We start from the raw sequence: 56157 nt of genomic DNA on the forward strand, positions 1-56157 counted from the left end.
CGGCTTCGCGCAGGCCGGCCATGGCTTCGGGAGAGCCGAGACCGCGATAGTGGAAGGTCGTGTCGGGCTCGTTGAACCAGATCAGGGCGACATCCGGCCGGAGTTCCGGCAGCACGATCTCGGTCATCACGCGCCCGCCATAGGCAAGCTCCTGCAGCCGGGGCAATTCGCGCTCCGGCAGCGGGCCGAGGCGGGCGATCGCCTGCTCGACCGCCTCCGGCGTCTGGGTCGCCCCGGCGCCGTGCATCGAGAAGGTCCAGTGCCCGTTGGCACGGGCGCGCGGATTGATGAAATGCGCCGAGCCGGCCGAGCCGGTATGCACCACCGCCAGCCGCTTGCCGGCGCGGGCCAGCACGTCGCCGAAGGTGTCGGCGGCGAGCAGGCGCCCGTCATGATGCGCCTCGGCGCGGCGGATCAGGCCTGCGTCGCTGGTATCGAACATCCGCTCGGGGATCGCCTCGCGATGATAGAAGGCGTTGCCGACGATGCCGTGGACGATCGGTGGCGCGCCGGCCGCGATCGAGCTCGTCGCCACCCGCGTCACCGAGGGAAAAACGCTCCGCGCCTGCCGGAACCAGGTTCCGCGCGCGGCGAGCCGCAGGATGTTCGGCGTGAGCTCGGGCGTGACGAGATCCGGCCGCAAGCCGTCGAAGACGGCGATGACGACACGGTCGGCGGTCGGCTGGTTGGGGCGGCTCATCTCGTCTCCGGGGTCGGCAAGGCAAACGGTCAGGCTGCGGCCATGGCGGGCGCCGCCGCCGCCAGATGGCAGGCGGCGAGCCGGCCATCGGCCACGGGCCGCAGCACGGGCACCTCCTCCCGGCAGCGGGCCACGGTGCGCGGGCAGCGCGGATGGAAGGCGCAGCCCGAAGGCCTGTCGACGGGATTCGGCGGGTCGCCCTTCAGGATGATGCGCCCTTGCGTGCCGCGCAACGGCGTCGGCACGGCCGAAACCAGCGCCTCGGTATAGGGATGGGCCGGCGCATGGAACAGCGCATCCGGCGGCCCCTGCTCGACGATGCGGCCGAGATACATCACCGCGACCTCGTCGGCGATCTGCCGGACCACCTTGAGATCGTGGCTGATGAAGAGATAGGCCATGCCGAAGCGCGCCTGCAGATCCTGCATCAGGTTGATGACCTGCGCCGCGACCGAGACATCGAGCGCCGAGATCGGCTCGTCGCAGACGAGCAGCGCCGGCTCGAGCACCAGCGCGCGGGCGAGCAGGACACGCTGGCGCTGCCCGCCGGAAAGCTCATGCGGATAGCGCTCGAACAGATCGGCCCGCAGGCCCACCGCGTCGAACAGTGCGAGCGCCTTCTGCCGCTGCGCTTCCGCGCTGTCTTCGAGCTTGTGGATGACCAGCGGTTCGACGACCTGCTGCCCGACCGGCAGGCGCCGGTCGAGTGCGGAGAGCGGGTCCTGATGGACGAGCTGCATGCGGCGGCGCAAGGCGCGCCAGGCTCGGTCGCGCAGTGCGGTCACCGGTTGGCCCTCGAAGTCGATCTGCCCCCGCGTCGCTGGCAGCAGGCCGAGCGCGAGCTTGGCGGTGGTCGACTTGCCGCAACCGGATTCGCCGACGATGCCGAGCGTCCGGCCGCGTTCGAGCGAGAAGCTCACCCCGTCGACGGCATGCAGGATCCGGCGCACGCCGCCGGCTGTCGAGACCGGGTATTCGCGGGCGAGGTCGCGAACATCGAGAAGAACGCTCATGCCGGCGCCCCGACCTGCGCTGGCATTGTCATGACCGGAAGGGCCGCGCTTTCAAGCGAGCTCGGCTCGCCGAGCCGCAGGCAGGCCGCGCGCTGGTCCTGCGCCGCGAAGGTGAGTTCCGGCAGCTCGTGGCCGCAGCGCTCGACGGCGATCGGGCAGCGCGGCGCGAAGGCGCAGCCGGGCGGAATGGCGGCGGGTGCCGGCACGGTGCCGGGGATCGGCGTCAGCCGCTGGCGCGGACCGGTGAGCGTCGGCAGCGCCGTGAGCAGGCCCTGGGTGTAGGGGTGGCGCGGGCGGGTGAGCAGATCCTGCGTCGCGGCCGTCTCGACGATCCGTCCGGCATACATCACCGCGATCCGCTCGCAGAGGTCGCCGACCACGCCGATATCGTGCGAGATCAGGATCAGCGCCATGCCGGTCTCGCGGCGCAGCTCGCGGATCAGGTCGAGGACCTGCGCCTGGATGGTGGCGTCGAGCGCGGTCGTCGGCTCGTCCGCAATCAGCACGTCGGGCTCGCCCGCCAGCGCCAGCGCGATCATCACGCGCTGGTTCATGCCGCCCGAGAATTCATGCGGATATTGCTTGAGGCGGCGCGGTCCATCGGCGATGCCGACACGGTCCAGCAGGCGCAGCGCCTCGCGGCGCGCCGGTTCCCCGGTTAGGCCACGATGCAGGCGCAGCACTTCCGCGATCTGCGTGCCGATGCGCTGCACCGGGTTCAGCGCACTGGCCGGATCCTGGAAGATCAGGGCGATGCGGCCGCCGCGGACCCGTGCGAGCTCGCGCTCGGAAAGCCCTCCGACATCCTGCCCGTCGAGCTGGACCTCACCGCCCGTGGTGACGTTGCGCCCGAGCAGGCGCAGCGCCGCGAGCCAGGTGATGCTCTTGCCGCAGCCGGATTCGCCGACGATGCCGAGCGCCTCGCCGCGACCGACCGACAGGTCGATGCCGCGCACGATCGGCACGGTGCCCGACAGGGTGACGGTGAAATCCTGCAGGCGCAGAAGCGCCGGGCGGCCCGCTGTGGCGGCGTGGCTGGGAGCGGACCATTGCGGCCGATCCGGTGATTGACCTGATGTTCGCGACATGCCGAGCGGAGTACCGCCCAGCCCATGACCGTCTTGTGACAGCCGGCGGCGCTGGCGCTCACCAGCGCAGGAAGCGCGGGAAGATCAGGGCGCCGAGAGCGGTCATCGAGGCGATCGCGATCGTGTACCAGATTGCCAGGAAAGGCGCCGCATCGTCGGGGCAGTGCAGCGCGTAGGCGACCGTCGCCAATCCGGCCGAGGCGAGGCCGGCGCAGGCGCCGGTCAGCGGCCCGTCCACCGAAGCCCCCCGGCGCGCCAGCAGCAAGAGCACGATGAGCGGACACAGCGCATAGAGCGGCACGGCGATGAGGCAGGCGCGCCAGTAGCGGCCGAAGATCAGCGTGCTCCATTGCTCCGCCGGCACTTGCGCCAGCGTCAGCAGAGCCCAGCCGGCCGCCAGAAGGATCGGCAACGCCACGAGCGGCAGGCGCCGCGCCGGTTTCAGGCCGGGCCGCAGGCTGCGCTGGAACAGCGGCAGCGCGATGCCGGCGACGCTGGCGCCGAGGAGCATCTTGGCCAGGACCGGCGTGGTCAGCCAGGCACGGCCGAAATCGTGCCGCGCGCCGAGCGTGAGCAGGACGAGTCCGGCCGTCGCCGCGAGCGCGCAGAGGGCGCCGAGCCAGGTGGCGCGGCGCAGCCAGCCGGTATCCACCGGCCGGTGGCTCGCGCTCATCAGGGAAATCAGCTCGTTGGTCTGCATGTCCGTTTTTCGGTTGTCCTGCTTCAACGGGAATTCGCGGGGCGCTTGCGAAACGTTACGGGTATGGAATGTCGCAGCGGGTCATGTCGGTCTTTCCCCGCGCCGCGAGAGGAATTTCGCCATGGCTTGCAGGCCGCGATGGATCGCGACCTTGGCCGCGTTTTCGGTCATGCCGGCGGCATCCGCCGCCTCCGCGACGCTCGCGCCCTGCAGCCTGACCCGGTCGATCAGGCCGCGTGTCCGTTCGGGCAGGCTCGCCATGGCGCGGTCGAGGTCGAGCCGTGCCTCGGTGGATGGCGCCTCCGGCCGGTCGGCGAGCTGGAAGGCTTCGTCGTCGAGCGGCAGGTTGCCGGCATGGCGGCCGGAGCGGCGCAGATGGTCGACCAGCTTGTAACGCGCGATCGCATGGGCCCAGGCCGTGACCGGGCTCGCCGGATCATAGGTGTGGCGGGAGAGATGCAGCGCCAGCAGCACCTCCTGCAAAACGTCCTCGGCCTCACTCGGCTCATGCCGGCCGGCACGCGCCAGCATCTGCCTGAGATAGCCGCGCAGGCGCCCCCCGATCGCGTCGAGAAAGCGCCGATAGGCGGCGGCGTCGCCGGCGAGCGCCGCGAGGAAGACGGGCCTGAGCTGCGTTTCGAACTCTTCGAGCGACAAGGCCGGTGCGCTTTTCCGGTGATGTGGAGCCGATCCCGCTTATCCCGTCGCATGGCGGCGCCCGGCTCACAAGCGCGTGACCGCATGATGAGCCTTGCCGACAGGGCCGATACGCTCGCGCTCCTGCGCAGGGAGGCGGTGCCTGCCTGTCCGGAGGATCGCTGATGGCTCCCGCTGCTCGTTTCGCCTTTCTGATCGGCTTGGGCGCCATCCTCGCGGGCGCGGCGCCCTTGCAGGCGCAGCAGCCGCGCCCATCGGCCGAACCGTGTCCGGCCGATGGAGGCTGCAAGGTCGCGAGCGGCTCCTATCGCATCCTGTTGCCGCCAGAGGCCGTTTCGGGACGGCAGGGCGGCGCCATCGTCTTTTTCCACGGCTATCAGGGCACGGCCGCGGAGGTGATCGCAGATCCCGCCCTGGTTGCGGTGGCACGGCGGCTCGGCGTTGCGCTGATTGCGCCGGAAGGGCTCGGCCGCAGTTGGTCCTTCCCCGGCTCTCCGGCGCGCAACCGCGACGAGTTCACTTTTGTCGCCGAGATGCTCGACGATATCGCGCGCCGCTTCCCGGTCGATCCCCACCGGCTGATGGCGAGCGGGTTCTCGCAGGGCGGCTCGATGGTCTGGTATCTCGCCTGCCGGATGCCGACGCGCTTCGCCGCCTTCGCGCCGATCGCCGGTGCCTTCTGGGAACCTCTGCCGGAGAGCTGTGCCGGCCCGCGACCGAAGCTGATCCATGTCCACGGCACGAGCGACAGCACCGTGCCGCTCGCGGGCCGGGCGCTGCGCCAGGGTTACAGGCAAGGCGATGTCTTCAAGAGCTTCGCCATCCTCGCGCCCGGCGGCTGCACGGCCGGCTGGGCCGATGCGGCGCGCGACGCCGTGGCTGGAGGAACGGCGCTGACCTGCCGGCTGGCGAGCGGCTGCGGCGGCGAGGCGCGGCTCGAACTCTGCCTGCATGGCGGCGGCCATGTCGCCGATGCGGCCTGGGTCGAGCGCGCCTGGCGCCTGACGATGTCGGCCGAGCCTGCGCCTCTGGCCGCCGGCGCCAGGCTCACATCTCCGTGAGGATGTAACCGGCGCTGCTCCGGCTGCGATCTCACTGGCAACGCCGCCCTCGCGGGCCGCCGGAGAGATGCCTATGCGCCACGACCCGATATCCGCTTCCCACGCCGCCGGCATCGCTCCGGACGGGCTCGTCACCGGTGCCGACATCGCCGCCGCCGGGCTGGCAGTGGCAGGCGCGACCCATGCCTTCGGCATCCCCGGTGGCGAGGTGCTGGCGCTGGTCGATGCGCTGGAACGTGCCGGCATCCGCTTCCTGCTCGCCAAGCACGAGAATGCGGCGGGCTTCATGGCCGAGGGGTTGTGGCATGTGACCGGAGCGATGCCGGTTCTGGTAGCGACGCTGGGTCCCGGCGTCGCCAATGCGGTCAATGTCGTCGCCAATGCCCAGCAGGATCGCGTGCCGCTGCTCTTCATCACCGGCTGCGTCGACCAGGCCCTCGCCGAAAGCTACACCCATCAGGTCTTCGACCATCAGGCCGTGCTGCGGCCGCTGGTCAAGGCGAGTTTCCGTGCCGCGCCTGGAACCGAGGATCTGGTCATCGCCAAGGCGGTCGCGCTCGCCCGGCGCGGACGGCCCGGCCCGGTGCATGTCGACCTGCCGATCTCGGTGGCGGAGGCAAGGGGGCCGCGCCGCGCGCCCCGGGCGATGAAGCTGCCCGAGCCGGCCGTGCCGGCCGATCTCGGTCAGGCGGGCAAGCTTCTCGCGGCGGCGCGCAGGCCGCTCGTCATCGCCGGGCTCGACCTCGTCAATGACGGCAACGCCGCCGCGCTGGAACGCTTCATCACCCGCACCGGCGCGCCGCTGCTGACGACCTACAAGGCCAAGGGGCTGCTGCCGGAAGCCGACCCGCGCGTCATCGGCGGCGTCGGCCTCTCGCCCAAGGCCGACGCGATCGTCCGGCCATTGATCGAGGCGGCCGATCTGATCGTTCTCGCCGGCTACGACCCGATCGAGATGCGCCAGGGCTGGCGCAATCCCTGGCCGGAGGACAAGCCGGTCATCGACATCGTCGCCGAGGCGATGCCACACGGCATGCACAGTTCGACCCTGCTGCTCGAAGGCGATGTCGGCGCCATCCTGACGCGGCTGACGGAAGCGCTCCCGCCCGTGCAAGCCGTCTGGCCCGGCGGCGAGCCCGCGGCGGTGCGGGCCCGCTTCCATGAGGCCTTTGCGGCGCCTCCGATCTGGGGACCGCATGCCGTTTTCGAGGTTCTGCGCGACGTCGCGCCGGCCGGCACGGTCGCCACCGCTGATTCCGGCGCGCATCGCATCCTGCTCAGCCAGATGTGGACTTGCGATGGGCCGCGACGGCTGCTGCAATCGACCGGGCTCTGCACCATGGGTTGCGCCCTGCCGCTGGCCACCGGCGCCGCGCTCGGCGCGGGCCGGCCGGTGCTTTGCTTCGTCGGCGATGCCGGGCTGGAGATGGTGCTCGGCGAACTGGCGACGCTGCGCGATCTCGGGCTGCCCGTGGTCATCGTCACCCTCGTCGACGAAAGCCTCGGCCTGATCGCGCTGAAGCAGCGTCAGATGGGCCTGGCGCGGGCCGGCGTCGATTTCGGCGGCACCGATTTCGCGGCTGTGGCGCGGGCCATGGGCGGCCACGGCGTCGCGGTCGCGGATCGGGACAGCCTGCGCCGTGAGGCTGCCGCCGCCTTCGCCCGAGACGGCTTCACCATCCTCGCCTGCCGCATCGACGCCGGGCAATACGAGGGGGCCTTCTGATGGTCGCGCCTCACGACAAACCGGCAAAGCGCCCGCGCGACGAGCGGCTCGATGTCTTCCGCGGTCTGACGATGCTGATCATCTTCATCGCGCATCTGCCGGAGAATAGCTGGAACGCCTGGATTCCGGCTCGCTTCGGCTTCTCCTCCGGCGCCGAGCTCTTCGTCTTCTGCTCCGGCATCGCCAGCGCGCTCGCTTTCGGCAGCGTCTTCGTGCGGCGCGGCCTGTGGCTGGGGACAATGCGCATCGCCTACCGCATCTGGCAGGTCTACTGGGCTCAGATCGGCGTGGTTCTGGCGCTGATCGCGCTGGCGGCCGGGATCGACCGGCTCTTTGGCCTGGGCGTGCTCGCCACGCAGTTTCCACCTTTGCAAGGCGATCCGGAGCGCGCGCTGCTCGGCTTGGCCACCCTGACCTGGCAGCCGGACTATCTCGACATCCTGCCGATGTATCTCGTCATCCTCGGGCTGGTACCGGTGATGATGCTGCTCCGGCGCCTGCATGCGGCGCTGCCCTTCCTGCTCGTCGTGCTGCTCTATGCGCTGGTCTGGACGGAAGGGCTGAACCTGCCCGGCAATCCCTGGACCGGGGCCGGCTGGTTCCTGAACCCCTTCGCCTGGCAATTCATCTTCTTCATCGGCTTCTTCAGCGCGATGAAATGGCTGCCGGTGCCTCGCCTCGGCGATGCCCGATTGATGCTGGCGGCGGCGCTCTTCCTCGTGCTGTCGGTGCCGCTCTCCTTCTGGGGCGTGCTCGACCACTGGCCGGCGGCGCAGGCCCTGCACGATCTCATCCTGCCCGCGACCGAGAAGAACGACCTGCACATCCTGCGCGTGCTGCACTTCCTGGCGCTGGCCTATCTCGTGCTGAGCCTGATCGAACCTTGGCGCCAGCGGCTGGACCGCGGCATCGGCCATCTCCTCATCCTGATCGGTCGGCAGTCGCTGGCCTGCTTCCTGGCGAGCGTCGTGCTGGCACGGCTCCTGGGCGTCGTGGCCGATGTCGCCGGCCGCAGCGAACTGGTCGTGGCGCTGCTCAACCTCACCGGCTTCGCGCTGATCCTCGCCACGGCGATCGTGGTCGGTTGGTTCAAGAGCACGCCCTGGCTCGGGCCGGCGCCGAAACCGGCCGTCCAGCCGCCGGCGCCGGCACAGCCCGGCCTCGCCCTGCAAACACGGGTCCGTGAAGCGAGTTGAACGGCGTTTGATCGCGCCTCTGCGAACTCCCTGATGAGCGCTCGAAAAGAGCGCTGCAATGGAGCAGCCCATGTCCCAGCCCCTCTATCACGACCTCTCCGGCGACAGTCTCACCATCGCGAACGATTCCGCGCGCCTCGCCTGGAACGACACGCTGGAAGCCCTGCTGGCCCATGCCGCGGCGACGCCCGAGCATCTCGCCCGCACGCTTGCCGCCGATCCGGATTTCGCGCTCGCCCATGCCGCGAAGGGCTTGATGCTGCTCTCGCTCGCCCGGGCCGAGCTGCTCGCCCCGGCCCGAGACTGTCTGGTGACCGCGCGATCCTCCGCGCTGCTACGGCCGATCACGCGGCGCGAGCAGATGGTGATCGAGGCGCTGGCGCTCTGGCTCGACGATGCCCCGCGCCGGGCGGCGGAACGGCTGGAGGCGATCCTGCTCGCCCATCCCCATGACGTGCTCGCGCTCAAGCTCTCGCACGGTTTGCGCTTCGTGCTGGGCGACCAGCGCGAGATGCTCGCCACCTTGCATCGCTTCGCGCCGGGCTTTGGCGAGAGCCATCCCTTGGCCGGCTATGTCCATGGCTGCTACGCCTTCGCGCTGGAGGAGCGCGGCCTCTATGCCGAGGCCGAGCGCACCGGCCGCCATGCCGTGAGCCTGAGCCCGCGCGACGCCTGGGGTCGGCATGCCGTCGCCCATGTGCTGGAGATGACCGGCCGCGCCGACGAGGGCGTCGCCTGGCTCGGCGACGGCCGCGAGATCGCCCATGCCAATAATCTGCGCTTCCACATCTTCTGGCACCTCGCGTTGTTCCGGCTGGAGCGCGGCGAGACCGCCGAGGTGCTGCGGCTCTATGACGATGAGATCCGGGCCGAGCCGACCGACGACTATCGCGACATCGCCAACGGTGCCTCGCTGCTGGCGCGGCTCGACTATGCCGGCGTCGATGTCGGCGATCGCTGGGAGGAGCTTGCCGCCAAGGCGGAAGGCCGCGTGCAGGACGGCCGCCTCGTCTTCGCCGACCTGCATTATCTGCTCTCGCTGCTCGGCGCCGGCCATCGCGATGCCGCCGAGAGCATCGCGCAAAGCCTCGTCCGCGATGCGCATGCCCATCCGAGCCGCGAGCGGGCCGAAGCTGCGCGCAGCGGCGCGCTTGCGGCCCATGGGCTGATCGCCTTCAGCGAAGGCGATCATGCGGAGGCGGCCCGCCTGCTCGGCGCGGCCCGCAGCGGCCTCCTCGCGATCGGTGGCAGCCATGCCCAGCGCGACCTGTTCGAGCAGGTCCATATCGAAAGCCTGATCCGCGCCGGCAGCCACGATCTCGCGGCCCGCATCCTCGAACAGCGCCTCGCCCGGCGCGGCGGCGCCAACCGCTTCGCCATGCGCCGTCTGGCGCAATTGCGCCGCCAGCCCTCGGGCCGTCTCGCCGCGCTTGCCGTCGCTGCGACGCCTCTCGCCATCGCTCACTGACATCGCAGAAAGGAACGACCCATGACCACCGCCACCATGACCCGCAGCCTCGCTCTGCCCTCCAGCCGCACCGTGATCAACCTTGCGCTCGGCGGCTTTGCCGGGCTGGGCTTCTGGGAGCTGTTCTCGGCGGTGCCGACCGCCTGGGTCGCCGGCTTCCCGCTGGAGCCGCCGGAGCTGGTGAAGGCGCTGTTCTACACCCAACTCGGCCTCCAGCTCTCGACGCCGGTGGCAAAGCTCATTCATTTCACCACCGGCTTCCTGTTCTACCCGCTCGGCTACTGGCTCCTGACGCGCTGGGTGAAGAGCTTCGGCATGCCGGCCGATGGCTGGATCTGGGGCGTGATCACCTATTTCATCGCACTCGGCTTCCTCGCCCCGCTCGGCGGCCAGCACTTCCTGCTCAACGACGTGCCGCTCCTCTCCCTCATGAGCCTGATCGGCCACGCCATCTATGGCTGGCTCTCGGCCTATGTCTTCGAGGCGCTGGAGGCGCGTCCATCATGAGCGCGCTGCGGCAAGGGCAGGAAGGGCGAGGGCAGGAAAGGCGACGCTTCCTACCGGACAGGCGCAGCCTCATCCTGCTCGCGGTCGCTGCGCTCGCCGCCTCCGGGGCGCAGGCCGGGAAGGCGCGCCCAGTCAATACGCTGGGTTCCTCGGACGGCGTCGCAATCCGCGGCTACGATCCGGTCGCCTATTTCCGCGATGGTGGGCCGCGGCTGGGCAAGCCGGAATTCTCGGTCTGGCATGGCGGCGCGCTCTGGCGCTTCGCCAGCGCCGAGCACAAGGCACTGTTCGAGGCCGATCCCGAACGCTATCTGCCTGCCTATGGCGGCTTCTGCGCCTATGGCACGTCGCGCGGCTATCTCGTCAAGATCGAGCCGGAAGCCTGGTCGATCGTCGAGGGCAGGCTCTACCTCAACTACGACCTCGATGTGCGCAAGACCTGGCTCGGCGCCACGCCAAAATACATCGCCAGGGCCGACCGGAACTGGCCGGGCTTGAACGCGGCGCCTATCCGATAGCCTTGCCCTTGGCGAACCGCTGATCCGAGCGCGGGGCCGGGCCCTGGCCTTCAGGTGCTGCCGCGCGTGATGAGATGCAGCGGCAGGCTCTGGATCGCGTGCTGTGGCTCCTGGCCTGCGAGGCGCGCACGCAGCAATTCGCCGGCGCGCCGGCCCAAATCATGGGCATCCATGCTGATTGTGGTCAGGCCGGGCGCGATCTCGCCGGCGGCATCGTTGTCGCCGAAGCCGAGAATGGCGAGGTCGGACGGCACGGCGAGGCCACGCGCACGAGCCTCGATCACCGCCCCGGTCGCGAGCAGGTCGTTGGCGCAGAAGGCGGCATCGACTGGCCCGCCTTCCGTCAGCAGCGTCGTCAGGGCGGTGCGCCCATCGGCGATGCTCTGGACCTCGTCCACCGTCACGATCCGCGCCAGCGTCAGGCCGCTGCGCCCGGCCTCCTCGCGAAAGCCTTGCAGCCGCAGCGCGCCGCGCCCGCCGCTGCGGCCGATGAAGGCGAGCCGGCGATAGCCCTTTTCGATGAGGTGCCGGGCGGCCATCGCGCCGGCATCGACATTGGAGAAGCCGACCAGCATGTCGATCGGGTCGCGCGGAAAGGCCCAGGTCTCGACCACGGGGATGCCGAGCTCGCGCAGTGCCTGCCGGTTCTCCTCCAGCTCGATGACGCCGGTGAACATCACCGCCGCCGGCCGCAGGCTGCGCAGCGAGCGGACCATCGCGACCTCCTTCGCATAGGAATAGGAGGTCTGGCCGATCATCAACTCGTAGCCCTCGGGCTCCAGCTCGGCCGCCAGGCCCTGGATCGCCAGCCCGAATTGCTGGCTCAGGATGTTGGAGACGAAGGCCGCCACCAGCGTCGAGCGGCCGGAGCGGAGCGCTCGCGCATGCGGGTTGGATTCATAGCCGCTGCGCTCGACCGCCTCGAGCACCTTGCGGCGCGTCGCCTCGCTCAGCTTCTCGGGTTGGCGCAGGGCGCGCGACACCGTGATCGGCGAGACGCCGGCAAGCTGCGCGACCATCTCGATGCGAGGGGCCTTCGCCGCGAGGCGCGGTGCCTCGGCGTGCCCGCTGACCCGCACGACATTGTCATAGGTCGCAGGCATGCGCCCTCCCGCTAAGGCGTTGCGTCAACTCAGGCCGAAGGCGGCGCGGTCCAACCGGCGGCCGACCTGGATCAGGCAGTCGCCGGATTCGCTGTCGCTGTGCAGCCGGCGCGAGATCACCACGCCGGACACCGCGAAGCGCAGTTCCTCCTCCGCCGCGTCGAGGCGGCCGAAATCATGGTACCAGCCCGCGAGCGCGCCCGCCTCGACCTCTGCACCGCAATCCACCGCCGGCTCGAACCAGCCGCGCCTCGTGGCATAGATCGCCTGCTCATGGCTCTGCAGAGCGAGCAGCGTCATCTTCTGTTCGGCAGGCCGGTGTGGGCCGAGCACGGGCTCGGTGATGCTGCCGAGCGCGATGAGCAGACGGTCGATGGCGCGCTGGGTCAGGGCCATGCTCTCGGGCGTGACGGTGCCGCCGCCGCCGAACTCGCCGGAGATGCCGATCGCGCCGGCCCGTGCCGCGGCCGCCATAGAGGTCGGCGCCGTCGCGCCGTTCTCGGCGACGAAGCCATAGGGCATGCCGAGCCCGTCCATCAGCGCGAGCGCCCGCGCGAAGGTCTCTGGGCTCCCCTGCCGTTCGATCAGCGCGCAGGGCAGATGCGCCATCGAGGTGCCGCCGGAATGCAGGTCGAAGACCACGTCATGGCGCGGGAACAGCTCGGCTTCGAGGAAATGCGCGATGCGCTGCGTCGGCGTGCCGCCGGCTTCGCCCGGAAAGGCGCGGTTGAGATTGCCCTCGTCAAGGGGAGAGCGGCGCCGCGCCGCGAAGACCGCCGGCGCGTTGGTGAAGGGCAGGATGGTGATCTCGCCGCGCATGCGCTCGGGATCGAGGCGGCGGATCAGGCGCGTCAGCGCGATCTCGCCTTCGTATTCGTCACCATGATTGCCGGCCATCAGCAGGACGCGCGGCCCGTCGCCGTTCCGAATCCGGCAGACCGGCACCTTCACCTGGAAATAGGGCGAGCGGTCGACCGAGAAGGGAATGCTGAGATGGCCGACCGACTTGCCGTTCGCGGCGAAGTCGAGCGCATGGAAGAGACCGGTATGCATGGGGACCTCTGGAAGCGCCGGCACCAAGCTGGGCCGGCGGCCGATGGCAGTGGGACCGAGCCGCGCCGTCAGAGCGTCGGCAGGGTCTGCTCTTCCTTGAACCACTTGAGCTGGAGGGCGCCGAGCTTGCCGTTCAGCTTGTTCGAGAAGATCGAGGTGTTCAGCCAGTTCAGCAGGTTCTGCTCGCCCTGGCGCACGCCGATATGGGCCGGCGACTGGCGAATGACGAACTTCATCTCGACTTCCTTGCCGGGGTTCTGGTCCATCACCTTGACCGCGATGGCGCTGTTCTCGGCGAAGGTGTCGGACTGGCCGGCGAGATAGGCGGCGATGGCCGCCGGCGTGTCCTCGAAGCGCACGACCTTCACGCCCGGCGCGTTGTCGGTCAGCCAGAGGTCGAGCGTCGTGCCCTTGGCGACGGCGACGGTCTTGCCGGTGAGGTTATCGGGCTTCTTGCCGGTCGCGGCGGGGATCGACTTCGGCCCGTAGACGCCGAGATTCACCACCGCATAGGGCTGCGAGAACATGATCTGCTGGGCGCGCTCGGGCGTGGCGCCGAGGCCGGCGACGAGCACGTCGATCTTGTCGGCGAGCAGGCTCGGGATGCGGGCGGCGCCGGTGACCGGCACCAGCTCGAGCTTCACGCCGAGATCGTCGGAGAGCAGCTTGGCGATGTCGGCGTCGAGGCCGGCGATCTCACCCTTCTCGTCCTTGAAGCCCCAGGGCGCGGCGTCGGTCAGGATGCCGACGCGCAGCTTCCCGGCCTTGAGGACGTCCTGGAGCTTGTCGGCCTTGGCCGCGACGGGGGCCGCGAGCGCCGCGGCGGCAACGAGCCCCGCCATCATGGTCTTGAACAGCGACATGGGTTCTTCTCCTCTGAGGTCTCGTGCAGCCTTGGATGTCGGCTACTTCACCGAGTTGATGAAACTGCGCAGCTCGGGCGTCTTCGGATTGGCGAAGAGCTCGGCCGGCGGCCCCTCTTCCCAGACCTTGCCCTGGTGCATGAAGACGATCTTGTTGGCGACGTTGCGGGCGAAGCCCATCTCATGGGTGACGAGGATCATCGTCATGCCCTGCCGGGCCATGTCCTCCATCACCTTGAGCACCTCGCCGACGAGCTCGGGGTCGAGCGCCGAGGTGACCTCGTCGAACAGCATCAGATGCGGCGCCATGGCGAGGCAGCGGGCGATCGCGACGCGCTGCTGCTGGCCGCCCGAGAGCCGCTCCGGCCAGGCGTCGATCTTGTCAGCGAGGCCGACGCGGCCGAGCACGTCGAGCGCGAGCGGGCGCGCTTCCGCCTTGCCGATCTTCCTGGTCAAGAGTGGCGCCAGCGTGATGTTCTTCTCGACGCTCAGATGCGGGAACAGGTTGAAGGCCTGGAAGACGATGCCGACGCGCTGGCGGAACTGGCGCAGATTCGCCATGCCGGCGCTGACCGCCTGGCCCTCGACCGTGATCGAGCCGGAATCGATCTTCTCCAGCGCGTTGATGCAGCGCAGCAGCGTCGACTTGCCCGAGCCGGAGCGGCCGATGATCGTGACGATCTCGCCTTCCTTCACCTCGAGCGAGACGCCTTTCAGCACCTCGACCTGGCCGAAGCTCTTGCGGACATCACGGATTTCAACGAGCGCCATTGAGACGGGCCTCCAGGGTGCGCGACCAGAGAGTCAGGGGCAGGCACAGCGCGAAATAGATCGCGGCGACGATGCCGTAGGCGAGAAGGGGCTGGAACGTCGCCGCGCTCACGACCTGGCCGGCGCGGGCGAGCTCGACGAAGCCGACGATCGAGGCGAGCGAGGTGCCCTTGATGAGCTGGACGAGGAAGCCCACGGTCGGCGGCAGCGACAGGCGCAGCGCCTGCGGCCCGATGATGTGGCGAAACTGCTGCCAGGAGGTGAGGCCGAGGCAGGCGCCGGCTTCCCATTGCGCCGGCTTCACCGCCTCGATGCCGCCGCGCCAGATGTCGCCGAGGAAGCCCGCCGTGTAGAGCGTGTAGGCGATGCCGACGGCGACGAGCGCGGGAACCTCGATGCCGAGGAAGACCGGCATGCCGAAATAGAAGAAGAACAGGAGCCCGAGCAGCGGCACGCCCTGGATGAGCTGGATCAGCCCTGCGGCGAGCCAGCGCAGCGGCGCGAGGCGGCTGGTGCGCGTGGTCGCCAGCAGCAGGGCCAGCGGACCGCCGAAAGCGAGCGCGACGATGACCAGCAGCACCGTCCATTGCAGCGCATGGACGAAGGAGAGAAGGTCGATATAGCCGAAGGAACGCATGGTGCCCGCTCTCCCTCAGCGCCTGACCGGCCAGCGGAAGGCGGCCAATCCGATGACGGCGAAGAGCGCCTTGAAGGCGATCACCATCGCGAAATAGATCGCGCAGACCACCGCATAGACCTCGAAGCTGCGATAGGTCCGGCTCTCGATGAAGCTCGCCGCATGGAAGAGTTCGCCGGCCGCGACCTGCGAGGCGAGCGAGGTGCCGAGCAGGAGCAGCACGAATTGGCTGGTGAAGGCCGGATAGACGTTGCGCAGCGCCGGCGGCAGCACGATGTGGCGGAAGACCTCCCAGCGCGTCAGCCCGAGGCATTGCCCGGCCTCGACCTGGCTCTTCGGGATCGAATCCAGCCCGGCGCGGACGATCTCGATGGCATAGGCGCCGAAATAGAGGCTGAGCGCGACCGCCGCCGCCTCGAAGGCCGGCAGCTTGAGCCCGGCGGCCGGCAGCACGAAGAAGATCAGGAAGATCTGGATCAGCGACGGCGTGTTGCGGAAGATCTCGATATAGGAGCGGATCGCCAGCCTGACCGGTTTCGAGCCGCTGCGCAGCAGGGCCGCCCCCGCGACGCCGATGGCGAGCCCGACCACGGCCGCGATCAGCGTCAGCGCGAGCGTGATCAGCGCGCCCTCGATGAACTGGTCCTGATAGCGCCAGAGCTGCTGGAAGTTCATGCCCGCCTCAGCCGAAATGGGTGCGCAGGACGCGCAAGACGGTGCCGTCCTCGCCGAGGCCGAAGACCAGCCGCCAGCGATCCAGGCAGGTGCAGGGATGGGAGATGCCGAGGCAGAGCACGTCCCCGACCTTGAGCCCGCTCTCCGGCGGCAGGCGCAGGAAGCCGTGCTGGTCGTTGAGTTTCTCGACCGTGATGCCTTGGGCCGCGCCGGCGATCTCCGCCCCGTCCCGGTGGACGGACAGAAGCACCGGCAGCCCCTGATCGAAGGAGACGTCGCGCATGCCGAAGCCGGCGATGGCGAGGCCGGTTTCCGGCCGCGACAGCACCTCGGCCCAGAGCCGCAGCGCCGGGCGGAACGCCTCGGCGGCCTTGAGTGTCTCGCCGCCGATGACGAGGCCGCCGCGCGCATCGAGCGCAGCGAAGGCCCGCGCATAGACGCCGTGATCGGCGAAGAAGATCGCACCGCTGCGCAGCAGCAGGGTCGTCTTGCCGTCCGCCGCGACGATCGGGGACAGCGCCGCGACGACGAGGTCGAAATAGGCCGAGCCGCCGGCGCTGAGGATGAGCGAGGCTTCCGGCTCGGCGGCCCTGACGGCGGCGAAGGCGGCAGCGGTTCGCGTCATCAGCCGGGCGATGGCCGCCTCGGTCGCGACCGGGTCCGGACCGGCGACCGCACCTTCATAGGTGGCGACGCCGGCCAGTCGCAGCTGGGGCCCGGCCGCGCGGATGGCCGCGATCACGTTTGTCACGGCGACATCGTCACGCGCCCCGGCGCGGCCATCACCGATCTCGACGAGGATGGGCAAGCCCGTCCGCCCAGCGGTCTTGGCGGCGGTGGCGAGGCTCGCCACGGCTTCGGGGCTGTCGGCGAAGGCGCAAAGCTCGACCTGCGGATGGGCGGCGAGGAGCGCACCGAGGCGCCGGCCGGCGACCGCGCCGCCGATCTGGTTGGCGAGCAGCAATCGCGTCTCGCCCGCCTGCATCAGGACTGCAGCCTGCTGGAGATTGGCGACGGAAGCGCCCCAGGCGCCGGCGTCGCGCAATTCTCGGACGATCTCCGGCGACATCGGCGTCTTGGCATGCGGCGCGACCTGCGCGCCATGGTCAGCCAGGTAACGGAAGAACAGGTCACGATTGGCGCGCAGCGCCGCCTCGTCCAGCGTCAGCGCAGGCAGCGAAAGATCTGCGCGGCGCGGGTCGAGCCGATTCTGCGGGAACTGCGCGGCTGGCACCGGCTCGACGAAGGGCACGCCGCGAAGGGTCGCGTCCAAGGCGGGCTCAGTGTTCGCACCACTTGTCTGCATCGCGGCTTACCCCTGCGTTTTGGGGGCCATAGCACCGGCGAAGCTTTATGACAACGTTGTCATCAAAGATTTCCACGCGTCCGAAGGCACCCGCCGGTTGGTCCGGGGTGCCTTCGGGGGTGGAGATCCGTGGTCGGGTTTCTATTCGGCCGGGGCGGCCTGCTTCGCAGGCGCGCTCTGCGCCAGCCAGTAGAAGGCGACGGAAGCCGCCCAGACGATCAGGCCGAACAGGGCCGCGGCACCCAGCACCAGCCCGAAGCCGCCTTGCGCATGGAGAACCGCCAGCATCGGCACCACGAAGCCGCTCACGGTGAAGCCGAGGAAATAGCGCACGCTGAACGCCTTGGCGCGGTGCTGGGCCGGCACGTAGCGGGCGACCATCGCGTCGTTGACGACCACCTGCCCATAGATCGCGGTCATCGTCAGGGTGAGGCCGAGCAGCAGCGGGATGCCCTGTGTCATCGCGGCGATGACAAGGCCGATCGGCTGCAGAAGGGCGAGGCCGACGAACAGGGCCGGCAGCGTATAGCGGTCGACGAGCCGGCCCATCAGCCACTGCGCCCCCGCGCCGAAGATGAAGACCAGCGTCGCCAGCGAGCCGATCAGCGCCAGCGGCATGTCCAGCCCGAGCCGCTCGTCGAGGATCTTCGGCAAGGCGATGGTGGTGAGGTTGAAGGTCATGCCGCCGGCGATGATGGCGATGGCGAAGACGACGAGAAGGGTTTTGGGGCGGCTCAGCGGGATGAGGTCCGCCTTGCCCGTGCGGTTTGCATGCGGTTCGCCGTCGCCGGGAACGAGCATCAGGAAGGCCGCTCCAAGGGCGAGGCAGACGAGGCCCGGCAGCACGAAGGCGGCACGCCAGCCGAGGCTCGCGGCCAGCAGCGCGGTGACGCCCGCCGCGGAGGCCGCGCCGAGATTGCCCCAGACGGCATTGACCCCGAGGTCGCGGCCGAGCTGGCGGGCATGATTGACCAGCATCGTCGAGCCGACCGGATGGTAGATCGCGGATGCCACGCCGAGAACGAGCAGCCAGGCCGCGAAGGCCATCGGCTGGCTGGCGCTGGCGACGCCCAGGCAGGACAGGCCATAGCTCAGGAAGAAGACGGCGAGCATGTTGCGCCGGCCGAAACGGTCCGAGAGCCAGCCCATCGGCAGGGAGCACAGGCCGAAGGCGACGAAGGCGCCGGTCGCGAGCCCGATCAGCTCGGCATAGCTCAGGCCGGTCTGGGCTGCGATGGCGATCACGGCGGTCGGGTAGATGAGCAGCACGAAGTGATCGAGCGCATGCGCTGCATTGACGAAGAGAAGCGTGCGCTTGGACAGCGTCTCGGGGCTCATGGGAACACTCGGCTCCATCGGACAGAGAGTGACGGACACGCCGGCCCGGTTGTCCAACCTGGTCGCGTCCGGCTTCGGGGAGGGATTTTGTAACTTGACCCGATGTGTCCTGTCGGGTCGTTTACGGGGCAATCGGGCCAAATGGAATCGCGATGCACGGCGACAGCGCTGCCTATCAGACCGTTCCGCGCGCGGTCGCGGTCCTGCCGAAATCCTACGCCGCGGGCGCGGCCACGGGGTGGCACAGCCATCCGCGCGCGCAATTGCTTTACGCGACCTCCGGCTTGACGCTGGTGACGGCGGAGGACGGCACCTGGATCCTGCCGCCGCAGCATGCGCTCTGGATCCCGCCCAGGCTTTTCCACGATGTCAGGATGCATGGCCGGGTGTCGATGTGCTCGGCCTATGTCACCCCGGAGGCGGTCGGAATCCTTCCGAAGGGCTGCCGCGTGCTGGAGGTGACGCCGTTGCTGGCTTCGGCGCTGGTCGCGCTGGCGGCCGAGCCGATGCTTTACGACGAGGGCGGGCGCGGCGGGCATCTCGCCGCCCTGATCCTCGACGAGATCGGGCGGGCGCCGGAAACGCCGCTGACCTTGCCCCTGCCGCGCGATCCGCGTTTGCGGCGCGTCTGCGAGGCGCTGCTGAAGGACCCTGCTTCGGCCCTGGACATCGACGCCTGGGCGGAGCGAGCCGGGGCGAGCCGGCGCACGCTGACCCGCGGTTTCCGCGCCGAGACCGGCATGAGCTTCGGCGACTGGCGGGCGCGGCTGCGCGTCGTCAGGGCGCTCGCGCTGGCGACGGATGGTTGCCCCCCGCACCAGATCGCCCGCGCGGTCGGTTATGCCGATCTGCGCGCCCTTCGGACCGCCGCCCGGCGCATCCTGGGAGGCGTCGAGCTCTCTTGGTGACGGCAGGCGTGCCTGGCCTTGCCGCTTCGCTCAGGAAAACGAACGCTCCGGCCGGAAGCTTCCAGCTCCATCACGCAGTCGTTTTCCGGACCTGGTACCGGACCGACGGTGGAGAGGCCGTCCTTCGGGATCGGCTCAGGAGGCCCGGATCTCCGCCGTGTCGCGCTCGATCCGCATTGTGCTGACCAGTCCTGCGACCAGGGCCAGAACGGCGCTCACGGCAAGGCCGATCCGGGGCGCGGCCGCCGATGAGGTGAGCGTGAACAGCATCGCCATGATCACCGAACCCAGCGTCTGCCCGAGAAGGCGGGCCGTGGCTTGCATGCCCCCGGCCGAGCCGCTGCGCTCGCGCGGCGCCGAGAGCAGCATGTTGCGGTTGTTCGGCGTTTGAAAGATCCCGAAGCCGAAGCCGCCCAGCATCAGGAACGGCACCAGCGGCCAGGGATCCTTCTGGATCGGCCAGAGAGCGACGAGCGCAAGCCCAAGGGCAAGGAAACCGCCGCCGGCCGCGCAGAGCAGGCCGGTGGAGAGCCGATCGGACATGCGTCCCGAGAGAGGGCCGGCAATGGCCACGACGAGAGGCCAGGGCGTCATGTAGAGCCCCGTCGTGAAGGCGTCCAGACCGAGGCTGTGCTGGAAGTAGAAGGGCAGCGCGATATAGCTCGCCATCTGACCGGCGAAGCAGCACACGGACGCAATCACCGAAATGCGGAAGGGGCGGTTCCCCAGGAGATCGAGCGGGATGAGCGGCGCAGGGCGTGGCGTCTCGCGCCTCACGAGAGCCGCGAAACTCGCGACCGATGTCACGAGCAACGCAGTCGCCAGCCCGGGCTCGCTCGTGATCCGGTCAACGCCGAGAACAAGGGAGGCGAACGCCGTCGCGTTGAGTGCCACGCTCGCCATGTCGAGCGTTCGGCCCGAGCCCGCAGGCTGCGGCAGCGCCAGGGCGGCGAGGAGCACGATCGCGCCGATCGGCAGGTTGATGGCAAACAGCCATTGCCAGCTGGATATGACGAGGATGGTAGAGCCGACCGTCGGTCCCGCCGCCGCCGACAGCGCGATCACCGTCGCATTCCAGCCGATCACCGCGCCGACCAGGCGGTGGGGATAGGTGAAGCGCATCAGCGCGATCCCCAGCGCCATCACGGCCGCGCCGCCGAGCCCCTGGATGAAGCGAGCCGCGATCAGCCACGGCAGCGAGGGCGACAGTGCGCAGAGCAGCGAGGCGCCGGTGAAGATGAAGACCCCGGCCGTGAAGGTTCGGCGGAGACCCCAGCTTTCTCCCAGCGCGGCGCAAGGCAGCAGGGCCATGACCAGGGCTATCTGGTAGCTGCCGACGACCCAGACAGACGCCGCAGGCTCGACCCGGAACGAGGACGCGATCGTCGGCAGCGCGATGTTGGCGATGGCGCCGTCGAGGACGACCAGCACCATCGCCGCCATGATGGCCAATGTCGCATAGGAGCGGCGGGGCGCCGGCAATCCTGCGTCCCCGGCCGTCGCGCCATCGAAACTCCGGGCCGCTGGGGCTGAATGGGTCATCATGTTTCCTGTTCTCGGTCGATCGAGGACAGGATACAGATGGCCAGGCATGGCGGAACGCGCAGGGAATGCAATTTATCCCTGCATCAGGCGCCATGTCTCAGTTCGGGGGCGGATCGCTTCGCCGGGGTTTGCGTGAATGTCCCATCCAGACTTCAATCTGCTCGCTGCCCTGGACGTGCTTCTCGCCGAGGGAAGCGTCGCGGGCGCAGCCAGGGTTCTCGGCTTGAGCGACTCCGCCATGAGCCGGACCCTGCTGCGTCTTCGCACCGTAACGGGCGACCCTTTGCTCGTTCGGGCCGGCCGGAGGCTGGTGCCGACGCCGCATGCCCTGGCGCTCGGCGCACGCGTCAGGTCGCTGACCGACGAGGTGAAGGCCGTCCTGCGGCCGGCCGATCGCGCCTTGGATATCGCCGGTCTCGAGCGCGTTTTCACCCTCCGCGCCAATGAAGGTTTCGTCGCGACCTTCGCAGCTCCGATCGTCGCGGCGGTCACCGAAGCGGCGCCGGGCGTGACACTCCGCTTCGCGCCCAAGCCGGACAAGAATGTGCGCTTCCTGCGCGAGGGGATCGTCGACCTCGAGATCGGCGTGCTTGGCGATAGTGCGCCGGAGATCAAGGTCCAGACCTTGTTCCGGGACCGCTTTGTCGGAATCGTCCGGAAAGGACATCCATTGGCACAAGGCGAGGTCACCGCCGCGCGTTACGCGGCGTTTGGTCATGTCGTCACCTCTCGCCGCGGCCGAACGCATGGTCCGGTCAACGCAGCTCTGGAAGCGCTGGGCTTGCAGCGGCGCGTCGTCGTTGTCGTGCCCGACTTTCCGGCGACGATGGCGATCGCCGCGACTTCGGATCTTGTCGGGCTGGTGAGCAGATCATTCGTTCGCGCGGGAGCCGACAAGAGCCTGCTCCATGAATTCGACCTGCCCGTGCAGACAAGCGCGATCACGATCTCCCAGATGTGGCACCCGCGTTTTCATGCGGATCCCGCCCATGGCTGGCTAAGAGAAATGGTTCTGTCCGTTTGCCGGTCTCATCTGGCGGCCAGCGAGGCCTGAGCTTCGCTCTTGCCTAGATGCGCTGACCGGTCGAGCGCGAGAACAAGACGACCTCCGACAGGTCGAGCCCGACAGATACGGCTGCTCCGGGTTGAAGGTCGCTGTATCCCTGAACCGTCGCCATGATCTCTCCGGGCACGGCTCCCTCCTCGTCATGCGCCGTGGCGCCGTCCGACAGCTTCACGGCGACCACGGACTCGGCTCCGACATGCTCGACGAGACTGACGGTACCGGCAAGGCCGCCGCTGGCCGAAGCATCCGACAGGCTCAGCGCGTTCGGCCGGATGCCGAGAAGGACGTTGTCACCCGCGACGTCGGCCAAGGCTGGGGGAAGCGGCAGGCGCGCCTTGCCGATGCAGATCGCCCCGTTGTCGATGCGGCCTTCGATCAGGTTCATCGGCGGCGTGCCGATGAAGCGCGCGACATAGGTGTTGGCCGGCGAGGTATAGATCTCGCGCGGCGTGCCGAACTGCTGGATCACCCCGTCGCGCATCAGGGCGATGCGCGTGCCCATCGTCATCGCCTCGACCTGGTCGTGCGTGACGTAGACGAAGGTACCTCCGACGCGCTGGTGCAGCCGCGTGATCTCCGCCCGCATCGCCGAGCGCAGCTTGGCATCGAGATTGGAGAGCGGCTCGTCCATCAGGAAGACTTCCGGCTGGCGCACCATCGCCCGCCCCAGCGCGACGCGCTGGCGCTGACCGCCCGACAATGTACGCGGATAGCGGTCGAGCATCTCGGTGAGCGATAACGTCTTCGCCGTCTTCTCGACGAGATCGCGCACGGCGGGCGAGCGCTCGATCTTCCGCTTGGCGAGCCCTCCGAGGAAGGGGATGTGGAACCACCATTTGAACTGACGCATGATCAGCGGGAAGGCGATGTTCCGGCGCACCGTCATATGCGGATAGAGCGCATAGGACTGAAAGACGAAAGCCATGTCGCGCGCGCTCGGCGGCAGCCGGTCGACGCGCCTTCCGCCGAGATGGATCTCGCCCGAGGTCACCGTCTCGAGCCCTGCCAGCATGCGCAAGAGCGTGGACTTGCCGCAGCCCGAGGGCCCCAGCAGAACGAGGAATTCGCCGTCCTCGACCTTCAGGTCGACATCGGCGATCGCGACCTTGTTGCCGAAATGCTTGGCGACGTGATTGAGCGTGATCGAGGCCATTCGTGTTCTTTCTCAGCCCGGTGCTTTGTCAGCCCTTGACGCTGCCGGCGGTCATGCCGGCCACGACATAGCGCTGGACCATCAGGTAGAAGGCGACGGCGGGCAGCGTGTACATCACGCCGATCGCCATGACGGTGTGGATCGGGGTCGAGAGTTCGCCAACGAAGCTGGCGAGGCCGACGGAGGCGGTGCGCAGCTCCTGGCTGAGGATCAGCGTCTGGGCGAAGACGTATTCGTTCCAGCCATGGAAGAAGGCGATCACCGAGGCGGCGGCGAGCGTCGGTGCCACCACCGGCAGCACGATGCCGAGAACGATGTCGAGCCGCGAGCAGCCGTCGATGCGGGCCGCCTCCTCGATCTCCAGCGGCACGCCGTCGATGGCGCCCTTCAGGATCCAGGTGATGACCGGCACCGTGAAGGCGGCGTTCGCCAGAATGAGGCCGCCCAGCGTGTCGAGCAGCAGCAGCTTGGCGAAGATCGCATAGAGCGGCACCACCAGCATCGCCTCCGGCAGCATCTGTGTGGCGAACAGCACGAATCCGAGCACGCCCTTGCCATGGAATCGGAAGCGCGAGAGCGCATAGGCCGGCAGGATGGCGAGCAGGATCGACAGCACCATGGTGCCGACGGCCACGATCGCGCTGTTCCTCAGCCAGAGCAGCACGCCGGTCTTGGCGAAGGTCTCGGCATAGTTGAAGGCCTGCGCCGGGTCGGGAAGCATCTGCGGCCGGTCGGCGAACAGGTTCGCCGAGGAGGTCAGCGAGGTGACGACCATCCAGTAGATCGGAAACAGCGCCGCGCTGAGCAGCACCATGATCAGCGCCATGCGCAGCGCGTGGGAGGCAGGGGTTTTCATCAGCGGCGCCCCTGCGCGCGCTCGGTGCGCTGCGTGTACCAGAAGTAGACGAAGGTCACGACGAGGGCGATGCTGAGCCCGATCATGCCGACGGCCGCCGCTTCGCCGAGCTCGCGGGCGACGAAGCCACGCGTGTAGAGCTCGATGACCAGCGTCTTGGTCGCGCCGATCGGCCCGCCCTGCGTCATCACCCAGATCAGGTCGAAGCGGCGCAGCGACCAGATCGTGACGAACAGCGCGAGCAGCGCCACCGTCGGCTGGATGGTCGGCCAGACCGCGACCTTGAAGATGCTGAAGCGGTCGGCGCCGTCCATCTGGGCGGCCTCGCGGACTTCCTCCGATACGCCCTGCAGAGCGGCGAGCAGCACGACGGAGGAGAAGGGGAAGATCTGCCAGACCGTTGTGAACAGGACCGCCGGCAGCGCGAGCTTGGGATTGTCGAGCCAGCTCTCATAGCCGACCTCGAGATCCATCAGCTTCAGCACGTGGTTGAAGATGCCGTATTGCGCGTTGAGCATCCAGGCGAAGATGGTCGCGACCGCCACCGGCGGGGCCGCCCACGGCACCGTGACGAGCGCCCGCGCCAGACCGCGGCCGCGGAACGGCCGGTCGAGCAGCAGCGCGGCGCCGAGCCCGAGCGAGATCGCGAAGACCACGCAGGCGATCGTATAGATCAGCGTGGTCCAGAGCACGGAGGCGAAATCGCTCGAGGTCGCCAGGTCGTGGTAGTTGCGCAGGCCCACGAAACGGGCGTCCTGCGGCGCCAGCAGCGTGCTCTGCTGAAAGCTCAGCACGAACTCGCTGACCAGCGGATACCCCTGGAACACCGCCAGATAGAGCGCGACGGGCGCGATGAAGAGATAGGGCGTCCAGCGGTTCTCCCGGTCGCGCCCACCGCTCTGCGGAGGGCGGCCGGCCGCTGCCGTCGCCGGGCTGGCGGTGCTCATGCTCTTACTGCCGCTCGATGCGCTTCAGCGCCAGGGACTGCACCTCGTCCATGGTCTTCTGCACGTCGGCATTGCCGACGAGGATCTTCAGCACCTGCTCGACGACGATCTGCTGGATCTCCAGCGTCTTGGTTTCGAAGCCGAGCACGAGCTGCGGCAGGGCATAGGGCGTCTGCGCGTCGTAGACGCCGAGCCAGGGCGCGCGTTCCAGATCGGCCTTCGGCCGCTCGACCGGGGTGGCGACGCTGGCGGCGCCGAGGATGCCTTGCAGCTCGCTTTGCGCGGCCGGCTGCAGCATCCAGTTGATGAAGACGCCGCAGGCTTCCTTGTTCTTGGTGTTGGCGTTGACCGAGAGAGAGGTCAGGATCAGGCCCTGCTGGCGGTTCGGGAAGGGGGAGGGCGCCGCCTTGAAGCCGAGATTGGGGTTCTGCGCGGCGAAGATGCCGGCGACACCGCCATTGTCGATGTTCATGGCGATCTTGCCTTCCCAGAACATCCGCCGATAGGTCGCCGCATCCGCGCCCTTCGGGATCACGCCGGAATCATAGACCTGCTTGTAGGCGGTGATCGCCTCGACCACCTTCGGGCTGTTCAAGGTGAGCTGCTTGCCGTCGGCCCAGTTGCCGCCGAAGCCGTAGACATAGTTCGTCATGTCCTGCCAGAAGCCGGAGCGTTCCGGCATCGTCGCGCGGAAGGCGTAGCCGAAATTGCCTTTGCCGGTGGCGGCCTTCGCCGCGGCGAGGAATTCCGGGAAGGTCTTCGGCGGCTCGCCGCCCTGCAGCAGCGCCGGGTTGTAGATCAGCTGGTAGTTGGCGAGCTCGAAGACGACGCCGTAGCGCTTGCCCTCGACATTGAGGAACTTGTCCGGCGCCTGGAAGGTGTACTTGCCGGCATCGACGAGGTCGTCGATCGGCAGGATGCGCTTGGCCGGCAGCGCCGCGAAGAAGTCGGTCTGGTCGAAGCGCACGAGGTCCGGGCCGCCACCGCCGCCCATCTGGGTGAAGACGGTGTTGGCGAGCTGCGAGAACGGGATTGCGACAGGCTGGACCTCGACCTTGTCCTGCGAGGCGTTGAACTTGTCGATCCAGGCCTTGAGCTTGTCGCCGCGGCCGGCCTCGGCGAAGGTCGCGGCGGCGAAGGTGATCGTGGTCTTGCCCTGGCCGAAGGCGCGGGTGGCGCCGAGCGCCGCGGTGGCGCCGGCGGCTGCCAGAACGGCGCGGCGGGTCAGTGTCGTCATGGCTTCCTCCGATTGTCCCGTTGCCCGGGCTGGTTTTGATCGCCGTGAGGATCGCCGCCGCCAAAGCACGCGCAACCGGCGACGACGGACGCACGGCGGGGAGCGATGACAGCGAGCAGAGCTCACATGAACAGTCGAGGAGATGGGGTTCAGCCGCCAAGCGGCGGCTTCTTGAATCTCCCTGGAACTCCGCGCTTCTTCGCCTCGAAGGCGTGGCGCGGTGAAAGGCAAGCCTAAACATTTTGTAACATTTTACAAGAGCTCAAAGACCGGCGCTGCTGGTCCTCCTGTCTCGAAGCCTGAAATGAAAATCTGGAGAAGGCGCGAGAAATCGGCTCAAGGACCAGGACGCCACGATCCGGATCCCTTTGGCGTCGGCAACCTCAGCCGGGAGCCTCGCCTTCATAGCCTCATGTCGTAGCCGGATTGACCCCGTGGCCGCGCCGGTGATCCGCTGCCCGATCGGAAATCGATGCGGCGGCACAGCCGCTCCACATGTCAGCCTCCAGAAAGCTCGGCAGCCTCCGCAGCCGGCGCGCTCCGAAAGCGGCGCCGATCGCCGAGGCCGCAGCGAGGCTCGGCCACCGACAAGCTGAGAGCAGCAGGGACGGATGCGTACCGGGTCAATCGTCGAGTAGAGTGCGAATATCTGACAATAATGTCAGATAAATCAAGATCTTGACGGGATGCTGGCGGACAGGGTGTCCGTCGAACTCAAATGACTCGACCTGACAGTGTCTGAAAATTTCCTATTATTTCAATCTACATAGAGCCATTCTGCTGTCGCTTTGTGACGAGCTATGCCACACTATGCCCGAATTTCGTTGGGGTAAATGTTGGGGTACGCATGGCTCGCAAGATCCAGAAACTCTCAGCTCTCGCGGTGAAGACGCTCACAAAGCCGGGACGACACAGCGACGGCAACGGACTCTATCTCGTGGTCGACGCGAGCGGCGCCAGGCGATGGCTCTTCCTTTTCCGATGGGAAGGGAAGCTGAAGGAAATGGGCCTGGGCGGGACATCTGCTGTCACGTTGGCCCAGGCGAGGGCGAAGGCAGACGAGGCCCGGCGTGAACTGGATGCAGGCCGTAATCCGATCCTTTCGAGGCAGTCGGCTCGCTCGACCAGTGCGGCTGTGCCGACGTTCGGAGATTTTGCGGACACACTCATCAGCGAGATCTCCGAAGGCTTCCGGAACGTGAAGCACCAGGCGCAATGGAAGTCGACGATCAAGACGTACGCCGCGGCAATGCGGTCGAAGCGCGTCGACGAGATCAACACCAATGATGTGCTTGGCGTCCTGCGGCCCATCTGGTTGACGAAGAGCGAGACGGCGTCGCGTGTGCGAGGCCGGATCGAGAAGATATTGGATGCTGCTCGATCCAAGGGTCTGAGGTCTGGGGAGAATCCCGCTCGCTGGCGGGGGCATCTGGCAAACCTCCTTCCCAAGCAGAACAAACTCTCGCGGGGTCATCATGCCGCAATGCCCTTCGACGATGTCCCGGCATTCATAGTGACACTACGCGTACAGGAAGGCGTGGCAGCCCGGGCGCTTGAGTTCTGTCTCTTGAACGCCAGCCGAACAAACGAAGTGCTGGGAGCGCTCTGGTCCGAGATCGATTGGGCGGACAAGATCTGGACTGTGCCGGCCGAGCGAATGAAGAACGCCAAGCCTCACCGGGTACCTCTGTCGAGCCAGGCACTCAAAATTCTGACGAGTATGAAGGCGGACAGGGTCAGCGATTTCGTATTTCCTGGCGCGAAGAAGGATCGACCGCTGTCGAACATGGCGATGGAAATGGTTCTGCGGCGCATGGAAGTTGGAGACGCCACAGTTCACGGGTTCCGCAGCTCTTTCCGCGACTGGGCCGGGGAGCGCACGAACTTCGCCCGAGAGGTCGTGGAAGTCGCACTCTCTCACACGATCGGGGATGAGACCGAGAGGGCGTATCGGCGAGCTGACGCGTTGGAAAAGCGCCGGAAGCTCATGGAGGAATGGGCGCGCTTCGTTGGCTCACCGAAGGCAGAAAAGAAGACGGGATCGAGGAAGCGCACTAAATCCGATTGAAGAGAGCCTGGATGCGATCGGCGTTTGTGGACAGGAGAGGGGCAATGAACCGCAATCGATCGAGGCGCGCCAGGCGAGCTGAGGTGTCCGGAGGGGCGATCTTTGAGGAGTTGAAGAGCTGGTTCCTGAGTGATCCCGATCGCAGCAGTCCGAAATTCATGGATGACTCCGACCTGGTCGAGCATTTCGTCGAGAAGGGTTGGCTGACACCAGAGGACGCAGAAACGGAGGCGTCTAGCCGGAAATGGGAGCCGTTTGAGACCAGGCCGAGGGCTCAAGAATTTGAGCCTGGGATCGAACTTTTCTGGACCTTGCCGATGGCGACCGCATGGATCGCCTCACGTGATCTGGCTGTCGTTCGAGATTTGATGCCGGAGGTCGCCAAGCACACGCGAGCATGGGTCCGGTTTGGCGAAGGGTATCGTCTTGAACAAGCAGAGACGCCGACATTGAACGACGTAGCAATGCTCTTGGAGTTGGTGGGCGACGATCGGTTCCCGGCGACCCTCGGTGAACTCCGGAAAGCCCTGAGGCAAGGCGAGCTCACCTGTTGGGCGATAGAGGAATCCAGGAGAGTCGATCTTGATTCGATGGACTGGATCGATCTCGATTTCGACTCCGGTAGCGGAACGCATCTCTTCAGCGGAAGGCTCGATCGTCGTTTGCAGGATCCTCGCGTCGAGAGCAAGAGGCTGCTGGAAATCTGGCCGCCAGCCGATGTAGAGCCGAGACCTGCTTCATCCGACAGTCTGCTATGGATCGGCTCCCCGAAGGCGACAGGCAAGGTGCTGTCCGCCCTGACCGCGCTACAGGAGGTCTTCCCCAATGGCTTACCACCCGGACTGGCCGCTACAGTTCGCAATCGACGTGTGGTCGAGTGGATGCAGGCTCACCATCAAACCACCGCATCTGACCGCACAATTGCTGAAGCCGTGAAGCTCTATCGAGCGCGAAAGTAGAAGCGGTGCTGCAATCTGGTGCAATGCGTCACTTTGCAGGGACTTGCTGCTGCATTTCTGGCTGAACGTCAGCGCACGGGCATGCACCGGAATTCCCCGGCCGGCCTCGAGGCGACTGGAGTACGTTCAAATGCAGACAGCAGTTCTGACCGTGGCGGATGTGGCCCATCAAGCTCGAATGAGCCCGCGCCAAGTCTACCGGCTACTGAAGGCCGGGAAACTCAGGGCCCGCAAGAGTGGGCGAAAGACCCTCATCCCCAGGGATGAGTTTGCAGCTTGGCTCAACTCTTTGCCCGTTGCAGATCTGGAGGCCCATTGAGCATGCACGGTGGCAATGAGGCCGGGGAGCTGCTCACGACATTCCTGGAGGTCGCCTGATGGGTAAGAAGAAGGGAGCCATCCAGGACCAGTTTGTCAGCCACGAGAGGGGTATGCGCGAGTCGATCGCCTGGCGATCACTGCCCTGCAATGCCCGCCTGGTTCTGGATCGACTGGAGCTGGAGCTCATGGCGCATGGCGGCAGGGACAATGGCAAGTTGCCTTGCACCTACACCGATTTCGAGAAGGCCGGCATCCGGCGCAAGTCGATTGCCCTAGCGATCCGTCAATGCGAGGCGCTGGGTTTCGTCGAAACCACGCACAAGGGAACCCAATCAATATCGAGCTTCCGGAATCCGTCACGATACCGCCTGACGTACATCTACGGTCGAGAGCCTAACCCTCCACGAACCGATGACTGGAAGCGGATCGGGACGCAGGAGGCGGCAACCGCTGCATTGAAAAAGGCAGCTTCCGAAAGATCGGAGCGACATGTGCAGATAGCTCGCCGCCATCACCGTGCGCGAAAGGCTGACCAAGACTTGCTTGGATTGGCGGCGTGAGAAAGGGAGCGCCTTCAGCCGAGATATAGATAGTAGGGGCACTGCCGCCGCCAGCGCTAGTAGGGGCTCGATCGCCCCCGCCGCTGGTGGCGGTTTTGCCGCTACGCAGGGAACTTCCTTGCCCCTGGCTTTCTGCTTGCTTATCCGATCAAGAAGCAAGCTTGGCCAAGACATCGAGATCGCAAGGCACCGTTCGTGGCGCAACGATTGCTCCAGACTCGCAGGATAGCGCGATCGCCGCTTCAATCCAGGCCGGATCTCAGGAACCTCTGTTGCCCTTGATTTGTAGAACGAAATAGGAACAATATGGCATGCGTGCCGAGGCCGAAGAGCTGGGCACAACCCACCAAACCACGCTTTCCGCGTTGCGCCAGGGCCTCCGGTCGAGGCACATAGAAGGAAAAGCGTACGCGTACCGGGGCCGGTCAATGGCGAACTACGATAAGCTGAGCCGTGAAGAGCTCATCCGGCTGCTGATGGATCGCGACGGCGAGGATCTCGGCGGCATTCGCATGTCCTATCCTGGACAGCGCCCGCCTTGGCAGATCGTCCGAGAGGTGAAGCCGCGCTCCCAGAAGATTGAGCGGAAACTATCATACGGCTCGGAGAGCGAGCAGTCCGAGAACCTCATCGTCGAAGGTGAGAACCTTCAGGCTCTCGTCAGCCTCTACAAATATCGTGGGCAGGTCGATCTGATCCTGACCGACCCGCCGTACAACACCGGCCTCGACTTCCGGTACAACGACCGCTGGGACGACGACCCCAACGATCCGGACCTGGGGAAGCTGGTTCCGGCCGACGACGGGTCGCGCCATTCCAAGTGGCTCCGCTTCATGAAGCCGCGCGTGTGGATGATGAAGGAGATGCTCAAGCCCAGCGGCGTATTAGCGATCTGCATCGATCACCGCGAGCTCTATCGCCTTGGTATGCTTCTCGACGAGATCTTCGGCGAGTCGAACCGCATCGGCATCATCAATTGGCAGAAGAGTTACGCGCCGCGAAACGACCAAAAGCATTTGTCGACCGCGACCGAATACGTCCTTGTCTATGCAAAAAACATGGACCGCTCGAAGACTGCGCTGCTCGCGCGGACCGAGGCGATGAACAAGCGATACTTCTCAAGAGACGGCGACCCCTTTCCTTGGAAGCCTGGCGACCTCACCGCGCCCGGTGCCGAGACTCACCGGTCGATGGTCTACGCCATCCAGTCTCCCTTCACGGGGGACCTCCATTACCCATCGGATGGCCGCTGTTGGGGCTCGGAAAAGAAACGAATGAAGGAGTGGCTGAAAGCCTGGGGATCGGAATACGAAGAGCGCGATCTAAAGGACGGTCACCCGAAGGCCTTGATTATCAAAGGAGCGCCTCTTCCCGGGCAGCCGAAGTTCCAGCCAGACAATCCGGGCCTGAAGAAGGCGCGAGAGGCAGCCGAGGCAATTCTAGCCGCGGGCAATTGGCCGGCGGCGCACTGGCGTGACGAGGGCCTGGGTACGTTTGGGATGAAGAAGTACCTGCACCATGTGAAGCAGGGCATCGTCCCGACGACCTATTGGGCCGCCGACGACTACGACGAGCCACTGGAGGTCGGCAGCACGTCGTGGGAACACGCTCAGTCCGGGCACAGCCAAGCTGGCATCAACGAGCTATCCGCGGTTGTGGGTCGGAACCACGGCTTTGATACGGTGAAACCGCTGCGGCTGATCAAAAAGATCATCCAGATCTGGTGCCCGCCGAACGGCATCGTGCTTGACTGTTTTGCCGGGTCGGGAACGACGGCTCACGCCGTCCTCGACCTCAACCACGAATCCGGGGCGACCCGCCGCTTTATCCTCGTCGAACAAGGGCGTCCGGAACGAGGGGACGCCTACGCGCGCAGCTTGACGGCGCTGCGTGTCCGGCGCGCGATCACGGGCGAGCGGGTCACGAAAACTGGCGTCCTCGGCATCACTGCGACACCGTTGCCGGGGGGCTTTCGGTTCTCGAAGCTGAATTCGGCCGTGGATGCAGGCGCGGTGCTCGCGCTGGAACGGGAGGAGATGATCGATCTGCTACTGACCAGCCACTGGGATAACAAGGAACGGGCGGCGTCGCACCTGCAGCGGCTGCCCGCCGGCACCCATGAACACCTGTTCGCCCGGAGCCGGACCGGGGAAGGGTACTTCCTCGTATGGAACGGACCGGACAAGCCGTCCAAGCTCAACCGCGACGCCTTCCGTGCCATCGTGAAGGAGGCCGAAGACGAGGGGTTGGTCCAGCCCTTCCACGTCTACGCCCGCATATCGACGTACAGCGGCCCCAACATCGAGTTCTATCAGATCCCCAACCGCATCCTCGAAAAGCTCGGGTTCAACGAGGCCTACTCGCCCTACGGGACGGGAGCGGAGACAAAGACGAGCAGCGACGCGGAGGCCGCTGAGTGAACATCGACCTTCTGCCTTATCAAGCCCGCGCCTCGGACCAGATCGCCGCCCGGTACGCGACCCTGGTCGCCGATCCGAAGCGACCGTTGGAGAATAGGAACTGGGACACGCCGTTCTATCAGGCGCTGTCGGCCCTCACGGGATCGGGGAAGACTGCGATCCTCGCCGATACTGTCGCACAGATCAGGGCCCAGATGGCAGTCGAGCCCATCGTGCTTTGGATATCGAAGGCCAAGGCGGTCGTCGAGCAGACGTTCGCGACCCTATCCAAGGGCGGCAAGTACAGCGGGCTCGTTGAGGGTTTCCTGATCGAGCACCTGTCGAACGTCGACGGCGAGCGCATCCTCGACGGTACTCAGCCCGTCATTGCCTTGAGCACCGTGGGCGCCTTCAACCAGGAGAAGCGCGGGGAAGGCTCCCTGAAGATCCACAAGGTCTCGAAGGACAAAGGCGAGGAATCGCTCTGGACAAGCCTGCGCGAGCGGAAGTCGTCCGAGGGCCGACGTCGCCCTCTCGTCATCGTCTACGACGAGGCGCAGAACCTTGCCGACCAGCAGGTCGAATTGCTGTTCGAGCTTGAGCCCGATGCGATGCTCGTCGCCTCGGCCACTATGAAGACTCCGGGGAAGCTCGGCCGCATTATCGACCGGCTGAAGGAGCACGGCTGGACCGACGACGTATACGTCACCGGTGACCAGCCGGAGATGGGCCTGGTAACCGCTATCCCGAGCAAGGACGTCGTCGACGCAGGCCTCGTGAAGAGGCAGATCATCCTGGGTGGCTATGCGACCGAGATGGAGACGGCGCTCGACGATATGCTCGCCGAGTTCCGAGCGACGTCCGAGAAGGCACGCGAGCACATGGCGGGCTTCTCGCCCAAGGCCATCTACGTCTGCCGGACGAACATTAACGCCGAGGACGGCAGCCAGGACGTCCCGACAAGGCCGTTCAACCATCGCAAGGCGCCTCCCATCCTGATCTGGCGCCATTTGGTAGAGCAGCTGAAGGTCGATCCCGCCGAGATCGCCGTCTACTGCGACCTGAAGGTGGACAGGAAGCATAATCCTCCCCCGCCGGAATTCACGCTGTTTTCTGGGGGCGAGGACGACTTCGCGGCGTTCAGCGAGGGAGGCTTCCGGCACATCATCTTCAATCTCTCCCTGCAGGAGGGCTGGGACGATCCCGAGTGCGCGTTCGCCTACATCGACAAGTCGATGGGATCGGCAATCCAGGCCGAGCAGGTGATCGGGCGCGTCCTGCGACAGCCCGGAGCCCGGCACTACGCAGATCCGGAACTCAATACGGCGAGCTTCTACATCCGCCTCGACGGCAAGCAGGAATTCCCCCGCATCCTCGACGCGGTGCGCCGCAAGATCGCCTCCGAGATGCCGGAGGTCAGCCTCGAAGGCTTCAGCGATCCGCGGGACCGCAAGCGGGCTCGCCTCGAACCGAAGCAGGTCCTGACGATCCCAGAGATCCACATCGATGCCGAGGAGGCGGTGGAGCCCCTCCAGGGCGTCGTGGATCTAATCCCGGACTACACCCATGACTCAGTGAACGTCGTCGGCCCGGGCGAGCTCACGAAGGCCACGCAGCGCGTCGGTGACGGGTCGGCCGCCGAGGTAGTGACGGAGCAGCGGGAGCACTCGAACCGCGTCATCGCCAGATGGGTCATCCGTAGGGCGATGCAGACTGCTTATCCCGAGGCGACGAAGACCATCGACTGGACCGACCCGCGCTTCGAGGTTCTCGTCGAGGTAACCAGCCGAGCCGCGCACGACCTGCGGAACCGCGCGGATCAGCTCGTCGACACATTCATCGATAACGCCGGCCTGACGTTCGAGGATAGGAACCCCTACACAGTCTCGTCCGTCCTCACGAAGCCGGGCGCCGTCGAGATGTTCACGAACGCAGGCCACGACGGCTACAGCGACCTGAACGCCGTCGAGCTGGAGTGCGCACGGGAGATCGACCAACTCGGCTACACCTGGGTCCGCAATCCCTCGAACGGCGGCTACTCGATCCCGCTGCTGGAGAAGGGAAGCTCCCGCCGCTTCTATCCCGACTTCATCGTCTGGAAGGACGACTTGGTGTACGCGCTCGATCCCAAGGGCGCACATCTCATCGTTTCCGATGCCGGCCTCAAGCTGATGTCGATCAGGGACGAGACCGGCAAGGAGCGCGTGCTGGTCCGTCTGATCACCGAGGGGAAGTGGAAGCACGACCCGATCAAGCAGACGGCCAAGGGCGGCTACGCGGTCTGGCGAATGAACGCCGCCGGAAAGCCACGCTGCACGAACCACGACACGATGGAAGCGGCGGTCAACAAGGCCCTCGACCTCGGATAGGAAGGCGGCATGTCGACGTACGCCTTCAGCCGCCCGGAGCGGTACGCCGTCTTCACGGCCCATCGCGAGGTATGCTGGCTCTGCGGCGAGCCGCTCGGCATCGTCGACATGCAGGTGGACCACATCGTCCCGGAGCATCTCGACGGGAAGCCGGAGCTGGAGGAGATCAAGCGGAACCTCGGGCTTCCGGACGACTTCTTGGTCAATAGCTTCGAGAACTGGATGCCGGCCCACCCTCGTTGCAACCGGACAAAGGGCGGGCACGTCTTCAACGCGACGCCGCTGATACAGGGCTTTCTCGAACGGGCGGCCAGGAAAGCCCCCGAGGCGAGAGCTATGCGCGATTCCTATGCTTCCAACCGCCGGGTGAGCTTGGCCATCGAGACGCTGTTGCACGCCAGCGAGGCCGGCGCTCTGGGTGCGGACCAGCGCGAGCGCATGCGCGAATTGCTGACGTTCCACGAAGCCAACCGGATCCCGCAGGATCGCGGCCGCCCCCTGCAACTCCGGCCCGGCGTGGTCATTAGCGAGGCCGGCGACTTCCTTATATTTAGGGGCCCGACCGGAATGATCGGCGCCCGGCCCAAGGGCGACAACGTCCACCCCAGCTGGGACTGTCCAAATTGCGGCGTGACCGGCTGGAACGGCGCCCGCTGCGTGATCTGTGGGATGCTGAACGACGAATAGGCACTCAGACGTCTTCCGGCTCCACCGGCTCTCCGATCAGGTCCTCGGCCAGCTCCGACAGCCACTGAGAGACGTCGACGACCGACACTACGCCGCCGTGTACCGCGTACCAGTCCCGCACTCGCTTGAACTGGTCGCCGTAAAGGTTGTCGAAAGCTGCCTTCACTTTCGCGTGCCGGCTCAGGACGCTGTCGAGCGCCCGGCCGCCCTGAAAAAACTTCATCGGGTGATGAGTGCCGAGGACGTATAGGTATTTCCGCTTGGGCGTAGGGTGTCGCACGAGCTCGAACACGTCCTTGAAGATGCCGTTCTGCCGGATCGTCTCGGCGCCGCCCTGCCAGCGAATGAACTTGAACTCGGCGACCCTTAGGTTCGTCTCCAGGTCGAACGCACGGCCCGTGTTGCCGGCGCCGAGAGAGACGTACTCGACGACCTCACCCTTCTCCAGTACGTGCGGGAGGCACATCAGGATGCCGAGCGCGTGGATCACTACGTTGATCTGGCCAGCCAACCGCTTCATCTCAGCTGCTGCTGCGAGCGCGTCCTTTCCCGCCTTGTGCCGTTCGAGGAAGGCCGCACTCGTCTCGGCGGTCAGGCCGTTGATCGAGCCCTCGACCTTGGCGAGGGTCGCCGTGAGCTTGGTTCCTGTGAAGCCGGACAAGGCTCGGGCGATATCGAGAGGAGCTCTTTTCACGGCGCCGATCTGCCCGTCAGATCAAGCCGGAAGCCGCCGGTCGTCTCGACGGGCTCCCACTCGATAGTAGGATCAAGCTTACTCCACAGGCCGCGTCCGGATGGCGTCACGTTGTCCGAAGGCGAGATGTGCAGACCGCCAAGGTACGGTATGAGCAGCAAAGCGCATCGATAGAATCCACTGGCCAACCCAACCCTCTCGGTATTCACGACCAGACCGCTCGCGCTCCAGTAATCCGGATACTCCGACCATGGCTCGAAGGAGCACATCGCCCCGTCCTCGGGAATTTCCATGGTTAGGACCGGCCCAGCCTTGCCGTAACTCAACACCCAAGATTTTCCCGCTGTGTCGATGACCGTTGCCGTCCCAGAGGAGGGCACTGGCGGATGAAGTGACACTTGAACATTCGACAAGCCGGGCATGTCAGATCGAATGGGGAAGCGATTCATCTGACGTCCTCGTTTGACAAGGGAGTAGTCCGTTGGGTTCGTCTTGCCGGGGTGTCCGCCTCGAGCGTTTTGGCCTTCGGCAAAATTGAAATACTCCCCTTTTATAGGGACCAAACCACCCGCGGCACAGCGCACGGAATCGGTCTCTTTTGCTGCTCCGTGGTATCGGCTCTCTGGCAAATGCGGGGGGGTATGTCGTGAAAAAATACCGATTCGAGCCATTGGCCCGATAATCCCGGCGCCCTCCGCGAATTGGGCAGGTTGAAGCGGTGTTGGGGTAAATGTTGGGGTGTTGATCGAAATTCCCAGAAAATACCTAATTAATTCAGATATTTAATCGAATTTCATGGCGGACAGGGCGGGATTCGAACCCGCGATACGGTTTCCCGTATACACACTTTCCAGGCGTGCGCCTTCAACCACTCGGCCACCTGTCCGGCGGGCTGCTTATGACCGCCGAGGCGTAATCTTTCAAGGGCCGAGTCGCAGTGTTTTCACAATCCCTTGCGATCAGGCCGCGGGCTCCGCTGTTCGCCCGCCTCGCGAAGCGATGCGCGCTTGGCGCGATCCGGCGGAAATCGTCCCGGGCGGGTTGCGCTCGGCGGTCGGCACGCGCACATCTCTGGTCGGCGCGGTGGCAGGCCCGTGCCGAAGGCGAAGGCGTGGACGCAGAGGGCTGAGCTGTGCGGTTTCTGGTCAGGCTTGTCGGATATCTTCTCGTCGCTGCGGGCTTTATCATTCTGGTTATCGATGGCGCGCGTTCGATCGCGAATGCGCTGCTGCGCTTCACCACGGTGGGGGATGTCCTCGCGGCGCTGCTGCACGAGCGCTATCGGCTGCTCGGCCCGATGATCGAGCGCGACATCCACCCCTTGCTATGGGATCCGGTGGTGCTCTCGGCCATGCAGGCGCCGGCCGCGCTCGTGGCGCTCTTGGTCGGCTTTGCCCTGCTTTGGCTCGCCCGGCCACCCGAGCCCCGGATCGGGATCGTCACGCGTCGGTGAAAACGGGCAGCGACCTCGCATCCTGTGCAGAGGCCGTTTCGATGCTTACATAAGGCGTCGAGTTGAACGGAACGGAGCCGACGATGTTCTCCCTGCGCAAGAAGACTTCACTGCCGACCGCGGCCGAAGCGCTGCCCGGGCGCGCCGCGGCGATCCCCACCGCCGAAACCCATTTCGTCAACGGCCATCGCCTCGCTGGCCCTTATCCGGAAGGCCTGCGCCAGGCCGTGTTCGGGCTAGGCTGCTTCTGGGGCGCGGAACGGAAGTTCTGGCAGATGGGTGACGGCGTCTGGGTGACGGCCGTCGGCTATGCCGGCGGGGAGACCCCGAACCCGACCTATGAGGAGGTCTGCAGCGGCATGACCGGCCACACCGAGGTCGTGCTCGTCGTCTACGATCCGGCCAAGATCTCCTATGAGGATCTGCTCAAGGCCTTCTGGGAGAATCACGACCCGACCCAGGGCATGCGCCAGGGCAATGACATCGGCACGCAGTACCGGTCGGCGATCTATGTCTTCGACGACGCGCAGCGCGCGGCGGCCGAGCGTTCCCGCGACGAATATATGATGGCGCTGGCGGCGAATGGCTACGGGCCGATCACGACCGAGATCCGCGAGGCGCCGCCCTTCTATTTCGCCGAGGACTACCACCAGCAATATCTCGCCAAGAATCCGGCCGGCTATTGCGGCCTGGGCGGAACGGGCGTCGCCTGCCAGATCGGCCTTGGCGTCCACGCCTGAGGCGAAAGGTCCGGAGTTCCGGGAAGGGCGCCGTCAGCGGCGCCCTTTTTCGTATGGTTCTCTATATGTTCTTGCGCCGGACCTGAAGCTCCGCTAGCGTTTCGCTGGGGAACGGGGGCTGAGATGGTGACGCGGGTCGCGACGGTGGCGTTCGAGGGCATCGAGGCGCGGGCCGTCGACGTGCAGGTGCAGGTTTCCTCCGGCAGCGTCGCCTTCGTCCTCGTCGGCCTGCCCGACAAGGCCGTCGCCGAAAGCCGGGAGCGGGTCAGGGCGGCTCTCATCGCCTCGGGGCTGGCCCTGCCGGCCAAGCGCATCACCGTCAACCTCGCGCCGGCCGATCTGCCGAAGGAGGGCAGCCATTACGACCTGCCGATCGCGCTCGCCGTGATGGCGGCCATCGGCGCGCTCCCGCCGGATGCCCTGGCCGGCTACACCGTGCTCGGCGAGCTCGCTCTCGACGGCTCGATCGCGGCCGTCGCCGGCGTGCTTCCGGCCGCGATCGCGGCCTATGATCGCGGGCAGGGGCTGATCTGCCCGGCTTCGACCGGCCCGGAGGCGGCCTGGGCGGCGGCCGATATCGACATCCTGGCGCCGCGCTCGCTGATCCAGCTCGCCAATCATTTCAAGGGCACGCAGGTGATGGCGCGGCCCGAGCCGGCCGTGGCGCGCCAGAGCGGGGCCTTGCCCGATCTCGCCGACATCAAGGGCCAGGAGAGCGCGAAGCGCGTGCTCGAGATCGCGGCGGCCGGCGGCCATAATCTCGTGATGAACGGGCCGCCCGGCGCCGGCAAGTCGATGTTGGCGAGCCGCCTGCCTTCGATCCTGCCGCCGCTGACGCCACGCGAGCTTCTGGAGGTCTCGATGGTGCTCTCCGTCGGCGGCCATCTCGCCGGCGGTGCCCTGACCGATCGACGACCATTCCGCGCGCCGCATCACTCGGCTTCGATGGCGGCGCTCGTCGGCGGCGGCCTGCAGGCGAAGCCCGGCGAGATCTCGCTCGCCCATCACGGCGTGCTTTTTCTCGACGAATTGCCCGAGTTCCAGCCGCAGGTGCTCGATGCGCTGCGCCAGCCGATGGAGACCGGCGACGTGCTGATCTCGCGGGCGAACCATCGTGCCGTCTACCCTGCGCGCTTCCAGCTCGTCGCGGCGATGAATCCTTGCCGCTGCGGCAAGGCGACGGAGCCGGGCTATGCCTGCCGGCGCCAGCCGAACGAGCGCTGCATGGCGCAGTACCAGGCCCGGATTTCCGGCCCGCTGCTCGACCGGATCGACATCGCGATCGACGTGCCGGCGGTCACCGCCGCCGACCTCATCCTGCCGGCCGCCAGCGAGGGCTCCGCCGAGGTCGCGGCGCGCGTCGCGGCGGCGAGGGCGCTCCAGGGCGCCCGCTTCGAGGCGCTCGGGCTTGGCCACGTCACCACCAATGCCGCCTGCCCGGGGCCGGTGCTGGAGGAGATCGCCCGTCCCGACAATGCCGGCCTTGCCCTGCTGAGGGATGCGGCCGAGGCGCTGCGGCTCACCGCCCGTGCCTATCACCGCGTGCTGAAGGTCGCGCGCACGCTCGCCGATCTGGACGGCGAGGCGAAGGTCGGCCGGCTGCATCTCGCCGAGGCGCTGTCCTATCGCACGCGCGGCGGGGAGCTGGCGCAGGCGGCGTAGAGAAAGCCCCGGTCCCGCGGTTTCGGGAAAAGCCGGGCTGCCCCGCAAGCCCCTCAGGGTTAAGCCTTGCTTGAAAGCTGACGGCAAAATCGCGCTTTCCTCAAGCGGCTTTTTTCAGGGCGGCGGCCTTAGACGGGGAGCATGGCTCTCTCGTCCTGGACATGGTTCGTCATCGCTGCCGCTGTCATCGTCGCCCTGCTGGGAACGGGCGGCGTCCTCGCGCTGAGGCAGCTGGCGCGCGCACGCCGCCAGCTCGCATCGCTCACCCATGAGGTCGAGACGCTGAACGACCAGCTCTGGACGCTGGCCGACAGCGAGCAGCGCTATCGCAGCCTGGTCGAGGCTCAGGGCGATTTCATCGTCCAGCGCGACGGGGCCCGCATCATCTACGCGAATACCGCCTATGCCGCGCTGTTCGGTGCCGAGGAGAACGATCTCGTCGGCAGCGAGGCGCAATTGCCGCAGCTCGCCTCGCGGGCGCTGCGGACGCTCGACGGCGGAGCCCGCAGTTTCGACGAATGCCTCGCGACCTATGTCGGGGAGCGCTGGATCGCCTGGATCGAGACGGCGGTTCCAGGCCCAGGCGGCCGCACCTTGATCCAGCGCGTCGGCCGCGACATCTCCGCCCGTATCGCCGATGAAGACGCGCTGGTCGAGGCCCGCGCCCGGGCCGAGGCCGCCAATGAGGCGAAGTCGCGCTTCCTCGCCACGGTGAGCCACGAATTCCGCACGCCGCTGAACGGCATCCTCGGCATGTCCGATCTGCTGGCCGATACCGGCCTCGATGGCGAGCAGTCGACCTATGTCCAGGCCCTGCGCATCTCCGGCGAGGCGCTGCTCGCCCTCGTCGACGACATCCTCGACTTCGCCAAGGTGGAAGCTGGCCGGCTGGAGCTCGTCGAGGAACCCTTCGATGTCGTCCAGCTGGTCGAGACGGTCTCCGAGCTGATGGCGCCCCGGGCCCAGGCCAAGGGAATCGAGCTTGCGGCCTATATCGCGCCGGAACTGCCGGCGCAGCTCGTCGGCGATCGCGACCGCCTGCGGCAGATCCTGCTCAATCTGGTCGGCAACGCCGTCAAGTTCACCGATGCCGGCGGCGTCGGCCTGAGCGTGCGGCGGGTGGGGAGAATGGTCGAGATCCTGGTCTCCGATACCGGGCCCGGCATTCCGGCCGACAGGCTCGAGGTCATTTTCGGGGAGTTCGAGCAACTGGACCATGGCCCCGGAATCCGCCATGCCGGTACCGGCCTCGGCCTCGCCATCGTGCGGCGGCTGGTCGGGCTGATGGAGGGCGAGGTCCGGGCGGAGAGCCGCCTCGGCGAGGGCGCGAGCTTCCGCGTGATCCTGCCGCTGGCCGCGGCGCCGGGCGCCGAGACGGTGCCGATCCCGCACTGGCCGGAGCAGCATGTCCTGCTCGCTTCTCCTGCGCCCTTCGCGGCGCGCTTCCTGTGGGAGTCGATCCGGGCCACGGGCGCGGCGGTCTCCGTCGCGGCCTCCGTGGAGGCGGCACGGGCGACCCTTGCCGGCGAACGCCCGGTGACCGCGGTGCTGATCGACCATGCGCTCGGCGACGGCGCGGCGAAGGAGCTGGCGGAAACGGTGCGGGAGGCGGGCATCCGCGATTGCCTGATCCTGCTGTCGTCCCTGGCACGGCGCCAGTTCGGCTCGCCGCAGGCCGCGGGATTCTCGGGCTTCCTCATCAAGCCCGTCCGCGCCCGCTCGCTCTATGAGCGGCTGGGTACGCGCTTTCCCCAAACCTTGCCGGCTACAGGCAAGAGCCAGGCCGCCAGATCGCCGGTGCGCAAGCCCCTCAACATCCTCGTCGCGGAGGATAACGAGATCAATGCGCTGCTGCTGACGCGGACGCTGGAGCGTCTCGGCTCCTCGGTCATCTGGGTCCGCGACGGGCGCGAGGCCCTGCAGCGGATCGAGGCCAGCCTCGCCGGCGCCGCCGCGCCGCTCGATCTCGCGCTTCTCGATATCCGCATGCCGGTGATGACCGGGCTGGACTGCGCCCGTGCCGTGCGGACGCTGGAAGCGGAGCGTGGCCGCATCCGACGCTTGCCGCTGCTGGCCGTCACGGCCAATGTTTCGGCGGCGGATCGCGAGGCCGCGCTCGCGGCGGGAATGGATGATTGTCTCGCCAAACCGCTCGAGCGCGCGGCGCTGTTGCGCTGGCTCGATCACCTCGGCAAGGAGGCCTCGCGGACATTGTCGGCTTGACGGGCGTCACCGCTTCGACGCAGTTTTGTCGCGAAGTTGTAAGATGCGCGGAGCAAGCCTTCCCGGATGCCGGAAGCGGCTTAGAGGGTGAGACAGGCGATGGCATTGCACGTTTCTGAGCGATCGAACGCGCTGCCGGCCCGGTTTTCCGCCGGCAATCCCCTGCTTTCACGCCTCGCTCCGATGATGCTCATCACGGGCGGGGCGATGCGCCGTTACGGATTGGAAGCCGGCGAATCAGCGCCGCTTTCGGGGAGCCTGGGTCGGCTCGGCTCGCTCGAAGTCCGGCTGGCGCGCGGCCCCCGCGAGATCTGGCGGGCGCAGCGGCTGCGCTACCGCGTGTTCTATCAGGAAATGTCGGCGAAGCCTGATGTGGTCGCCCGCATGTTCCGCCGCGATGCCGACCGCTTCGACAAGGCCTGCGATCATCTGCTCGTCATCGACCATGCGGCGAAGGGCCGTTTCGGCGGCATCAAGCCGAAGGTCGTCGGCACCTACCGCCTGATGCGGCAGAGCGCGGCGAATCGGCTGGGCGGCTTCTATACGCAAAGCGAGTTCGATCTCGCGCCCCTGCTGGCACGCCATCCCGGCCAGCGCTTCCTCGAGCTCGGCCGCTCCTGCGTGCTGCAGCCTTACCGCAACAAACGCACCGTCGAGCTGCTCTGGTCTGGTATCTGGGCCTATCTGGAGCATCACCGCATCGACGCCATGTTCGGCTGCGCCTCCTTCGACGGCACCGACCCTGACGCGCTCGCCTTGCCGCTGAGCTTCCTGCACCACCATGCCCGCTCGCAGGGCGAATGGAGTGCTGAGGCGCATCCCGAGCATCTCGTCGGCATGGACCGGCTGCCCGCGGAGATGGTCGACTACAAGCTCGCGCTGAAGCAGATGCCGCCGCTGATCAAGGGCTATCTCAGGCTCGGCGCCCGCTTCGGCTCCGGCGCGGTCATCGACCGCCAGTTCGGAACGACCGACGTGCTCGTCGTGCTGCCCGTCTCGGCGATCGACAGGCGCTATGCCCAGTATTACGGCGGCGAGAACTCGCGCTACGCCGCCTGACGGCCGTTTATTCGCCGGCTGCGGCCAGCGCCTTCAGCGCTTCGCGATAGGTCGGATAGCGGAAGGCGTAGCCGAGTTCCCGCTTCACCAGTGCATTCGAGACCCGCTTGTTCTCGCCGTAGAAGCTCGCGGCCATCGACGAGAGCTTCGCTTCGCCGAAAGGGATTTCGGGCGGTGGCTCCAGCCCGGTCAGCCCCGCGGCGAAGCTGACGACATCCTGCGGCGGAGCCGGCTCATCATCGGTCGCGTTGTAGATCGCGCCGTTGCGCGGCTGCGCAAGCGACGCCATCAGGATGCCGGTTATGTCGTCGACATGGATGCGGTTGAAGACCTGGCCCGGCTTGACGAGCCGCGTCGCCTTGCCCTCGCGCAATTTGGCGATGGGGTTGCGGCCGGGGCCGTAGATGCCGGAAAGGCGGAAGATCTGCACGGCCTTGCCGCTGTCGCGCCCCAGCGCCAGCCAGTCCTCTTCGATCGCGACGCGCAGCCTGTTGCGGGCGCTGCCCGGATTCACCGGCTGGCTTTCGTCGATCCAGGCGCCGCCCTGGTCGCCATAGACGCCGATGGTCGAGAGATAGCCGATCCAGCGCAGCGCCGGCGCGGTGGCGAGTTCGGTGCGCAGCCTTTGCAGCACGGGGTCGCCGTCCTCGCCCGGCTGGACCGAGACGAGCACGGCTTCGGCCTCCGCCACGGCCTTGGCGAGCGGGGACGAGACTGCGAAGCCGCCGAAGACCAGCGTGCGGATGCCTTCGCGGCTGAGCTCCGCGGCCCGCTCGGCCGAGCGGGAGGTCCCGGTCACTTCCCAGCCGCGGGCGAGCGCGGCGCGCGCGAAGAAGCCGGCCGAATAGCCGAGGCCGAGGATCAGCAGTTTCATGCGGCATCTTCCGTCTGCGGGAGCAGGGCGGCCCATTCGGCCTGCACCTGATGGTCGGTTTCCGTGCGCAAGCTCGTCGGCGCCAAGAGTGCGGCCTGCGCCGGATCGAGGCGGCCGAGCGCCCAGACCGCCATCGCACGCACCAGCGGGGAGGGCGCGTCGAGATGCACAAGGGCGCTGGCGGCCAGCTCCGGCCGGCCGCTATTGCCGATCGCGATCAGCACGTTGCGCAGGAAGCGGTCGCGCCCGGTCCGCTTCACCGGCGTGCCGGCGAAGAGCGTGCGGAAGGCCGCATCGTCGAGGCCGGCGAGCTCGGCCAGGGACAGCCCGTCGAGCTCGTCCTTCAAGGCGAGGCGGGTTTCCTGCGTGCTTTCGGCGAATTTGTTCCAGGGGCAGACGGCGAGGCAGTCGTCGCAGCCGAAGATGCGGTTGCCGATGCCGCTGCGCAGCTCTGCATCGATATGGCCGGGATGCTCGATGGTGAGATAGGCGATGCAGCGGCGCGCATCGAGCTGGTAAGGCGCCGGGAAGGCCGCGGTCGGGCAGATGTCGAGGCAGCGCCGGCAGGAGCCGCAATGGTCGCGCTCGGGCTCGTCGGTCGGCAGCTCGGCTGTGGTGTAGATCGCGCCAAGCAGCAGCCAGGAGCCATGCTCGCGCGAGACGAGCACGGTGTGCTTGCCCTGCCAGCCGAGCCCGGCCGCTTGCGCCAGCGGCTTCTCCATGACCGGGGCGGTATCGACGAACACCTTGACGTCGCCGCCGCCGCGCGCCGCGAGCAGCCCGGCCACGCTCTTGAGCTTGCCCTTGATGACGTCGTGATAGTCGCGCCGGCGGGCATAGAGCGAGATCGCGCCCTTGTCGGGGTGGGCGAGCATGGCGAGCGGGTCGCCCTCGCCGGCATAGTTCATCCCGAGCATGATGACGGAACGGACCTCGCTCCACAGCGCCCGCGGATCGGCGCGCTGGGCGGTGCGCTCGTCCATCCAGGCCATGTCGCCGTGATAGCCGGCCTCGAGCCAGGCCTTGAGCCGGCCCGGCGCGAGCGGAATCGCATCGGCCGCCGCGACGCGCATCGCGGCGAAGCCCTCGGTGCGGGCACGCGCGGCAATGGCGCGCTTCAGCGCCTCGCCGCTCAGAAGTCCAGATTGTCGTAATGGGCGCTCGGAGCCATGCCCGGCACCCGGTCGCTCAGCAGCGGCCGGAAGCTCGGCCGCGATTTGATTCGGGCGTACCATGCGCGCGCCGTCTCGTCCTCTTCCCAGGGCACGTCACCGAGATAGTCGACGCAGGAAAGATGCGCCGCCGCGGCGAGGTCCGCATAGCTCAGCCCGGCGCCCGCCAGCCAGTTCCGCTTGGCGAGCAGCCAGGAGATATAGCGCAGATGATAGCGCACATTGGAGCGCGCCGCGCGGATCGCGCCCATTTCCGGCGGCCCGCCGCCTTCGTCGCGGCTCATGAAGCGCTTCATCACCTTTTCGAGCACCAGCGGCCCGGTGATCTCGTCATGGAACTTCAGGTTGAACCAGTCGAGCAGCCGGCGCACCTCGACGCGCTCGCCCGGCCCCTCGGGCAGGAGCCGGCGGTCGCCGAGCGCGAGCCCGCGCGTCTCGTCGAGATATTCGGCGATCGGCCCGGCGCCGGGCACGGCCAGGCCGTTCTGCTCCTGGAAGACGGGCGTGGTCCCCGCCGTGTTGAGCTCGAGGAATTCCCGCCGCCTCTCCCAGACACGCTCCTCGACCAGCTCGGCCTCCATGCCGAATTCACCGAGCACGAGACGGATGAAGCGCGAATGCGGGCATAGCGGATAATGGTACAGCGTCGCCATGGCACTCATGAAGCCTTGAAGCGGGTCAAATGCGGCCGGAGCGGGGCGAGAGGCCAGAAAAATCCCCGCTATGCGTCCAGCGCCCGCTCTTATCACGCCCGAAAAGCGCCACAAGCGCGGGGGAAGCGGACGCGGACGATTTGCCTGGGTTCATTGGCGAAGTGGTAACCAATTTGCAAAGAGCCGGGCGTAAGCCGGTAACGCATCGACCGAAGCCAGCCGGCGCGGATCCAAGTCGCACGAGGACGTTCTCCCATGCAGAATCTCATCGAAGCCTTCGTCCTCGGCATCGTCGAGGGCCTCACTGAGTTCCTGCCGGTCTCCTCGACGGGCCATCTCCTGCTGCTGGGCCACTTCCTCGGCTTCGAATCGAACGGCAAGACCTTCGAGGTCCTGATCCAGCTCGGCGCGATCCTGGCGATCCTGCTGGTCTATTTCCGCCGCCTGCTCGACATCGCGCTGCGCCTCCCGAGCGATCCTGCCGCCCGGCGCTTCGTCATCGGCGTGCTGGTCGCCTTCCTGCCTGCGGCCATCATCGGCGCGCTCCTGCACGGCTTCATCAAGGGCGTGCTGTTCAATCCCCTGATCGTCTGCTGCGCGCTGATCGCCGGCGGGCTCGTCCTGCTCGTGGTCGACGAGCTGGAGCTCCAGGAGAAATACACCGACGCGACCGCCTTCACGCTGCCGATGTATCTCAAGATCGGCTTCTTCCAGTGCCTCGCCATGATCCCCGGCGTCTCCCGCTCCGGCGCCACGATCGTCGGAGCGATGCTGCTCGGCGCCAGCAAGCGGGCGGCGGCCGAGTTCTCCTTCTTCCTTGCCATGCCGACCATGGCGGGCGCCTTCGCCTACGATCTCCTGAAGAGCTACAAGGACCTGACCTTCAACGACAGCATGCTGATCGTCATCGGCTTCGTCGCTGCTTTCTTTTCGGCGCTGATCGTGGTGCGCTCCTTCCTCGACTTCGTCTCGAAGCGCGGCTTCGCGGTCTTCGCCTGGTGGCGGATCATCGTCGGCTTGGTCGGGCTTGCCGGGCTCTGGATCGTCGGCTGATCGCACCCGCTTTTTGATCAGGGGCGGTTCGGATTTTGGATGGGGTCGCCTCATGAGTCCATCTGAGGCGATCCCGCCCTAGCCGGCCCGCGAGGGATCACCCAGCGGGGTGGCGACGGGCACGGAGGTCGACGGGGCGGCGGCCGGGGCCGAGGTGAGCGAGGCGGTCTGCCGCTCGATCATGCGGTGGACGACAGGCGGGTTCGGCCCGCTGTGCAAGGCGCGTACGCGCTCCCCGATTTCGGCGTCGGCCTGCGTCACCCGCTGATTCTGCCGGACATATTCGACCCAGGTCGGGCTGTCGTAGCGCTCGAACCAGAGCGTCGGATCGGTCAGGTCGCGCAGCAGCGTCCAGTGGCGCGCGCCGTCGCGCCGGCGGATGCGGCGGCGCTCCGCCATCACGTTCAGGAAGGCGACAACGTCCTCCGGCCTGATGATGTATTCGACGGTGACGATCACCGGCCCGCTGCGTGGCTCGATATCGACCGCGACCTTGGGCTCGCGCCAGCGGCTGAGCGGATCGAGATTGAGCTCCTCCAGCGGCGGCAGCCTGTAGAGCAGGCCCAGGCCCGCTCCGATCAGCAGGGCGATGGCCGAAAGCTGCAGGCCCCGGTCCGTTCCGAACAGCAGCGCCGTGCGCCCCCAGGCCCAGCTGCCCATCGCCATGCCGCCGAAGGTGGCCATCTGGTAGATCGCCAGCGCCCGGCCCACGACCCAGCGCGGCGCCGAGAGCTGGACCGTGGCGTTGAAGGTCGAGAGCGCCAGCACCCAGCAGGCGCCGCAGACGAAGAGGCCGGGGATCGTCATCCAGATCGTCCGGCTGAAGGCCACCAGCAGGATGCCGACCGCATAGGCGATGAAGGTCGAGCGGACCAAGGCTTCTGTGCTCATCACCCGGCGCAGGCGGGCGCTCATGAAGGCGCCGGCGACGGCGCCGGCCCCGAAGCCGCCGAGCAGGATGCCATAGGTCAGCGGCCCGCCGCGGATCAGGTCGCGCGCCACCAGCGGCAGCAGGGCGAGGCCGACGATCGCGCCGAAGCCGAAGGCGAAGGCGCGCAGGATCACCGCGCGGATGTTCGGCGACATCGCGACATAGCGCACGCCCGCGCCCATCGCGATGAACAGCGTCTCGCGCGGCAACACCCGTTCGACCTTGGGCGGTTGCCAGCGGGCGAGCACGGTGATCAGGCCGATATAGGAGAAGGCGTTGATCACGAAGGCGGCGACCGCGCCGGCCGCGGCGACGATGGCGCCGCCGATGGCGGGGCCGACGCTGCGCGCGATGTTGAAGGCGACGCTGTTCAGCGTCACCGCCGCCGGCACGTCGCGGCGCGGCACCATGTCCCCCACCGAGGATTGCCAGGCCGGGTTGTTGAGGGCCGTGCCGCAGCCGATCAGAAAGGTGAAGCTCAGGAGCAGCCAGGGCGTGATCAGCCCGAGCCAGGCGCAGGCCGCGAGCCCGACAGAGACGGCCAGCATGAAGAACTGCGCGGTCAGCATGATCCGGCGCCGGTCGTAATTGTCGGAGATCGCCCCGGCCGCGAGCGAGAACAGCATCACCGGCAGCGTCGTCGAAGCCTGGACCAGCGCTACCATTTCCGCCGAGGGCGAGATCGAGGCCATCATCCAGGAGGCACCGACCGCCTGGACGAGGCCGCCGAAATTGGAGGCGAGGCTGGCGAACCAGACGGCCCGGAAGATCGGTTGCCGCAGCGGGACGAAAGGCGAGGTGTCCGAGCGCGCTATGCCTTCCGAAGCGAGTTCGGCTTCCGCCACATCGGCTGTCGGTTGGGCATGCAAATCATCAGGCATGGAATAGGGTTAGCATGAGGGCGCGCGGAGGAAACCGTTTTCGATTTCGAAAACGGCGAAACTGGGAAAGTTTTTGCGCAGGCCCGCGGGCGCCCTCTCAGGCCGTTGCCGGCTGCCGTGCCTGGCGCGGCGGACGGGGCTTGCGGGCGCCCCACGCCCGCGCCGCCACGACGGCGAGCCCGGCCAGTGCCACCCAATGCGCCGGCCTGATCGAGGCATAGTCCCAATAGGTCAGGATGTCGGCGTTGGCCTGGAAGACGAGCCAGGGCGAGACGCCGCTGGTCAGCGCATACCAGCCGGTTTCGAGCAGCGCCGTGGCGAGGCCGGCCAGCAAGGCGAGGCCGGCGAGAGCGGGCAGCGAAACCGGCAGCTTCCAGCGATAGAGGCCGCGATAGAACAAGAGCAGGATGAACAGCCCGCTCATCAGCGCGGGCTCGGTCACGTCGATCTTGGACTGCAGCGCGAAATGCAGCAGCGCCAGCCCCGCGATCGGATAGACGAGGTTGTGCAGCCTCTGCCAGTTCTTGCCGAGCCGGCGGATCATCCCGTCCGTCGAGGTCGCGCCGAGCGCGCAGAGGCCCAGCAGCGCGACGAAGCCGATCGTCAGATAGAAGCGCTTGACGATCTCGGAGACGATCAGCCCCCAGTCGAAGGCCATGTCGATGCAATGGAGGCCGAGATGGCCCAGCGCATAGGCCATGACCGAGAGCCCGAGCATGCGCCGGACCCCGATCAGCTTGCCCCAGTCCAGGAGCCGCCGGAGCGGCGAGATCGCGAGCGACAGCACAAGCAGCCTGACCGCCCAGATGCCCGTGCGGTGGATCGCCTCCGTCCAGGGCTTCGAGCCGAGCTGGCCCATCCAGGCGGCGTAGATGATCAGCACGGCCGGCAGCAGGGTCAGTGCGAAAGCGGCGGCCCGCAGGCCCGAAAACCGGCCCTGCCGGTCGAGCCAGGGCAGCCACTCCCTCAGCCCGGCCTTCTTGCCGTTCGCAGCGTTCTTGCCGCTTGCAGGCTTTCTGTCGGCCGGACCTGTCCGCGCGGTCGTCCGCCCGGCGTCGCCATGGATGGCGACGCCCTGGACGGCTTCGGCCTCTGCGCGCAGCGGAGCTGTCACGACCGCTCTCCATAATGCGGGTTCACGCCCCCGACATAGCTGAAGCGTGGGGACATTGTCCCACACCTCTGCACACAAGGGCGTGAAGGCGCGCCGTCGAGCTCGGCCGGGCTGCTGCGCCTCTGCGTCAGGCCGCGTTCTTGATCGCCGGCGCGAGCTTGAGCCCCGAAGCATCCGCTCCGCGCGCCTCGCGGACCAGCCGCGTTCCGGCCTTCGTCGCCAGGAAATCGGCGAGCGCGGCATCCTCCTGCCGCACGAAGCCCTTGGCGGGCAGCTTGCCGGCAAGGAAGAGCTCGATCATGGCGACGCAGCCGGCGGCGGTGGTGAGCTGGATGGCGCCGAGCTCGTCATTGCCGTCATAGCGCAGCACCACGCTCTCCTCTTCCAGCCGGCCGGCGCGCTCGCCGACGCCGGTGACGAAGATCACCACCACGTCCTTGCGGGTGAAGGGGGCGGAGTGGCTGAGAATGCGCCGCATCGTCTCGCGGTCATCGGCGAGATCGAGATCGCGCAGCAGGAGCTTCATGATATCGGCATGGCCGGGATAGCGCAGCGTCTTGTAGCTCATGTTGCGGACCTTGCCGGCCAGCGTCTCGGTCAGCGTTCCCAGTCCGCCCGAGGTGTTGAAGGCCTCATAGGCGACGCCGTCGATCATCACGCCTTCGATACCCTCGAGCGCCGGTACCAGCGTCGACTGGCCGTCGAAGACGATCTCGCAAGGGTTGCAGTATTCGTTGATCAGCCCGTCGACCGACCAGGTGACGTTGTAGCGCAGCGCGTTGGTCGGGTAGAGCGGCAGTGCCCCGACGCGCATCTTGATGGTGCGCACGCTGTCGAAGCGCGCCGCCATGTCGGCGCCGAGGATGCAGATGAAGCCGGGCGCCAGACCGCATTGCGGCACGAGCGCGACATCGGCGCTCCGGCCGAGTTCCTTGACATAGGCGGTGGTGGCGACGTCCTCGGTCAGGTCGAAATAATGCGTCTTCGTCTCGGCCGCGACCTTGGCGATACCTTTGTTCAGGAAATAGGGGCAGGCGCTGACGACGATGTCGCGGTCGCGCAGGAAGGTGCTGAGCGCTCCGAGATCGGCCGCATCGACCGCTGCCGTGCCGAAGCGCTTGCCGGCGGCATGGGCGAGCTGGGCTTTCGAGGCATCGGCCAGTGTGACCTCATGTCCCTGCTCGGCCAGCATGCCGGCGATGATGGCGCCGATCTGGCCCGCGCCGAGTACGGCGATGCGCTGTTTCTGGAAGGTCATGACGATCCCCTGACATGGCCGGCCCCCAAGCGGACCGTTCCCTGACGCCATGCTGGAGCGAAGGGCTGCGTCGTTTAACGGGCGGATCGTCGATATGACGGCTTATGATTGGTCATATCGAGGGATTATGATTGAAATCGAAGGGAAATGATCGCGCCGGTGGAGGCTGCCTCAGCGCTCGAACTTCCGCGCGAGAATCACCGAGGATGTCGTGCGGCGCACGCCCTCCATCTCGGCGATCCAGTCGATCACCGCGTCGAGATCGCTCGCGGTTTCGCATTCGACCTTCACGGAGAGGTCGAAATGGCCGCTCAGCGTGTGGCATTGCACGATTTCCGGCCGCTTCTTCAGCGCTGCGACGACGCCGCCCTGCCGCTTGACCTCGAGTTCGATCATGACGAGCGCCGCGATCGTCGTGGCAGGCCGGGCGGCCTTGCCGAGGATGGTCGTGTAGCCGGCGATGACCCCGTCGCGCTCCAGCCGGGCGAGCCGCCCCTGGGCGGTCGCACGCGAGACGCCGAGCATCCTGGCGATGTCCGAGAGGGGCAGGCGCGCATTCTCCGAGAGGATGCGGATCAGGTCTCGGTCTTTCGCCGCGTCGGATGGTCTTGCCATGCTGTCTCCGGTGCTTCGCAGGGCCGGCACCATGGCGGCAAAGGCCCGGCCCCGGCAAGCCGGGGAGGGCGGTTGTCATCATGCCGTCGAAAGACGTGCTGCAAGCGAGCGGAATGGAACCGCGCAGTCCGTGAAACGTTGTTGGGGGCGCCGGAAAAGGGCTTGCATCGCCGCAAGAATAGGAGTGCGATGCCGCTCGCGGCAGAGAAGCCTCGCTATGGAGACCGTCATGTTCAGGACTTTCGTTCTCGCATCCGCGTCAGCCCTTGCTTTGATGTCCTTCGCTGCGTCGCCGGCCTCGGCCCTGACGATGAAGGAATGCAGCGTCAAATATCAGGACGCCAAGAAGGCCAATACCCTGAAGGGCCAGAAGTGGAACGACTTCCGCAAGGCCCAGTGCGGCGATGACGACGCCGCCGATGACGAGGCCGCTGCGGCCATGCCGGCGGAGCCGGCAGCGCCCGCGACGGCTGCTGCCGCGACGACGGCCAAGCCGGCCGGCAAGGCCAAGCCTGCCGTGTTCCCGAAGGCGGTGTCGCAGAAATATTCGAGCGAGACGGCCGGAAAGGCCCGCCTCAAGACCTGCGTCGATCAGTACAATGCCAACAAGGCGGCGAACGCCAATGGCGATCTGAAATGGATCGAGAAGGGCGGCGGCTACTGGAGCCAGTGCAACACCAAGCTCAAGAGCTGATCCGGTCCCTGCCGGAATTCGAACGCCGCGCCGGCAGGCGCGGCGTTCGTCGTTTCAAAGCATCTGCGAAGGCCGCGAGGCGGGATCCGACGGCTGCGTCGGTGCCGGGTTGCCGCGAGGCGCCCAAAGCTAAAGCAGCCCGGCGGAAAGGGAACCCGGATTCGATATGGGAATGGCGAGCCCGGCCGGATGGAGCCGGCCGGGCGGAGGCTCCCGCCTCAGTCGACGACCCGGACGGCGCCCTTCGCGGCACTCGTCGTTGTCGCGGCATAGGCCTTGAGCGCGGTCGAGACCTTGCGCTTGCGCGGCGCTGCCGGCTTCCAGGCATCCTTGCCCCTGGCTTCCATCGCAGCGCGGCGGCGTGCGAGCTCCTCATTGGAAACCTGCAGCGTGATGCTGCGGTTGGGGATGTCGATCGCGATGATGTCGCCGCTCTCGACCAGGCCGATCGCGCCGCCCTCGGCCGCTTCCGGCGAGACATGGCCGATCGAGAGGCCGGACGAGCCGCCCGAGAAGCGTCCGTCGGTGACGAGCGCGCAGGCTTTGCCGAGCCCCTTCGACTTCAGATAGCTCGTCGGATAGAGCATCTCCTGCATGCCCGGCCCGCCGCGCGGCCCCTCATAGCGGATCAGCACGATATCGCCTTCCTTGACCTTGCGGTTGAGGATGCCCTCGACCGCAGCATCCTGGCTCTCGAAGATCACGGCCGGACCGGAGAACTTCAGGATCGAAGCATCGACGCCCGCCGTCTTCACGATGCAGCCGTCGAGCGCGATGTTGCCGAACAGCACGGCGAGACCGCCATCCTTGGAATAGGCATGCTCGGCGCTGCGGATGACGCCGGCCTCTCGGTCGGTGTCGAGCTCCTCGAAGCGGCGCTCCTGGCTGAAGGCGGTCTGCGTGGGCACGCCGCCGGGCGCCGCGCTGTAGAAGGAGCGCACCGCCTCGCTCGTCGTCTGCGTGATGTCCCAGCGCGCCAGCGCCTCGGCCATGGTGGTGGCGTGGACGGTCGGTAGCGAGGTGTCGATCAGCCCGGCGCGGTCGAGCTCGCCGAGGATCGCCATGATGCCGCCGGCGCGGTGGACATCTTCCATATGGACGTTGGCGACGGCGGGCGCGACCTTGCACAGCACCGGAACGCGCCGCGACAGCCGGTCGATATCGGCCATGGTGAAGTCGATCTCGGCCTCATGCGCTGCCGCCAGCAGGTGCAGCACCGTATTGGTCGAACCGCCCATGGCGATGTCGAGCGTCATCGCGTTCTCGAAGGCCTTGAACGAGCCGACATTGCGCGGCAGCACGCTCTCGTCGTCCTGGTCGTAATAGCGCCGGGCGAGGTCGACGATCAGATGCCCCGCCTCGACGAAGAGGCGCTTGCGGTCGGCATGGGTGGCGAGCGTCGAGCCATTGCCCGGCAGTGCGAGGCCGAGCGCCTCGGTCAGGCAGTTCATCGAATTCGCCGTGAACATGCCCGAGCAGGAGCCGCAGGTCGGGCAGGCCGAGCGCTCGATCACGTCGACCTGCTCGTCCGTATATTTGTCGTCGGCGGCCGCGATCATCGCGTCGACGAGGTCGACCTTCTTCAGCACGCCCTCGGCGATGAATTTGCCGGCCTCCATCGGCCCGCCCGAAACGAAGACGGTCGGGATGTTGAGCCGCATCGCCGCCATCAGCATGCCGGGCGTGATCTTGTCGCAATTGGAGATGCAGACCATCGCGTCGGCGCAATGGGCGTTGACCATGTACTCGACGCTGTCGGCGATCAGCTCGCGCGAGGGCAGGCTGTAGAGCATACCGTCATGGCCCATGGCGATGCCGTCATCGACCGCGATGGTGTTGAACTCCTTGGCGACGCCGCCGGCCTTCTCGATCTCGCGTGCCACGAGCTGGCCGAGATCCTGGAGATGGACATGGCCCGGCACGAACTGAGTGAAGGAGTTCACCACCGCGACGATCGGCTTGCCGAAATCGCCGTCCTTCATGCCTGTGGCGCGCCACAGGCCGCGGGCGCCGGCCATGTTGCGGCCATGGGTGGAGGTTGCGGATCTCAGCCTGGGCATCTCATGCGTCTCCGGTCTCGGGCTCCTGATGTCCCGTTGCGCGGCAAACTATCGTCGCCGCGCCCTGTGACAAAATTGAATTCTTCGATTTCCATGATCGGCGCCACGCATGGCAGCCAGCCGCGTCTGCCCATGGGACAGACGCTGTCCGAATTGGCATAACGGCTCTCGCTGGATCGTTAAGAGGTGAGGGGCATTCGGCCATGCTGCGCAATATCGACGTCGATCTGCTGCGCAGTTTCGTCACCATCGCGGAGCTGCGCAGCTTCACCCGCGCCGCGGCGGCACTCTTCCGCAGCCAGTCGACCGTCAGCACCCAGATCCGCCGTCTCGAGGAACTGGCCGGGCAGACCTTGCTGCAGCGCTCGCCGCATGAGGTCCTCCTCACGCGCGCGGGCGAACAATTCCTCGGCTATGCCCGCCGCATCGTCGCGCTGCATGACGAGGCGCTCGACGTCATCAATGCGCAGAGCGTCAGCGGCCGGGTCAGGCTCGCGGTGATGGATGATTACGCCACGATCGTGCTGCCCGAGACATTGGCGCGCTTTGCCCGCTCCCATCCCGATGTCGAGCTCGAGGTGACGACGGGCTTCACCCGCGATCTTCTCAACAGTCTCGGCGAGGAGTTCGATCTCGTGCTCGCCACGCAGAAGGCGGGCGATGGCCGCGGCGAGGTGCTGCGGCGTGAGCCGACGCACTGGGCTTGCTCGGATAGAATGGCCTTTGTTCCGGAAGAGCCCTTGCAGCTCGCCTTGCTGAAGGCGCCGAACATGTTCCGCGAATGGGCGCTGGACGCCTTGAACGAAGCGGGGCTGCGCTGGCGCATCCTGTTTTCCAGCTCCAGCATCGGCGCTGTCGAGGCGGTCGCGGCCTCCGGCGCGGCGCTGACCGTGGTCAAGGCCGGTACCGCCCGCGCGGATCTGCAGCTGCTCGGGATCGAGCATGGCTTGCCGCCGCTGCCGGCTTCGGAGATCGCGCTGCATCTGGCGCCGGGCCGGCCGGGAGCTGCCGTCGCGGCGATGAGCGCCTTCCTGGCAGACGCCTTGAACGACGAAATGGCCGTTCAGGGGCAGGGGGCGCATGGCGCGGACTGAAGGCCTGCGGGGGCTTCGCCTGCCCCCTGGGAAGGACAGCGGGAAAAATTCCGGCGGAACGGCATCGGCCTGGGGCTGTGAACAGCGGATTCCCAGCTAAGTGTTTGATTTCAAATCAAAAGCACTTTCCCTCGAAAAACTTTCAAAATGGCCGTTGACATGTCTCGGGGGTCCCGCCTATAAACCGCCCATCGAGACGGCGCCGCCGCTGAGCGGCGCCTCTTCTGCGCTTCCTAAGGACGCTGGGGCTGAGGCCGGTTCGCCGGATGAAGTTCTGTCGGTTTTGTAGAAGCTGCCGCTGTTTGAAAATTGAAGATAGAAAGAGAAACGTGGACGGCGGGGTTCTTGCGGATCCGGGCTACGGCCTGGATCGAACGAGACTTCGGTGTGCTGCGTTTTAACAAGAACCATTTGCCTGGTTGGTTGAGCGAAAGCTTGATCGGTCAAGTAATGGCTCCGTCAATACGCAGTG

Annotated in this window: 51 protein-coding genes and 1 tRNA gene (1 of these 52 cut by a window edge); 22 read left to right on the forward strand and 30 right to left on the reverse strand. The window is 67.0% G+C overall.

Annotated features, from left to right (window positions below; genetic code table 11):
* From GY40_RS21605 to GY40_RS21625, 5 genes are all read right to left on the reverse strand, one after another.
* Nucleotides 1-700 carry the start of an alkaline phosphatase family protein gene (locus GY40_RS21605; protein WP_051988386.1) on the reverse strand. The gene continues 770 nt to the left of window position 1, outside the view, so the window shows 700 of its 1470 coding nt (coding positions 1-700); its start codon is at nt 698-700; its stop codon lies off the left edge, out of view.
* A gap of 29 nt (nt 701-729) precedes the next feature.
* Entirely contained in the window at nt 730-1713 is a 984-nt protein-coding gene (locus tag GY40_RS21610) for an ABC transporter ATP-binding protein (protein ID WP_038366819.1), read from the reverse strand.
* On the reverse strand, nt 1710-2801 hold the full coding sequence (locus GY40_RS21615; protein WP_081925592.1) for an ABC transporter ATP-binding protein: 1092 nt from the start codon (nt 2799-2801) through the stop codon (nt 1710-1712). Before GY40_RS21615 ends, GY40_RS21610 begins: the two co-directional genes overlap by 4 nt.
* A 58-nt stretch (nt 2802-2859) precedes the next feature.
* A complete protein-coding gene (locus GY40_RS21620; RefSeq protein ID WP_038366821.1) occupies nt 2860-3501 on the reverse strand; it encodes an NrsF family protein in 642 nt (213 codons plus the stop codon).
* Between the two features lie 81 nt (nt 3502-3582).
* Nucleotides 3583-4158 carry a sigma-70 family RNA polymerase sigma factor gene (locus tag GY40_RS21625; RefSeq protein WP_038366824.1) on the reverse strand — a complete coding sequence of 192 codons (576 nt, stop codon included), beginning with the start codon at nt 4156-4158 and terminating at the stop codon, nt 3583-3585.
* 164 nt (nt 4159-4322) lie between these two features.
* Between GY40_RS21625 and GY40_RS21630 the strand changes: the two genes are divergently transcribed.
* The 6 genes from GY40_RS21630 (at nt 4323) to GY40_RS21655 (ending at nt 10634) form a co-directional block, all read left to right on the forward strand.
* On the forward strand, nt 4323-5219 hold the full coding sequence (locus GY40_RS21630) for a CE1 family esterase (protein WP_051988387.1): 897 nt from the start codon (nt 4323-4325) through the stop codon (nt 5217-5219).
* 73 nt (nt 5220-5292) lie between these two features.
* A complete protein-coding gene (locus tag GY40_RS21635) occupies nt 5293-6945 on the forward strand; it encodes a thiamine pyrophosphate-binding protein (protein WP_051988388.1) in 1653 nt (550 codons plus the stop codon).
* Nucleotides 6945-8141 (forward strand): OpgC family protein, encoded by a 1197-nt coding sequence (locus tag GY40_RS21640; protein ID WP_051988389.1) that lies wholly within the window; start codon nt 6945-6947, stop codon nt 8139-8141. The genes GY40_RS21635 and GY40_RS21640 overlap by 1 nt, the downstream gene beginning before the upstream one ends.
* Before the next feature lie 70 nt (nt 8142-8211).
* Complete coding sequence (locus GY40_RS21645; RefSeq protein WP_038366963.1) at nt 8212-9609, forward strand: tetratricopeptide repeat protein; 1398 nt, start codon at nt 8212-8214, stop codon at nt 9607-9609.
* Nucleotides 9610-9630: 21 nt separating this feature from the next.
* Nucleotides 9631-10116 (forward strand): DUF6789 family protein, encoded by a 486-nt coding sequence (locus GY40_RS21650; protein ID WP_038366827.1) that lies wholly within the window; start codon nt 9631-9633, stop codon nt 10114-10116.
* A complete protein-coding gene (locus tag GY40_RS21655) occupies nt 10113-10634 on the forward strand; it encodes a YHS domain-containing (seleno)protein (protein WP_051988390.1) in 522 nt (173 codons plus the stop codon). Before GY40_RS21650 ends, GY40_RS21655 begins: the two co-directional genes overlap by 4 nt.
* Before the next feature lie 50 nt (nt 10635-10684).
* On the opposite strand, the gene GY40_RS21660 is transcribed toward GY40_RS21655, so the two are convergent.
* The 8 genes from GY40_RS21660 to GY40_RS21695 all read right to left on the reverse strand — a co-directional run bounded on the left by GY40_RS21660 (nt 10685) and on the right by GY40_RS21695 (nt 18380).
* A complete protein-coding gene (locus GY40_RS21660) occupies nt 10685-11737 on the reverse strand; it encodes a LacI family DNA-binding transcriptional regulator (protein WP_038366830.1) in 1053 nt (350 codons plus the stop codon).
* A gap of 24 nt (nt 11738-11761) precedes the next feature.
* Nucleotides 11762-12790 (reverse strand): succinylglutamate desuccinylase/aspartoacylase family protein, encoded by a 1029-nt coding sequence (locus GY40_RS21665; RefSeq protein WP_038366833.1) that lies wholly within the window; start codon nt 12788-12790, stop codon nt 11762-11764.
* A 68-nt stretch (nt 12791-12858) separates the two neighbouring features.
* Complete coding sequence (locus GY40_RS21670) at nt 12859-13653, reverse strand: transporter substrate-binding domain-containing protein (RefSeq protein ID WP_038366836.1); 795 nt, start codon at nt 13651-13653, stop codon at nt 12859-12861.
* 42 nt (nt 13654-13695) lie between these two features.
* Nucleotides 13696-14424: an amino acid ABC transporter ATP-binding protein gene (locus GY40_RS21675; RefSeq protein ID WP_038366839.1), complete on the reverse strand. Its 729-nt coding sequence runs from the start codon at nt 14422-14424 to the stop codon at nt 13696-13698.
* The gene (locus tag GY40_RS21680) at nt 14411-15061 is read right to left on the reverse strand and encodes an amino acid ABC transporter permease (protein WP_038366842.1); all 651 of its coding nucleotides are present in this window, start codon (nt 15059-15061) and stop codon (nt 14411-14413) included. Before GY40_RS21680 ends, GY40_RS21675 begins: the two co-directional genes overlap by 14 nt.
* Nucleotides 15062-15076: 15 nt before the next feature.
* Nucleotides 15077-15736 (reverse strand): amino acid ABC transporter permease, encoded by a 660-nt coding sequence (locus GY40_RS21685; protein ID WP_038366844.1) that lies wholly within the window; start codon nt 15734-15736, stop codon nt 15077-15079.
* Between the two features lie 7 nt (nt 15737-15743).
* Complete coding sequence (locus GY40_RS21690; RefSeq protein WP_038366846.1) at nt 15744-17009, reverse strand: alanine racemase; 1266 nt, start codon at nt 17007-17009, stop codon at nt 15744-15746.
* Nucleotides 17010-17183: 174 nt separating this feature from the next.
* A complete protein-coding gene (locus GY40_RS21695) occupies nt 17184-18380 on the reverse strand; it encodes an MFS transporter (protein WP_038366848.1) in 1197 nt (398 codons plus the stop codon).
* 152 nt (nt 18381-18532) lie between these two features.
* Here GY40_RS21695 and GY40_RS21700 point away from each other — a divergent pair, with 152 nt between their 5' ends.
* Nucleotides 18533-19288: an AraC family transcriptional regulator gene (locus GY40_RS21700; RefSeq protein WP_038366850.1), complete on the forward strand. Its 756-nt coding sequence runs from the start codon at nt 18533-18535 to the stop codon at nt 19286-19288.
* 135 nt (nt 19289-19423) lie between these two features.
* Here GY40_RS21700 and GY40_RS21705 read toward each other — a convergent pair whose 3' ends face one another.
* On the reverse strand, nt 19424-20830 hold the full coding sequence (locus GY40_RS21705; RefSeq protein WP_038366968.1) for an MFS transporter: 1407 nt from the start codon (nt 20828-20830) through the stop codon (nt 19424-19426).
* A gap of 139 nt (nt 20831-20969) precedes the next feature.
* Between GY40_RS21705 and GY40_RS21710 the strand changes: the two genes are divergently transcribed.
* Nucleotides 20970-21887, forward strand: a complete 918-nt coding sequence (locus GY40_RS21710) for a LysR family transcriptional regulator (protein WP_038366852.1) — start codon at nt 20970-20972, stop codon at nt 21885-21887.
* Nucleotides 21888-21900: 13 nt separating this feature from the next.
* Here GY40_RS21710 and GY40_RS21715 read toward each other — a convergent pair whose 3' ends face one another.
* Genes GY40_RS21715 through GY40_RS21730 form a run of 4 tightly spaced genes read right to left on the reverse strand, consistent with a single transcriptional unit; the run spans nt 21901 to nt 26092 of the window.
* The gene (locus GY40_RS21715; RefSeq protein WP_038366854.1) at nt 21901-23052 is read right to left on the reverse strand and encodes an ABC transporter ATP-binding protein; all 1152 of its coding nucleotides are present in this window, start codon (nt 23050-23052) and stop codon (nt 21901-21903) included.
* Nucleotides 23053-23080: 28 nt separating this feature from the next.
* The gene (locus GY40_RS21720) at nt 23081-23908 is read right to left on the reverse strand and encodes a carbohydrate ABC transporter permease (protein ID WP_038366856.1); all 828 of its coding nucleotides are present in this window, start codon (nt 23906-23908) and stop codon (nt 23081-23083) included.
* Entirely contained in the window at nt 23908-24855 is a 948-nt protein-coding gene (locus GY40_RS21725; RefSeq protein ID WP_051988393.1) for a carbohydrate ABC transporter permease, read from the reverse strand. The genes GY40_RS21720 and GY40_RS21725 overlap by 1 nt, the downstream gene beginning before the upstream one ends.
* Nucleotides 24856-24859: 4 nt before the next feature.
* Complete coding sequence (locus GY40_RS21730) at nt 24860-26092, reverse strand: extracellular solute-binding protein (protein WP_038366858.1); 1233 nt, start codon at nt 26090-26092, stop codon at nt 24860-24862.
* Between the two features lie 847 nt (nt 26093-26939).
* On the opposite strand from GY40_RS21730, the gene GY40_RS21735 reads away from it, so the two are divergent.
* The 6 genes from GY40_RS21735 to GY40_RS21760 all read left to right on the forward strand — a co-directional run bounded on the left by GY40_RS21735 (nt 26940) and on the right by GY40_RS21760 (nt 35455).
* Complete coding sequence (locus GY40_RS21735) at nt 26940-28160, forward strand: tyrosine-type recombinase/integrase (protein ID WP_038366860.1); 1221 nt, start codon at nt 26940-26942, stop codon at nt 28158-28160.
* A 44-nt stretch (nt 28161-28204) separates the two neighbouring features.
* On the forward strand, nt 28205-29119 hold the full coding sequence (locus GY40_RS21740) for a hypothetical protein (RefSeq protein ID WP_038366862.1): 915 nt from the start codon (nt 28205-28207) through the stop codon (nt 29117-29119).
* A gap of 377 nt (nt 29120-29496) precedes the next feature.
* On the forward strand, nt 29497-30000 hold the full coding sequence (locus tag GY40_RS21745; RefSeq protein WP_038366864.1) for a hypothetical protein: 504 nt from the start codon (nt 29497-29499) through the stop codon (nt 29998-30000).
* 311 nt (nt 30001-30311) lie between these two features.
* Nucleotides 30312-32420 (forward strand): site-specific DNA-methyltransferase, encoded by a 2109-nt coding sequence (locus GY40_RS26735; protein ID WP_248311248.1) that lies wholly within the window; start codon nt 30312-30314, stop codon nt 32418-32420.
* Entirely contained in the window at nt 32417-34768 is a 2352-nt protein-coding gene (locus GY40_RS21755) for a DEAD/DEAH box helicase family protein (protein ID WP_038366866.1), read from the forward strand. Before GY40_RS26735 ends, GY40_RS21755 begins: the two co-directional genes overlap by 4 nt.
* Nucleotides 34769-34777: 9 nt before the next feature.
* Nucleotides 34778-35455 carry an HNH endonuclease gene (locus tag GY40_RS21760; RefSeq protein WP_038366867.1) on the forward strand — a complete coding sequence of 226 codons (678 nt, stop codon included), beginning with the start codon at nt 34778-34780 and terminating at the stop codon, nt 35453-35455.
* 4 nt (nt 35456-35459) lie between these two features.
* On the opposite strand, the gene GY40_RS21765 is transcribed toward GY40_RS21760, so the two are convergent.
* The 3 genes from GY40_RS21765 to GY40_RS21775 all read right to left on the reverse strand — a co-directional run bounded on the left by GY40_RS21765 (nt 35460) and on the right by GY40_RS21775 (nt 37035).
* Nucleotides 35460-36116, reverse strand: a complete 657-nt coding sequence (locus tag GY40_RS21765) for a hypothetical protein (protein WP_248311249.1) — start codon at nt 36114-36116, stop codon at nt 35460-35462.
* Nucleotides 36117-36145: 29 nt separating this feature from the next.
* A complete protein-coding gene (locus GY40_RS21770; RefSeq protein ID WP_156116038.1) occupies nt 36146-36598 on the reverse strand; it encodes a hypothetical protein in 453 nt (150 codons plus the stop codon).
* A 347-nt stretch (nt 36599-36945) separates the two neighbouring features.
* A tRNA-Ser gene (locus tag GY40_RS21775) sits at nt 36946-37035 on the reverse strand.
* 246 nt (nt 37036-37281) lie between these two features.
* Between GY40_RS21775 and GY40_RS21780 the strand changes: the two genes are divergently transcribed.
* The 5 genes from GY40_RS21780 (at nt 37282) to GY40_RS21800 (ending at nt 43286) form a co-directional block, all read left to right on the forward strand.
* A complete protein-coding gene (locus GY40_RS21780; protein ID WP_038366870.1) occupies nt 37282-37602 on the forward strand; it encodes a hypothetical protein in 321 nt (106 codons plus the stop codon).
* Between the two features lie 83 nt (nt 37603-37685).
* Nucleotides 37686-38342, forward strand: a complete 657-nt coding sequence (gene msrA / locus GY40_RS21785) for a peptide-methionine (S)-S-oxide reductase MsrA (protein ID WP_038366871.1) — start codon at nt 37686-37688, stop codon at nt 38340-38342.
* Nucleotides 38343-38465: 123 nt separating this feature from the next.
* A complete protein-coding gene (locus tag GY40_RS21790) occupies nt 38466-40004 on the forward strand; it encodes a YifB family Mg chelatase-like AAA ATPase (protein WP_038366872.1) in 1539 nt (512 codons plus the stop codon).
* 141 nt (nt 40005-40145) lie between these two features.
* Nucleotides 40146-42227: an ATP-binding protein gene (locus GY40_RS21795; RefSeq protein WP_156116039.1), complete on the forward strand. Its 2082-nt coding sequence runs from the start codon at nt 40146-40148 to the stop codon at nt 42225-42227.
* 207 nt (nt 42228-42434) lie between these two features.
* Nucleotides 42435-43286 (forward strand): l-ornithine N(alpha)-acyltransferase, encoded by an 852-nt coding sequence (locus tag GY40_RS21800; protein ID WP_248311254.1) that lies wholly within the window; start codon nt 42435-42437, stop codon nt 43284-43286.
* 7 nt (nt 43287-43293) lie between these two features.
* Here GY40_RS21800 and GY40_RS21805 read toward each other — a convergent pair whose 3' ends face one another.
* From GY40_RS21805 to GY40_RS21815, 3 genes are read right to left on the reverse strand one after another with little or no spacing between them, the layout of a single operon-like run.
* On the reverse strand, nt 43294-44160 hold the full coding sequence (locus GY40_RS21805) for an SDR family oxidoreductase (protein ID WP_038366873.1): 867 nt from the start codon (nt 44158-44160) through the stop codon (nt 43294-43296).
* The gene (queG, locus tag GY40_RS21810) at nt 44157-45395 is read right to left on the reverse strand and encodes a tRNA epoxyqueuosine(34) reductase QueG (protein ID WP_081925594.1); all 1239 of its coding nucleotides are present in this window, start codon (nt 45393-45395) and stop codon (nt 44157-44159) included. Before queG ends, GY40_RS21805 begins: the two co-directional genes overlap by 4 nt.
* Nucleotides 45293-45985: a glutathione S-transferase family protein gene (locus tag GY40_RS21815; RefSeq protein WP_038366875.1), complete on the reverse strand. Its 693-nt coding sequence runs from the start codon at nt 45983-45985 to the stop codon at nt 45293-45295. Before GY40_RS21815 ends, queG begins: the two co-directional genes overlap by 103 nt.
* Before the next feature lie 255 nt (nt 45986-46240).
* On the opposite strand from GY40_RS21815, the gene GY40_RS21820 reads away from it, so the two are divergent.
* Nucleotides 46241-47038 carry an undecaprenyl-diphosphate phosphatase gene (locus GY40_RS21820; RefSeq protein WP_038366876.1) on the forward strand — a complete coding sequence of 266 codons (798 nt, stop codon included), beginning with the start codon at nt 46241-46243 and terminating at the stop codon, nt 47036-47038.
* 78 nt (nt 47039-47116) lie between these two features.
* On the opposite strand, the gene GY40_RS21825 is transcribed toward GY40_RS21820, so the two are convergent.
* From GY40_RS21825 to GY40_RS21840, 4 genes are all read right to left on the reverse strand, one after another.
* Nucleotides 47117-48784 (reverse strand): MFS transporter, encoded by a 1668-nt coding sequence (locus tag GY40_RS21825; RefSeq protein ID WP_038366983.1) that lies wholly within the window; start codon nt 48782-48784, stop codon nt 47117-47119.
* 163 nt (nt 48785-48947) lie between these two features.
* On the reverse strand, nt 48948-49964 hold the full coding sequence (locus GY40_RS21830; RefSeq protein ID WP_248311250.1) for a protein-methionine-sulfoxide reductase heme-binding subunit MsrQ: 1017 nt from the start codon (nt 49962-49964) through the stop codon (nt 48948-48950).
* A 127-nt stretch (nt 49965-50091) separates the two neighbouring features.
* Nucleotides 50092-51222: a saccharopine dehydrogenase family protein gene (locus GY40_RS21835; protein WP_051988395.1), complete on the reverse strand. Its 1131-nt coding sequence runs from the start codon at nt 51220-51222 to the stop codon at nt 50092-50094.
* Between the two features lie 171 nt (nt 51223-51393).
* Nucleotides 51394-51837 (reverse strand): Lrp/AsnC family transcriptional regulator, encoded by a 444-nt coding sequence (locus GY40_RS21840; RefSeq protein WP_038366877.1) that lies wholly within the window; start codon nt 51835-51837, stop codon nt 51394-51396.
* Nucleotides 51838-52066: 229 nt separating this feature from the next.
* Here GY40_RS21840 and GY40_RS21845 point away from each other — a divergent pair, with 229 nt between their 5' ends.
* Entirely contained in the window at nt 52067-52531 is a 465-nt protein-coding gene (locus GY40_RS21845; protein WP_038366992.1) for a hypothetical protein, read from the forward strand.
* Between the two features lie 218 nt (nt 52532-52749).
* On the opposite strand, the gene ilvD is transcribed toward GY40_RS21845, so the two are convergent.
* Nucleotides 52750-54591, reverse strand: coding sequence for a dihydroxy-acid dehydratase (gene ilvD / locus GY40_RS21850; RefSeq protein ID WP_038366878.1), 1842 nt, complete (start codon nt 54589-54591; stop codon nt 52750-52752).
* A 203-nt stretch (nt 54592-54794) separates the two neighbouring features.
* Here ilvD and GY40_RS21855 point away from each other — a divergent pair, with 203 nt between their 5' ends.
* The gene (locus GY40_RS21855) at nt 54795-55685 is read left to right on the forward strand and encodes a LysR substrate-binding domain-containing protein (protein WP_038366879.1); all 891 of its coding nucleotides are present in this window, start codon (nt 54795-54797) and stop codon (nt 55683-55685) included.
* Between the two features lie 177 nt (nt 55686-55862).
* On the opposite strand, the gene GY40_RS27750 is transcribed toward GY40_RS21855, so the two are convergent.
* Nucleotides 55863-56132: a hypothetical protein gene (locus GY40_RS27750; protein ID WP_133561381.1), complete on the reverse strand. Its 270-nt coding sequence runs from the start codon at nt 56130-56132 to the stop codon at nt 55863-55865.
* Nucleotides 56133-56157 lie beyond the last annotated feature (25 nt).

Origin of the sequence: Allobosea sp. UNC402CLCol, assembly GCF_000745475.1 — a bacterium.
In the GTDB taxonomy this organism is placed as follows: domain Bacteria; phylum Pseudomonadota; class Alphaproteobacteria; order Rhizobiales; family Beijerinckiaceae; genus Allobosea; species Allobosea spartocytisi.

Bases quoted from the DNA above. Each gene is read 5' to 3' on its own strand.
- msrA (WP_038366871.1), top strand. From the start codon at position 37,686: ATGTTCTCCCTGCGCAAGAAGACTTCACTGCCGACCGCGGCCGAAGCG.
- GY40_RS21680 (WP_038366842.1), bottom strand. From the start codon at position 15,061: ATGCGTTCCTTCGGCTATATCGACCTTCTCTCCTTCGTCCATGCGCTG.
- GY40_RS21710 (WP_038366852.1), top strand. From the start codon at position 20,970: ATGTCCCATCCAGACTTCAATCTGCTCGCTGCCCTGGACGTGCTTCTC.
- GY40_RS21660 (WP_038366830.1), bottom strand. From the start codon at position 11,737: ATGCCTGCGACCTATGACAATGTCGTGCGGGTCAGCGGGCACGCCGAG.
- GY40_RS21635 (WP_051988388.1), top strand. From the start codon at position 5,293: ATGCGCCACGACCCGATATCCGCTTCCCACGCCGCCGGCATCGCTCCG.
- GY40_RS21670 (WP_038366836.1), bottom strand. From the start codon at position 13,653: ATGTCGCTGTTCAAGACCATGATGGCGGGGCTCGTTGCCGCCGCGGCG.
- GY40_RS21745 (WP_038366864.1), top strand. From the start codon at position 29,497: ATGGGTAAGAAGAAGGGAGCCATCCAGGACCAGTTTGTCAGCCACGAG.
- GY40_RS21790 (WP_038366872.1), top strand. From the start codon at position 38,466: ATGGTGACGCGGGTCGCGACGGTGGCGTTCGAGGGCATCGAGGCGCGG.
- GY40_RS21820 (WP_038366876.1), top strand. From the start codon at position 46,241: ATGCAGAATCTCATCGAAGCCTTCGTCCTCGGCATCGTCGAGGGCCTC.
- GY40_RS21700 (WP_038366850.1), top strand. From the start codon at position 18,533: ATGCACGGCGACAGCGCTGCCTATCAGACCGTTCCGCGCGCGGTCGCG.
- GY40_RS21735 (WP_038366860.1), top strand. From the start codon at position 26,940: ATGGCTCGCAAGATCCAGAAACTCTCAGCTCTCGCGGTGAAGACGCTC.
- GY40_RS21640 (WP_051988389.1), top strand. From the start codon at position 6,945: ATGGTCGCGCCTCACGACAAACCGGCAAAGCGCCCGCGCGACGAGCGG.
- GY40_RS21645 (WP_038366963.1), top strand. From the start codon at position 8,212: ATGTCCCAGCCCCTCTATCACGACCTCTCCGGCGACAGTCTCACCATC.
- GY40_RS21715 (WP_038366854.1), bottom strand. From the start codon at position 23,052: ATGGCCTCGATCACGCTCAATCACGTCGCCAAGCATTTCGGCAACAAG.
- GY40_RS21805 (WP_038366873.1), bottom strand. From the start codon at position 44,160: ATGAAACTGCTGATCCTCGGCCTCGGCTATTCGGCCGGCTTCTTCGCG.
- GY40_RS21740 (WP_038366862.1), top strand. From the start codon at position 28,205: ATGAACCGCAATCGATCGAGGCGCGCCAGGCGAGCTGAGGTGTCCGGA.
- GY40_RS21795 (WP_156116039.1), top strand. From the start codon at position 40,146: ATGGCTCTCTCGTCCTGGACATGGTTCGTCATCGCTGCCGCTGTCATC.
- GY40_RS21770 (WP_156116038.1), bottom strand. From the start codon at position 36,598: ATGAATCGCTTCCCCATTCGATCTGACATGCCCGGCTTGTCGAATGTT.
- GY40_RS21800 (WP_248311254.1), top strand. From the start codon at position 42,435: ATGCGCCGTTACGGATTGGAAGCCGGCGAATCAGCGCCGCTTTCGGGG.
- GY40_RS21730 (WP_038366858.1), bottom strand. From the start codon at position 26,092: ATGACGACACTGACCCGCCGCGCCGTTCTGGCAGCCGCCGGCGCCACC.
- GY40_RS21705 (WP_038366968.1), bottom strand. From the start codon at position 20,830: ATGACCCATTCAGCCCCAGCGGCCCGGAGTTTCGATGGCGCGACGGCC.
- GY40_RS21665 (WP_038366833.1), bottom strand. From the start codon at position 12,790: ATGCATACCGGTCTCTTCCATGCGCTCGACTTCGCCGCGAACGGCAAG.
- GY40_RS21840 (WP_038366877.1), bottom strand. From the start codon at position 51,837: ATGGCAAGACCATCCGACGCGGCGAAAGACCGAGACCTGATCCGCATC.
- GY40_RS21835 (WP_051988395.1), bottom strand. From the start codon at position 51,222: ATGACCTTCCAGAAACAGCGCATCGCCGTACTCGGCGCGGGCCAGATC.
- GY40_RS21815 (WP_038366875.1), bottom strand. From the start codon at position 45,985: ATGGCGACGCTGTACCATTATCCGCTATGCCCGCATTCGCGCTTCATC.
- GY40_RS21655 (WP_051988390.1), top strand. From the start codon at position 10,113: ATGAGCGCGCTGCGGCAAGGGCAGGAAGGGCGAGGGCAGGAAAGGCGA.
- GY40_RS21610 (WP_038366819.1), bottom strand. From the start codon at position 1,713: ATGAGCGTTCTTCTCGATGTTCGCGACCTCGCCCGCGAATACCCGGTC.
- GY40_RS21675 (WP_038366839.1), bottom strand. From the start codon at position 14,424: ATGGCGCTCGTTGAAATCCGTGATGTCCGCAAGAGCTTCGGCCAGGTC.
- GY40_RS21620 (WP_038366821.1), bottom strand. From the start codon at position 3,501: ATGCAGACCAACGAGCTGATTTCCCTGATGAGCGCGAGCCACCGGCCG.
- GY40_RS21725 (WP_051988393.1), bottom strand. From the start codon at position 24,855: ATGAGCACCGCCAGCCCGGCGACGGCAGCGGCCGGCCGCCCTCCGCAG.
- GY40_RS21685 (WP_038366844.1), bottom strand. From the start codon at position 15,736: ATGAACTTCCAGCAGCTCTGGCGCTATCAGGACCAGTTCATCGAGGGC.
- GY40_RS21855 (WP_038366879.1), top strand. From the start codon at position 54,795: ATGCTGCGCAATATCGACGTCGATCTGCTGCGCAGTTTCGTCACCATC.
- GY40_RS21845 (WP_038366992.1), top strand. From the start codon at position 52,067: ATGTTCAGGACTTTCGTTCTCGCATCCGCGTCAGCCCTTGCTTTGATG.
- GY40_RS21695 (WP_038366848.1), bottom strand. From the start codon at position 18,380: ATGAGCCCCGAGACGCTGTCCAAGCGCACGCTTCTCTTCGTCAATGCA.
- GY40_RS21760 (WP_038366867.1), top strand. From the start codon at position 34,778: ATGTCGACGTACGCCTTCAGCCGCCCGGAGCGGTACGCCGTCTTCACG.
- GY40_RS21630 (WP_051988387.1), top strand. From the start codon at position 4,323: ATGGCTCCCGCTGCTCGTTTCGCCTTTCTGATCGGCTTGGGCGCCATC.
- queG (WP_081925594.1), bottom strand. From the start codon at position 45,395: ATGGTACGCCCGAATCAAATCGCGGCCGAGCTTCCGGCCGCTGCTGAG.
- GY40_RS21720 (WP_038366856.1), bottom strand. From the start codon at position 23,908: ATGAAAACCCCTGCCTCCCACGCGCTGCGCATGGCGCTGATCATGGTG.
- GY40_RS26735 (WP_248311248.1), top strand. From the start codon at position 30,312: ATGCGTGCCGAGGCCGAAGAGCTGGGCACAACCCACCAAACCACGCTT.
- ilvD (WP_038366878.1), bottom strand. From the start codon at position 54,591: ATGCCCAGGCTGAGATCCGCAACCTCCACCCATGGCCGCAACATGGCC.
- GY40_RS21650 (WP_038366827.1), top strand. From the start codon at position 9,631: ATGACCACCGCCACCATGACCCGCAGCCTCGCTCTGCCCTCCAGCCGC.
- GY40_RS21615 (WP_081925592.1), bottom strand. From the start codon at position 2,801: ATGTCGCGAACATCAGGTCAATCACCGGATCGGCCGCAATGGTCCGCT.